We start from the raw sequence: 57,671 nt of genomic DNA, 5'->3' as shown, positions 1-57,671 counted from the left end.
CTTCGCCTTCTTTCAGAACGTTGCGCGCGTCTTCAACGCGGTCACGGCTGATTTCAGAGGCTTTCAGAGTCGCTTCGATATCGTCGGCCAGAGTGATGATGGCGCCTTTAGCGTCAACTTCTTTCACGATGCCTTTAACGATGGCGCCTTTGTCGTTCTCTTGAACGTACTCGGAGAACGGATCGCTTTCCAGTTGCTTGATACCCAGGGAGATGCGCTCGCGCTCTGGGTCAACCGACAGTATAACGGTGTCCAGCTCGTCGCCCTTCTTGAAGCGGCGAACGGCTTCTTCGCCCACTTCGTTCCAGGAGATGTCGGACAGGTGAACCAGACCGTCGATGCCGCCGTCCAGACCAATGAAGATACCGAAATCGGTGATCGACTTGATGGTGCCGGAGATTTTATCGCCCTTGTTGAACTGGCCAGAGAAATCTTCCCATGGGTTAGATTTGCACTGCTTGATGCCGAGGGAGATACGACGACGCTCTTCGTCGATGTCCAGAACCATGACTTCCACTTCGTCGCCGACTTGTACGACTTTCGAAGGGTGGATGTTCTTGTTGGTCCAGTCCATTTCGGAAACGTGCACCAGACCTTCAACGCCTTCTTCCAGCTCAGCGAAGCAGCCGTAGTCGGTCAGGTTGGTTACACGAGCGGTAACGCGAGTGCTTTCTGGGTAACGAGCTTTGATAGCGACCCATGGATCTTCGCCCAGCTGCTTGAGGCCCAGGGAAACACGATTGCGCTCGCGATCGTACTTCAGAACCTTGACATCGATCTCGTCGCCAACGTTGACGATTTCGGAAGGATGCTTGATACGCTTCCAAGCCATGTCGGTAATGTGCAGCAGGCCATCGACGCCACCCAGATCGACGAATGCGCCGTAATCGGTGAGGTTCTTGACGATACCTTTGACTTGTTGGCCTTCCTGCAGGGATTCCAGCAGAGCTTCACGCTCGGCGGAGTTCTCGGCTTCGAGGACGCTGCGACGGGAAACGACAACGTTGTTGCGTTTCTGGTCGAGTTTGATGACCTTGAATTCCAGCTCTTTGCCTTCCAGGTGCGTGGTGTCGCGCACTGGACGGACGTCAACCAGAGAACCTGGCAGGAACGCACGGATGCCGTTAACGTCGACAGTGAAGCCGCCTTTAACCTTACCGTTGATAACGCCCTTGACCACTTCTTCGGCTGCGAAGGCTGCTTCCAGAACAATCCAGCATTCAGCGCGCTTGGCTTTTTCACGGGACAGCTTGGTTTCACCAAAGCCGTCTTCAACCGAGTCCAGAGCAACGTGAACTTCGTCACCGACATTGATAGTCAGATCGCCAGCGTCGTTGTAGAACTGCTCAAGCGGGATGAGTGCTTCAGACTTCAGGCCAGCGTGAACGGTTACCCAGCGAGCCTGGTAATCGATATCAACGATAACACCGGTGATGATGGAGCCTGCCTGAAGGTTCAGGGTTTTTAGGCTTTCTTCAAAGAGTTCCGCAAAGCTTTCGCTCATTTTAATTCCTGTTGAATAAGGGCGAAGGATACGCCCATCTCCACATCCCAGACGATGTGGGTTACGTTCATTTAAAGAAACAACGCAGGACTATGACTGGTCCCCTGGGTCGCTTCTTGGTCACCCGGCGATATCGCGAATGGCGATCTCGCTCATGATGCGTTCCAGCACCTGATCGATGGACAATTCCGTGGAATCCAGCTGTATGGCGTCAGCCGCCGGCTTGAGCGGGGCTACCGCTCGCTGGGTGTCACGCTCATCGCGCGCACGTATCTCATCTAGCAGACTCGACAGACTAACACCATCGACTTTGCCCTTCAACTGCAAGTATCGGCGGCGCGCACGCTCCTCGGCACTGGCCGTGAGGAAAATCTTCAATGGCGCGTCGGGAAATACCACCGTACCCATGTCGCGGCCATCAGCCACCAGACCCGGTGATTCTCGAAAGGCCCGCTGGCGCTGCAGCAACGCCTCACGAACGGCGGGCAACGCCGCGACCTGCGAGGCACCCGAGCCGATACTTTCGGTACGGATGACATCACTGACTTCATCACCTTCCAGAATAATGCGCTGCAGTTGACCGTCGGTCGCCGCAATGAATTGCACATCCAGATGAGCGGCGAGCTTCTTGAGCAATTCCTCATTGGTCAGATCGACGCCATGGTTATGCGCCGCGAAAGCCAGCAATCGATAAAGCGCACCGGAATCCAGCAGGTTCCAACCCAGGCGCTTGGCCAGCATTCCGGCGACAGTACCCTTGCCAGAGCCGCTTGGCCCATCAATGGTGATGACCGGTGCGATGCTGATCACGACTGAGCCTCTTGTGCAACACGGATACCGACCTGCGCACACAGCGCGAGGAAGTTCGGGAACGAGGTCGCAACGTTGGCGCAATCATGGATGCGGATCGGTGCGGTGGCGCGCAGCGAAGCCACGCTGAACGCCATGGCAATCCGGTGATCGCCGTGACCGTGCACTTCGCCGCCGCCGATCTGGCCGCCATCGATGATGATGCCATCCGGGGTTGGCTCGCACTTGACGCCCAACGCCAGCAAACCATCCGCCATGACCTGGATCCGGTCCGACTCCTTCACGCGCAGCTCTTCGGCGCCACGCAGCACGGTGCGCCCTTCGGCACACGCAGCGGCCACGAACAGCACCGGGAATTCGTCGATGGCCAGTGGCACCAGTGCCTCAGGGATCTCGATACCTTTGAGTTTAGCTGCCCGTACGCGCAGGTCCGCTACCGGCTCGCCGCCGACTTCACGCTGGTTTTCCAGGGTGATGTCAGCGCCCATCAAGCGCAGGATGTCGATCACGCCGGTACGGGTCGGGTTGATGCCGACGTGCTCAAGCACCAGTTCCGAACCTTCGGCGATCGACGCCGCCACCAGGAAGAACGCCGACGACGAGATATCGCCCGGCACCTCAATGTGGGTCGCGGTCAACTTGTGGCCGGACTCGACCGAGGCGGTGGCGCCGTTGACGGTCACCGGGTAGCCAAAGCCGCGCAGCATGCGCTCGGTGTGGTCGCGGGTCGGGGCCGGCTCGGTGACGGTGGTCTTGCCTTCGGCGTACAGACCTGCCAGCAGCAGGCAGGATTTAACCTGGGCACTGGCCATCGGCATGGTGTAAGTCAGCCCCTTGAGCTTGTTGCCACCACGAATGGTCATCGGTGGACGGCCTTCAGCGGCGGTCTCGATGACTGCACCCATTTCACGTAGCGGATTGGCCACGCGATTCATCGGACGCTTGGACAGCGAAGCGTCGCCAGTCAGGGTGCTGTCGAAGTTCTGCGCAGCCAACAGGCCAGACAGCAGACGCATCGAGGTGCCGGAGTTGCCCAGATAGATTGGGCCCGGCGCAGGCTTCAGGCCATGCAGACCGACGCCGTGAATGGTCACACGACCGTGGTGCGGACCTTCGATGACCACGCCCATGTCGCGGAAAGCTTGCAAGGTCGCCAGGGCGTCTTCGCCCTCGAGGAAACCTTCCACTTCGGTGACGCCTTCGGCCAGGGAACCGAGCATGATCGAGCGGTGGGAAATCGATTTGTCGCCCGGTACACGAATCCGCCCAGTCAGGCGGCCACCAGGTTGTGCCAGGAAAATCAGATCGTTGGAATTCATAGCGTCCACATAGGCCCGGCGGGCCAGGATTTTACTGAAATGCTCGCGGGCAACCCGGGCGCGCGTAAACACGCCCAATAATTGGTGCCCATCCCCTGCATCGACCGCGTCGCGCAAGGCGTCGAGGTCGCTGCGAAATGTATCGAGTGTGCGCAGGACAGCTTCGCGGTTGGCGAGGAAGATGTCGTGCCACATGACCGGGTCGCTACCGGCGATTCTTGTGAAATCGCGGAAACCGCCCGCAGCGTAACGGAAGATCTCAAGATTTTCATTGCGTTTGGCCAACGAATCGACCAAACCGAACGCCAGCAAGTGCGGCAAATGGCTGGTTGCCGCCAACACTTCGTCGTGACGCTCGACCTGCATGTGCTCGACGTCGGCACCCAATTCGCGCCACAGCCGGTCGACCACGGCAAGGGCGTCCGGATCAGTCTGATCCAGCGGCGTCAGAATCACCTTATGGCGACGGAACAGTTCGGCATTGGAGGCTTCCACCCCGCTCTGCTCGGAACCGGCAATCGGATGCCCCGGCACGAAACGCGTCGGCATGCCGCCAAACGCTTCGGTCGCCGCGCGCACCACATTGCCCTTGGCGCTACCGACGTCGGTCAGAATCGCTTGCCCCAGATCCATGCCCGCCAACAATGCGAGCAACTTCTCCATGGCCAGGATCGGTACCGCCAGCTGAATCACGTCAGCGCCCTGGCAAGCCGCGGCCAGGTCTTCTTCGCAGCGATCCACCACACCCAACTCGACCGCCAGCTTGCGCGACTGCGGGTCGAGATCGACCCCGACCACTTCGCGGCACAAACCGCTTTCGCGCAAGCCCTTGGCAAACGAACCGCCGATCAACCCCAGACCGACCACCACCAGGCGACCGATCATAGGTTCAGCAGATTGCAGTGCAGTGACATCAACCACGAGCCATAACCTTGGTCAGCGCCTCAAGGAAGCGGCTGTTTTCCGCTGGCAAACCGATGGTGATGCGCAGGTGGTTCGGCATGCCATAGTTGGCCACCGGACGCACGATCACACCTTCGCGCAGCAACCCCTGGAATACCGGAGCAGCAACGCGACCCAGATCGACACAGATGAAGTTGCCTCTGGATGGAATCCAGCTCAGCCCCAACTCACGGAAACCCGCTTCCAGCTGCAGCATGCCGGATTCGTTCAGACGACGGCTTTCTGCCAGGTAATCGGTGTCTTGCAGCGCCGCGCAAGCAGCGGCCAATGCGAGGCTGTTGACGTTGAACGGCTGCCGCACGCGATTCAGCACATCCGCGACCACGACAGTGGACAAGCCGTAACCGACCCGCAGCGATGCCAGACCATAGGCCTTGGAGAAGGTGCGCGACACCAACAGGTTCGGATAGGCCGCCAGATAATCCAGACCATCCGGCAAGTCACCGCCTTCGGCGTACTCGATGTAGGCCTCGTCCAGCACCACCAGCACATGCTCCGGTACGTCCTGCAGGAATTCATCCAGCGCTTCGGCGTCGAACCAGGTCCCGGTCGGGTTGTTCGGGTTGGCGATGAACACCACGCGGGTATCAGCATCGATCGCGGCCAGCATGGCCGGCAGATCATGCCCCCAATCTTTGGCCGGAATCACTTTTGCCTGGGCGCCAACGGCCTGGGTCACGATCGGATAGACCGCAAACGCATGCTCGCTGAACACCGCGTTCAGGCCCGGCGCCAGATAGGCACGCGCCACCAGCTCCAGAATGTCGTTGGAGCCGTTGCCCAGCGTCACCTGGCTCAGCTCGACGCGGCACTGCTCGGCCAGCAGGGTCTTGAGCGCAAAGCCATTGCCATCCGGATAGCGGGTCAGCTCGGCCAGCGTTTCGCGAATCGCTGCCAGCGCCTTGGGACTGGCGCCCAACGGGTTCTCGTTGCTCGCCAGTTTGACGATGCTGGCCGGATCGAGGTCCAGCTCACGGGCCAGTTCGTCCACAGGCTTGCCCGGAACGTAAGGCGAAAGTTGTTGCACGCCCGGCTGTGCCAGAGCGAGGAAGTTGCCACTCATTTGCTACCGCCCTTAGAGAACTGCTTTCGGGTAGGAACCCAGCACTTTGAGTGCCACCGCTTCCTGACTGATCTTTTCCAGCACACCTTTGACCAGCGGGTCGCGGTGGTGGCCGACGAAGTCGATGAAGAACACGTAGGTCCATTTACCACTGCGCGACGGACGGGTCTCGATCCGTGTCAGATCGATGCCATTGTCGTGGAACGGCACCAGCAATTCGTGGAGCGCGCCGGGTTTGTTGCTCATGGAAACGATGATCGAGGTCTTGTCGTCGCCGGTCGGCGGCACTTCCTGGCTGCCGATCATCAGGAATCGCGTGGAGTTGTCCGGGCGATCCTCGATTTTCTCGGCCAGACGGGTCAACCCGTACAAGCCTGCCGCCATGTCGCCGGCAATCGCCGCCGAGTTCCACTCACCCTTGACCCGCTTGGCCGCTTCGGCGTTGCTGGACACCGCCACGCGCTCGACATTCGGGTAATGGGCGTCCAGCCACTTGCGGCACTGGGCCAGGGACTGAGCGTGGGAATAGATGCGGCTGATACTGTCGGTCTTGGTGTTTTCACCGACCAACAGGTGATGGTGAATCCGCAACTCGACTTCGCCACAGATCACCATGTCGTGTTCGAGGAAGCTGTCGAGGGTGTGGTTGACCGCGCCCTCGGTGGAGTTTTCCACCGGGACCACGCCAAAGTTCACCGCGCCGGCCGCCACTTCACGGAACACTTCGTCGATCGCCGCCATCGGCTTGCTGATCACCGCATGGCCGAAGTGTTTCATGGCCGCAGCCTGAGTGAATGTACCTTCAGGGCCAAGGTAAGCCACTTTCAGCGGCTGCTCGAGCGCCAGGCACGAGGACATGATTTCGCGAAACAGCCGCGCCATCTCTTCGTTGCCCAGCGGCCCCTGGTTACGCTCCATCACGCGCTTGAGCACCTGAGCCTCACGCTCAGGACGATAGAACACCGGCACTTCGCCTTCGGCCAGCGAGGCCATCTTTACTCGCGCAACTTCCTGGGCGCAGCGTGCGCGCTCACTGATCAGCTCCAGGACTTTTTCGTCCAGAGCGTCAATGCGCAGGCGCAGTGCCTTGAGTTCTTGCTCAGACATTAACCGTGTTCCTTCTCGAACTCTGCCATGTACGAAACCAGTGCGTTGACCCCAACGATATCGACGGCGTTATAGATGGAGGCACGCATGCCGCCCACGGAACGGTGGCCTTTGAGGTTCAGCAGGCCTCGTTCGTCGGCACCGGCCAGGAACGGCTTGTCGAGACGATCGTCGGCCAGACGGAACGGCACGTTCATCCACGAGCGGTCCGACTTGTTGATCGGGTTGCTATACAAGCCGCTGGCGTCGATGAAGTCGTACAGCGTGCGCTGCTTCACGTCATTGAGCTTGCCGATGGCTTCGACGCCACCCTGCTCTTTCAGCCACTCGAACACCAGACCGGACAAGTACCAGGCCAGGGTGGGTGGAGTGTTGTACATCGAGCCATTATCGGCCGCGACCTTGTAGTTGAGCATGGTCGGGCAAATGGAACGGGCATGACCCAGCAGGTCTTCGCGAACGATGTTCACGACGATGCCGCTCGGACCGATGTTTTTCTGGGCGCCGGCGTAGATCATGCCGAAGCGCGAGACGTCCACCGGGCGCGAAAGAATGTCCGAGGACATGTCTGCGACCAGCGGCACATCACCGGTTTCCGGGATCCATTGGAATTCCAGGCCGCCAATGGTTTCGTTCGGCGCGTAGTGAACGTAGGCCGCATCTGCAGACAGGTTCCATTCGTTCTGACCGGGAATAGCGAAATAGTCGTAAGGCTTGGCGGTGGCGGCAACGTTGACGTGGCCGTAGCGCGAGGCTTCTTCGATAGCTTTCTGCGACCAGATACCGGTGTCGATATAGTCGGCGGTGCCGCTTTCCGGCAACAGGTTCAGAGGAATCTGAGCAAATTGCTGGCTCGCGCCACCTTGCAGAAACAGCACTTTATAGTTCGAGGGGATATTCAGCAGATCACGCAGATCCTGCTCGGCCTTGGTGGCTATGGACACGAACTCATCGCTGCGATGGCTCATTTCCATGACCGACAGGCCCTTGCCATGCCAATCAAGGAGTTCAGCCTGGGCGCGCTTCAGGACAGCTTCGGGAAGCGCCGCAGGGCCGGCACAGAAGTTATAGGCTCTCTTGCTCACATCCAATCTCGCTCTGATTTGGTGGTCACTTAAATCTTTCGGTCTGCGGATGATCGTTCCCATGCTTTGCGTGGGAATGCATCCAATGACGCTCTGCGTCATGGGACGCGGAGCGTCCCGAGCGGCATTCCCACGCAGAGCGTGGGAACGATCCTGCGCAGTGTCGCAAATTTTCAAACAGAACAAACAACAAGGGGGCGAATCTTCATCCGCCCCCTGCTTGCCCGCTTACTCTTGCGGTTCTTCGTCGGCGGCAGCGTCGAGTTGCTGGTCGTCGGCAACGTCGTCGATCACGACTTCACCGTCGAACACTGCACCCTCTTCACCTTCAAGCTCTTCGCCCTCGACTTCCGACGGCTCCTGAACCCGCTCCAGGCCCACCAGCGTTTCATCGTTGGCCAGCTTGATCAGGGTCACGCCCTGGGTGTTACGACCCAGGCTGGACACTTCGTCGACACGGGTACGAACCAAAGTACCCTGGTCGGAAATCAGCATGATTTCCTCGCCATCGAGCACCTGGACTGCGCCGACCAGACGGCCGTTACGCTCGTTGCTGACCATGGCGATAACGCCCTGACCGCCACGCTTGTACTCAGGGAACTCGGTGATCGCAGTGCGCTTGCCGAAACCACGCGCCGAAGCGGTGAGGATCTGGCTGCCTTCTTCCGGGATCAGCATGGAAATCAGCTTCTGGCCTTCCGGCAGACGCATGCCGCGGACACCGCGAGCGGTACGACCCATGGCGCGAACGTCGGTTTCCTTGAAGCGAGTGACCTTGCCGCCGTCGGAGAACAGCATGACTTCGCGCTCACCATCGGTAATGGCGGCAGAAATCAGTACGTCGCCTTCATCCAGCTCCAGCGCGATCAGACCGACACTGCGTTGACGACTGAAGGATTCCAGCGGGGTCTTCTTCACCGTGCCTTTAGCAGTGGCCATGAAGATGAAGTGACCTTCGGTGTACTCCTCGACCGGCAGCATGGTGGTGATGTATTCATCACTGTCCAGCGGCAGCAGGTTGACCAGCGGACGACCACGGGCAGCACGGGACGCTTCCGGAATTTCGTAGGTTTTCAGCCAGTACACTTTACCTTTGCTGGAGAACAGCAACAGCGTGGTGTGGCTGTTGGCGACCAACAGGTGAGCGATATAGTCCTCATCCTTGACGCCGGTGGCCGACTTGCCTTTACCGCCGCGACGCTGAGCCTGGTACGCAGCCAACGGCTGGGTCTTGGCGTAGCCACCGTGGGAAATAGTCACGACGCGCTCTTCTTCCGGGATCATGTCACCCAGGGTCAGGTCGAGACGGGCATCGAGAATCTCGGTGCGGCGCACATCGCCGTATTCGGCACGGATCACTTCCAGCTCTTCGCGAATCACTTCCATCAGGCGCGTGGCGCTGTTGAGGATGCGGATCAGCTCGCCGATCTGGTTGAGGATCTCTTGATACTCGGCCAGCAGCTTTTCGTGCTCCAGACCGGTCAGACGGTGCAGACGCAGCTCCAGAATGGCTTGCGCCTGCTCTGGCGACAGGAAGTACTTGCCGTCGCGCAGACCGTATTGCGGGTCCAGGGTCTCTGGACGGCAAGAATCGGCACCGGCACGTTCAACCATCGCGACCACCGCGGAGGATTCCCAGGCAGTGCTGATCAGCGCTTCCTTGGCTTCCGACGGCGTTGGCGAGGCCTTGATCAGGGCGATGACCGGGTCGATGTTCGACAGGGCAACCGCTTGACCTTCCAGAATGTGACCACGCTCGCGCGCTTTACGCAGCTCGAACACGGTACGACGGGTCACGACTTCGCGACGGTGACGAACGAAGGCTTCCAGCAGGTCCTTGAGGTTCAGGATCCGCGGACGGCCGTCGATCAGCGCGACGATGTTGATACCGAATACCGCTTGCAGCTGAGTCTGGGCGTAGAGGTTGTTGAGGATGACCTCAGGTACTTCGCCGCGACGCAGCTCGATCACGACGCGCATACCGTCCTTGTCGGACTCGTCACGCAGTTCGGTGATGCCTTCGAGCTTCTTCTCTTTCACCAGCTCGGCGATCTTCTCGATCAGACGGGCCTTGTTCAGCTGGTAAGGGAGTTCGGTGATGACGATCTGCTGACGGCCACCTACCTTGTCGATGTCTTCGATCATCGAGCGGGCACGCATGTAAATGCGCCCGCGACCGGTGCGGTAGGCTTCGATGATGCCGGCGCGACCATTGATGATCGCGGCGGTCGGGAAGTCCGGACCGGGGATGTATTGCATCAGCTCATCGACGGTCAGCTCAGGGTTGTCGATGAGCGCCAGGCAACCGTCGATGACTTCACCGAGGTTGTGCGGCGGGATGTTGGTCGCCATGCCCACGGCGATACCGCTGGAGCCGTTGACCAGCAGGTTGGGAATGCGGGTCGGCATGACCGCCGGGATCATTTCGGTGCCGTCGTAGTTCGGCACCCAGTCCACGGTTTCTTTGTGCAGGTCGGCCAGCAGCTCGTGTGCCAGCTTGGTCATGCGCACTTCGGTGTATCGCATGGCCGCGGCGTTGTCGCCGTCCACCGAACCGAAGTTGCCCTGACCGTCAACCAGCAGGTAACGCAGCGAGAATGGCTGCGCCATCCGAACGATGGTGTCGTACACCGCGGTATCACCGTGAGGGTGATACTTACCGATCACGTCACCGACAACACGGGCAGATTTCTTGTACGGCTTGTTGAAGTCGTTGCCCAGCTCGCTCATCGCGAACAGCACACGCCGGTGCACGGGCTTCAAGCCATCGCGCGCATCCGGCAGTGCCCGCCCGACAATTACGCTCATCGCGTAGTCGAGGTAGGACTGCTTCAGCTCGTCTTCGATATTGACCGGGAGGATTTCTTTGGCCAGTTCGCCCATGAGAAGCCTGATTCCTTTTTTTGGTGAAACTTCGTCACATCCATATGGGACGAACGAAGCTCGCCGATGCAGACTGAGTGCCGTGCACCGACTTACGACAAATCAACGAGTTATGCCATGGATCTGCGCAGTAAAGGCAGCCACATCAGGCTACCCTGGAAACCGCCGGATGTTATCACAAGAGCCGCCACGCACCTATCCCCCAGATGCGCATGGAGCATAGTTAGTTGACCGGTGACAGGCTTAAAGGGGACGAGAGGGGCTTAGAGCCGTGTTGAATGGAGAATTCAGGGCAGATTCAGCTTGCCTCATTGATTTTCAGGGCCCAATCGCGGGCAAGCCCGCTCCCACAGAGTTTTGCAGCGCTCACAAAACCTGTGGGAGCGGGCTTGCCCGCGATAGCGATTGATCAGGCGCCTGAGACCGTCAATGCAAGCGCTTACGGCACATCAACTGCGCCATTTTCGCCGTATCCGGACGCTCGACAATGCCCTTTTCGGTGACGATTGCATCGATGAGATCGGCCGGGGTCACGTCGAACACCGGGTTGAAGGCATCGACATCCGCCCCCACCCGCTTGCCGCCAACTTCCAGCAACTCGCGACCATCACGTTCTTCGATAGGAATCTCGTCGCCACTGGCCAGGTTCATGTCGATGGTCGAACTCGGCGCCACCACCATGAAGCGCACGCCGTGGTGCATGGCGTTGACCGCCAATTGATAGGTGCCGATCTTGTTCGCCACGTCGCCATTGGCAGTGATCCGGTCGGCGCCGACGATCACCCAGGTTACGCCCTTGGTTTTCATGATATGCGCGGCGGCGGAATCGGCATTGAGGGTCACGGGAATGCCTTCATTGGCCAATTCCCATGCGGTCAATCGCGAACCTTGCAGCCATGGTCGGGTTTCGTCGGCGTAGACGCGCTCGACCATGCCTTCGATGAAGGCTCCGCGAATGACCCCCAGCGCCGTGCCGAAGCCACCGGTGGCCAGTGCGCCGGTGTTGCAGTGCGTGAGGATCGCCTGGGCGTTGCCCTGATGCTTGCGGATCAGATCGACACCCAGCTGGGCCATGGTCAGGTTGGCTTCGCGATCGCTTTCGTGAATGGCGATAGCCTCCGCCTCCAGTGCCGCCAGAGGGTCTGCGTCCTCCTTGAGACGGTCCAGGCGGTCACGCATGCGACTCAAGGCCCAGAACAGGTTAACCGCTGTTGGACGGGAATCGGCCAGTAACGCGTAATCCTCTTCCCACGCTGCCTGCCAGTCACCGCCCTCGGCAATTCGGGCGCGGGCTGACAGCACCATGGCATACGCCGCACTGATGCCAATCGCTGGCGCGCCGCGCACCACCATCGAGCGAATGGCTTCGGCCACACCCGTGGCGCTGGTGTAGGCGATCCAGGTTTCCTCGAACGGCAAAATACGCTGATCCAGCAGGTACAGTGCGCCATCACGCCAATCGATGGCCTTCACCTTCTCCGCAGCCAACAGTCGATCGCGCATCCCCACACCCCGCACTCATGAACAAAAGCCGCCGATTATAGCGATCCCCCCGCGAAGACGCTCGGGTATACTTCGCCATCCTCTACAAAAGCACTGGAACCGACTCTCGATGCCGACCCCCACCGCTGCGCTCGACCTATTATTGCTGCCGACCTGGCTGGTACCCGTCGAACCGGCTGGCGTGGTCCTTAAAGAGCATGCCCTGGGCATCCGCGACGGTCGCATCGTATTTATCGGCCCGCGCGCAGCAGCCTTGAAGCTTAACGCAACCGAAGTCCGCGAATTGCCGGGCATGCTGCTCAGCCCCGGCCTGATCAATGCCCACGGGCATGCGGCAATGACGCTGTTCCGCGGCCTGGCCGACGATCTGCCGCTGATGACCTGGTTGGAAAACCATATCTGGCCCGCTGAAGCGAAGTGGGTCGACGAGGCTTTCGTACGCGACGGCACTGACCTGGCCATCGCCGAGCAGATCAAAGGTGGCATCACCTGCTTCTCTGACATGTATTTCTTCCCGAAGGTCGCCAGCGAACGCGTACATAACAGCGGCATTCGCGCCCAGATCGCCATTCCGATCCTCGATTTCCCGATTCCAGGCGCCAGCACAGCGGATGAAGCCATTCGTCAGGGCGTCGAATTATTCGGCGATCTCAAGCATCACGAGCGAATAAAAGTCACCTTCGGCCCCCATGCCCCCTACACCGTGGGCGACGAAAACCTGGAAAAAATCCGGGTGATCGCCGAAGAGCTGGACGCCTCGATTCATATGCACGTCCACGAAACCGCCTTCGAAGTGCAGCAATCAGTGGAACAACGCGGCGAACGGCCACTGGCCCGCCTCGGCCGCCTGGGCCTGCTCGGGCCGCGCTTCCAGGCCGTTCACATGACCCAGATCAGCGATGAAGACTTGGCGCTGCTGGTAGAAAGTAACACCAATGTGATTCATTGCCCGGAGTCGAACCTGAAGCTGGCCAGCGGTTTCTGCCCGGTCGAGCGCTTGTGGCAGGCCGGGGTCAATGTGGCGGTCGGCACCGATGGCGCGGCCAGCAATAATGACCTGGACCTGCTCGGCGAAACCCGCACCGCCGCGTTGCTGGCCAAAGCGGTCGCCGGCTCGGCCACCGCGCTGGACGCCCATCGCGCCCTGCGCATGGCCACGCTCAATGGCGCCCGCGCACTGGGAATCGAAGCTGAAACGGGTTCGCTGGAAGTCGGCAAAGCGGCGGACATCGTCGCGTTCGACCTGTCGGGCCTGGCGCAGCAACCGGTCTACGACCCGGTTTCGCAACTGATTTATGCCACTGGCCGCGACTGCGCGAAACACCTTTGGGTCGCTGGCAAGCAACTGCTCGACGACGGCCGCCTGACCCGCCTGGATGAAGCGCAACTGTGCGCCATGGCCAAGGCCTGGGGCCAGCGCATCAGCGGCCATACCGAATCGTAAGCACCGAATTGTAAGCACCCTGGACCAAAACCGGGGCAACAGGATTTTTCAAGTTTTAGAGGACTGACACCATGAGCAACGTCGACCACGCCGAAATCGCCAAATTCGAAGCCCTGGCCCATCGCTGGTGGGACCGCGAAAGCGAGTTCAAACCGCTGCACGACATCAACCCGCTACGGGTCAACTGGATCGACGAGCGCGTCAATCTGGCCGGCAAGAAAGTTCTCGACGTCGGTTGCGGCGGCGGCATCCTCAGCGAAGCCATGGCCCAGCGCGGCGCCACCGTCATGGGCATCGACATGGGCGAAGCGCCACTGGCGGTCGCACAGTTGCATCAGCTGGAATCCGGCGTGAATGTCGAGTATCGCCAAATCACCGCCGAAGCACTGGCCGAGGAACTGCCTGAACAGTTCGATGTGGTCACCTGCCTGGAAATGCTCGAACACGTACCGGATCCGTCCTCGGTCATCCGCGCCTGCTTCCGCATGGTCAAACCTGGCGGCCAGGTGTTCTTCTCCACCATCAACCGCAACCCGAAGGCCTATCTGTTCGCCATCGTCGGCGCCGAATACATCATGAAGCTGCTGCCGCGCGGCACCCACGACTTCAAGAAATTCATCCGCCCTTCCGAGCTGGGTGCCTGGAGCCGCATGGCCGGCCTGACCGTCAAGGACATCATTGGCCTGACCTACAACCCGCTGACCAAGCACTACAAACTGGCGGCCGATGTCGACGTCAATTACATGATCCAGACCCTGCGCGAGGAGTAAGCCGATGCGTATCAGAGCAGTTCTTTTCGACATGGACGGCACCCTGCTCGACACCGCGCCGGACTTCATTGCCATCTGCCAGGCGATGCGCGCCGAGCGTGGTTTGCCGCCAATGAACGACAAGCACATCCGCGACGAGATCTCCGGCGGCGCCAGGGCGATGGTCGCTGTGACCTTTTCCATGGACCCGGAATCGCCGGGCTTCGAAGCGCTGCGCCTGGAATTTCTGGAGCGCTATGTCAAAGGTTGTGCGGTGCACAGCAAGCTCTTTGACGGCATGGGCGAATTATTGGCCGACATCGAGAAGGCCAACCTGATCTGGGGCGTGGTCACCAATAAACCGCTGCGCTTCGCCGAACCGATCATGCAGCAACTGGGGCTGGCCGAGCGTTCGGCGCTGCTGATCTGCCCGGATCATGTGAAGAACAGCAAGCCGGACCCGGAGCCGTTGATCCTGGCGTGCAAGATGCTCGACCTCGACCCGGCCAGTGTGCTGTTTGTCGGCGATGACCTGCGCGATATCGAGTCCGGGCGAGATGCCGGCACCAAAACAGCCGCCGTGACCTATGGCTATATTCATCCGGACGATAACCCGCGGCATTGGGGTGCGGATGTGGTGGTCGATCATCCGCTGGAGTTGCGCCAGGTGCTGGATAGCGCCCTCTGTAGCTGCTGAGACCCGTTTTCAGGCTCCGGGGATGTGGCGTGAATGCTGACGCCTTCGCGGGCAAGCCCGCTCCCACAGGATCACGTTGCCGGGAGAAAATGTGTGAACACTCTCAGTCCTTGTGGGAGCGGGCTTGCCCGCGATTGGCCGCGCCGCGATCTGTCTTCTGTTTTTGTGAGGTTTTTTATGTTTGATTATTCCGCCCGCCCCGAATTGCTCAAGGACCGGGTCATACTGGTCACCGGCGCTGGCCGTGGCATCGGTGCTGCCGCCGCAAAAGCCTACGCCGCTCATGGTGCCACCGTGCTGTTGCTGGGCAAGACCGAAGCCAACCTGACGCAGGCCTATGACGAAATCGAAGCGGCCGGGCATCCACAACCGGTCGTGATCCCGTTCAATCTGGAAACCGCCCTGCCCCATCAATACGATGAACTGGCGGCCATGATCGAGACCGAATTCGGCCACCTCGATGGCCTGCTGCACAACGCGTCGATCATCGGTCCCCGCACACCCATCGAGCAGTTGTCCGGCGAGAACTTCATGCGCGTCATGCACGTCAACGTCAACGCCATGTTCATGCTCACCAGCACCCTGCTGCCGCTGCTCAAGCTGTCGCAGGACGCCTCGGTGGTGTTCACCTCCAGCAGTGTCGGTCGCAAGGGTCGTGCGTACTGGGGTGCTTACGGCGTTTCCAAGTTTGCGACCGAAGGCCTGATGCAAACCCTGGCCGACGAAGTCGATACCGTGGCACCGGTGCGCTCCAACAGCATCAACCCCGGCGCCACCCGTACCAGCATGCGCGCTCAGGCCTACCCTGGGGAAAATCCGCTGAACAACCCGACGCCCGAGGAAATCATGCCGGTCTACCTTTACCTGATGGGTCCGGACAGCACCGGCATCAATGGCCAGGCGTTCAACGCTCAGTAATGCCCGTGCATCGCTTTTGTGTCGCGACGGTTTCCCGACGCGGCACGCAAAACAGGTATTAATTGCAGCCACTTCAAGTCAAATAAACGTCAACGCACTCAGCAGCCCCTCTCGCACAACCTTTCACCTTTTTGATTTAGAACGTTTTTTATCCAACTGAACCGAATGGCACGACTTTCGCTCTAATTTTGCTCAGACACGCCGAGTGAAAGCAAACGGGGCGGAGCGTGAGCCGATAGGTTACTAATCTTCGGTAAAGCGGACTAAACTCGTGCCAAATGTCCTACGGGACTGATGGACCAGTATGACGCGCAGCCCAAAGCCGCTCTCACCCAGCCTGTAAGACAGCCTTACTGCTTAGGGGCTCACGCCATATGAAATCACCTCCCCAGACCAACGCAATTGACTTCGACAGTGCCAAATTGCAACGCCTGGGCTTTGGTCAGCAGCCTCCTCTCCAGGGGCGGCCCGTCAGTCTTGCGCAGTTGCGCCAGGTGCTGGGCCTGAAGCTGCAAACCAGTCTTGAGCCGCAACGCATTCTCGGGCTTTTCTTCCGCGAAATTCAGCGCCTTGTGCCACTGGATGCCTTGAGCTATGAGCATCAGCCCAGCGACTTGCGCCTGCAATTCGGCCTGCGGGGTCATCATTCAATCACCTACAACCTCAGCCATGAAGGCGAGCCGTTGGGTGAACTGGTGTTCCGTCGCAATCAGCGTTTCAGCGAGCAGGAACAGGGCTCTCTGGAATCACTGCTGTCCACCCTGCTCTTCCCCATGCGAAACGCCCTGCTCTATCGAGCGGCGACCCAAAGTGCGTTGCGTGATCCGCTGACCGATACCGGCAACCGCATCGCTATGGATCAGACGCTGCAACGGGAAATCGAGATGTCACGGCGACACTCGCAACCTCTGTCGCTGCTGATGCTGGACATCGATCACTTCAAACACATCAACGACACCTACGGGCACAGTGCTGGCGATGAAGTACTCAAGGCGGTCGCAGCCTCGATCAAAAACCAGTTGCGCAACGTGGACATGGTGTTCCGGTTTGGTGGCGAAGAATTCATGATCCTGCTCTCCAACACCAGTCGGGAAGCCGCGGCCATGGTCGGTGAACGTCTGCGCTTTGCGGCGCAGACTCAGGACTATGTGGCCGATGGCAAGGTGATCGCGCTGACGGTCAGCCTGGGTTGCTCGACCCTGCTGCCCGGCGAGTCTGCCGAAAGCCTGTTACGACGGGCTGACAGTGCGCTGTATGTGGCCAAGCGCGAGGGGCGTAACCGGTTGGCGATGGCTGGCTGAAATTTCAGCAACACTGCATAACCCATGCAGGAGCGGATTTGCTCGCGAAAGCGGTTTGACATTCAGCATCTGTGTTGAATGTTAAGCCGTCTTCGCGAGCAGCTTCCACATTTGGTTTGTGTCGTTTTCAGAGGATCAGCTTTCGGCCAACGCCATCCGCTCACGGGCTACCGGGGTTCTTCCTGCCAGTTCCAACTGCATGCAACGTTCCAGGAACAGGTACATGTAGTCGTAACTTTTGCAGACAGCCTGGCGCAATTCCACCTGAAGGGATTTGCTCGGGTTCATGCCCGCCAGGGTGCAGATGATTTCCAGCGCTTCCCATGGATGGGCATCGTCGTACTGGGCGTGCATCTTCAACCACTTCATGGCCCGTTTGCGATCTTCCTCGGGAAACGAGGCCGCATAGACGCCATTGGAACAGACCACTGCCGACCACTCCCCGGTTGCACCCTCGATGGCGTAGTTGGTGGCGGCGATGGCCACGATCAACGAATCCGACGAACTGGTGTGCCAACACCAGTGGCTCAAGGCGTGAAGTTCAGGGGTAACCTGCTGCGCTCGCAGATCTTCCAGGCTGACGCCGTGAGCACGACTCCAGTGCACCCAGTAGTCGGCATGGTTCAATTCGACGCGAATGTTGCGCATCAGCCAACGACGCGCCATGTCTTCGCCAGGGTGGCGCGCAAATCGGGTTTTTGTCAGGTTCTGTGCCATGTATAACGCGAACTGTTCGACCACTGGCCAGCCACCAATGAGGTACTGACGCATGGTTTTTGCGCTGAGTCTGTTATCACGCATGCGCTGATACAGTTCGTGTTCGACAACCCGGCGCTTGCTCTCGCTGCAATCCTGAATCAATTGCTGAGCCCAGGCGGGGTAACTTGCAGCTTCCATGAGTGGTCCGGTTCGGTTGAATGTGTCGATCACTGTCGGCTCCTTTTGATTGTGATTTTAAGATCAGCAAGAGATTTCAACGGAACGTGCCGGGCGCCTTGAATAACAAAGGTTGTGGCCTGGCAGGACGACTTTGCAAACTATCGCAGGTAAACAGATGCGGGCGTTCAATCACATACCCTTGAGCGTAATCCACCCCGATCTCCAGCAATGCCTGCTCGATCTGAGGTGTTTCAACGAACTCGGCAATCGTGCGCTTACCCATGACATGGCCGATGTGGTTGATCACTTCGACCATGGCGCGGTTAATCGGGTCGTCCAGCATATCCTTTACGAAACTCCCGTCGATCTTCAGGAAGTCTACAGGTAAATGTTTCAAGTAAGCGAATGAGGACATACCGGCGCAGAAGTCATCTAATGAAAAGTGGCAACCTAAACCTTTGAGTTCATTGATAAATCTAATTGCGCTTCCTAAATTGGAAATCGCGCTGGTTTCTGTAATTTCAAAACAAATCATTTCAGGCGGAATTGAATAGGTAACAAACTGTTCACGAAGGAAGTCCAGAAACGCCTCGTCTCCGATCGTAATACCTGACAGATTTATCGCACACATGGCCAACGGCCCTTGGCGTTCTTCAGTGATGGCTTGGGCAATGACCTTGAAAACGTTCTCCACCACCCAGCGATCAAGCGACGTCATCAAACCATAACGCTCAGCGGCCGGAATGAAACTGTCCGGCAGAATCATGCGCCCGGCTTCGTCATGCAGGCGCAGCAGGATTTCGATATGCCCGCCGCCCTGCTCGCCAGGGCCAAGGGGCGCGATTTCCTGGGCATACAGGCAAAAGCGGTCTTCTTCCAATGCCATGTGCAAGCGCTGCACCCAGGCCATCTCGCCAAAGCGCAGAGACAGCTCCGAGTCGTCGGCGTGATAGACCTGAACCCGGTTGCGACCCTTTTCCTTGGCCATATAACAGGCCATGTCAGCCGCACGCAGCGAAGCCTCGAGGGTGGCCGGACTCTGGGCCACATGCACCAGACCGATACTCACCGTGGTCACGAACGGCCGGCCTTTCCAGACAAAATGCAGGTTCTGCACGGTCAGCCGCAGGCCTTCGGCAATTTTCTCGGCCGCTTCCGGCGCACAGTTTTCCAGCAAAATACCGAACTCGTCGCCCCCTAACCGGGCCAGGGTGTCGCCTTCGCGCAAACCTGATTGCAGCAACGCACAAATATGCCGCAACAGCTCATCGCCCGCGGCATGACCGCAGGTATCGTTGACCAGCTTGAATTGATCCAGATCGAGGAACATCAAGGCGTGACGCCCCACCTGTCGCGTCAGGTGATGCAGGGCTTGCTCCAGGCGATATTCGAATTCGCGGCGGTTGGCCAGCCCGGTCAAGGCGTCATGGGTCGCTTGCCAGGACAGATTGGCGATGTACTGCCGCTCCTGGGTCATGTCATGCAGCACCAGCACGGTGCCACTGACCTTACCCGTGTTGCGGATCGGCGCGCCGACCAGAGTGACCGAGACCGTACTGCCATCCAGCCGCTGGATCAGTCTGGAATGTTCGCTGCCACCGCTGAACTGCCCGCTCAAAATGTGCTCGATCAAGGTAAAACCGTCGGCCTGAGCGTTCTCGTCCAGCAGGTTGAACAGCGCCGCCAATGGCAACCCCGCCGCCTGTTCGGCTTTCCAGTGCGTCAAGGCCTCGGCGGCCGGGTTCATGTAGGCGATCGCGCCCTCGACGTCCGTGGTGATCACCCCGTCGCCAATCGATTGCAAAGTGATCTGCGCCCGGTCTTTCTCCAACTGCAAGGCATCGGCGAAAGCATGGCGCTGCTTGAGCAGCTTGTGGGTGCGCAGCAAGGCCAGCACGATCAGGCCCAGCGCTGTGGCGAGGTTCGTCACCAGCAGCAGCCGGAGAATCATGCGTGAGCCCTCGCCCAAGGCATCGCTGAACGCTTTGGCAGGGGGCGTCACGCCATCGTTGATGACTAAAATCTGCTCCTTCCAGCGCTTGATGTCGGCATCGCTGGCCTGGCCATCGACAATACGCTGATGCATCTCCCGCGCGACATCATCGAGCCGCACCAGGTACGCGTCACCGACCGTCCAGAGCTCGATGGCTTTTTCAAGGTAACTGAAGTGCCGGAAATTGAGGTACAGCCAAATCAGGCTGGAGACGTCGTCCGGGTGATTGCCGCCTTTGAGAATCGCGAGCCGCGCGGCCTCGATATTCGGTGGCTGATGATCCAGCGCCATACGCAACTCATGGCCACCCTGAGGCACGGCAATCGCATTCTGGTATTTGAGAAAGATCGTCTCGTCGCGGCTGTCGGCGTAGAGATTGAGGTAATAGATGGCGTCTTTCTGGCCCTTGGACCACAGGCTTTCACCACCGACGTAGCCGCGAACCGCCGAAAGAACGTAAAGACTGACGCCGCCCAACAGTGCCTGAAACAACACGACGGCGATAAATGGCCAGACGATGCCCAACAGCCGAGGCGTTCCGAGAGTCCGCTTTTGCTTCATGAGGTCCCTTGCATTAGCACAGCCTGATGAACACCCGAATAAGTCCCGCACCCGACAGCACAGACTAGGCTAATTTTCGACACTTCGAATGATCGGGCACGCAGCTAAAACCCGATGGTCTGATCAGACAGAGCATGAAAACGCCAATGTCGGATTTCCCCCGGGACAGCTCAAACACTAAGTACAGTAAATCGCACGACGTTCAAGGTCGTTGAATTTGCTGCAAATGCCCGTAAAGCTTGGCGTACAAACCACCATCGGCAATCAGCTGCTGGTGGTCGCCATCCTCGGCAACCTGCCCGCCGTCGAATACCAATACCCGGTCAGCCTGCTTCACGGCCGACAACCGGTGCGCAATGATCAACGTGGTGCGATGGCTCAAGAACCGCGCCAGCGCCTGGTGCAGGTTGTATTCAGTGGCGGCGTCCAGGGCGGACGTGGCCTCGTCGAGGATCACCACCTTGGGTTCGGCCAGCACCATCCGCGCAATGGCCAGACGCTGACGCTGCCCGCCGGATAAACGCACGCCGGAACGCCCGACGATGCTGTCCAGGCCATTGGGCAATGCACGCACCGCGTGGTGCAGCTGAGCAATTTCCAATGCTTGCCAGCAGGCTTCGTCGCTGCGTTCGCAGCCCATGGTCAGGTTAGCCCGCACGGTGTCATTGAACAGGGCGGGATGCTGCAAGACCACGGCGACATTCTCACGCACGGTTTCCAGGCCGATCTCTTGCTGAGTCGAACCACCGAAACGGATGGTGCCGGCCAGCGGCGTGTACAAGCCCAGCAGCAACTGCACCAGCGTGCTTTTGCCACCACCGCTGGCGCCGACAATCGCGACTTTTTCACCGGGGGCAATCGACAGGTTCATTTGGTTCAGCACCAGTTCATCGCCGTAGCCGAAACTCAGCCCTTGAACTTCGATGCCCACCGTGTCGCGCCCCTGAAACGGGTCAACAGTGCCGGTGTATTGCGGCTCGTCGGCACGGGCCAGCAGCTCGTTGATCCGCGACAGCGCACCGCCGGCGGCGTAAAAGGCGTACTGCAGGTTAAGCAGCTGTTCCACCGGACCGATCATGAACCACAGGTAACTGAACACCGCCAGCATCTGGCCAATGGACAGGTCGGAAAACAGCACGGTGAGCATGGCCGCGGCGCGAAAAATATCGATGCCGAACTGGAACAGCAAACCGCTGGCCCGGTTCGATGCATCGGTTTTCCACTGCGAGTTCACCGCGTAATCGCGTACTTCCCGCGCTCGCTGCCCCAACCGTCCGAGGAAAAAACCCTGACGGTTACCGGCGCGCACTTCCTGGATGGCGTCCAGGGTTTCGGTCAAGGCCTGAGTGAAACGCGAGGTGCTGTCGTTCTCGAGTTTCTTCAGATGTTTGACGCGCTTGCCCAGCTGCACCGTGGCGTAGATCACCAGCGGGTTGAACAACAGAATCAGCAGCGCGAGTTTCCAGTGCATCCACATCAGGATGGAGGCGGTGCCCACCAACGTCAGCATGGCCACGAGGAAACGACTGAGGGTTTCACCGACGAATTTGTCCAGCGTGTCCAGGTCAGTGACCAGGTGAGTGGTCACCGTGCCGCTGCCCAGGCTTTCGTATTCCCCCAGCGAGATGCGCTTGAGCCGTTCGATCAGCCGCACCCGAATCCGATACACGATGTCCTTGGCCAGCGCCGCAAACAATTTCGCCTGCACCACGTTGAACATCAAGGCGGTGCAGCGCAGCACCAGGGTCACCAGCAGCATCAGACCAATGTAACCCGCGGCTTTCTGCCAACCTTCGGGCAGCGCGTGGTTCATGATTTTCAGTGCGGCGTCACCATGGCCCAGCAGCACTTCGTCCACCAGCAACGGCAACAGCAACGGGATCGGCACGCTGCACAGCGTTGCCAATACCGCTACGCCATTGGCGATCCACAGGGATTTTTTATGGTGCAGGGCCAGACGACGGATTTCCGCCCAGCTCAGCCGATCGACACGTTTGGGAGCCGCTGCATCATCGGGCAGATCATGCACAGGCTGCGCGCTCCAGCCAGCGGCCGAGCAACGGTGACAACTCGCTCAGGGGCTGATAACCATTGGTCAGCAGCGCCAATTGACCATCACGCTCCGCCAGCAAGGTCGGGAAACCGGCAATGCCCAGGTCCTGGACCCAGGTGAAATCGGCAGCGGTCGCGGCGTGCTGATCGGCACGATCGAACGCGGCGGCGAACTCGATGCGCGGCAAACCGGCCTGCTCCGCCAGCTCCACCAACACGCTGGCGTGGGTGACGTCGCGACCTTCGACGTAGAACGCCTGCTGGATCAGCCCGAGCAGTGTCCAGGCGCAATCCGGTGCCAGGCTGCGCGCGGTCACCAGTGCCCGACAGGCAGGCTCGGTGTCGTAGACAAGCCCGTCGGGCAATGCGCCCTCAAACTTGAACGGTTGGCCGGTGGCCTCGCTGACCGCCTGCCAGTGCTCAAGGATGTAGCGCCGGGTGGTCGGCTCCAGTGCCGCGCCACTGCCGGTGCGCAAACCACCCACCACCAGATGCAACTCCACACCCGCTGCCTGCGCCTGCTCAACCAGCGCTTTGGCCACCGGAGCGAAGCCCCAGCACCAGGAACACATCGGATCCATCACATAGAGCAGGCGCGCAGACATGGTTCAAGCCTCGGAAGCGGATTGCTTGTAGTTGTAACCGATCGGGTGCGGCATGTTGCGTGCCTTGGCCAGTTCGATCTGCTTCTGCCGGTCGATGGCACTGCGACGGGTTTTCTCGCTCAGCTTATCCCAGCAATGCGGGCAACTGATGCCGGCCACATAGTGCTCGGATGCGCGGTCTTCCACGCTGACGGGCGTACGACAGGCATGACATTGATCGTAGTCGCCTTCGCTGAGGTCGTGACGAACGGTCACGCGGTTATCGAACACGAAACAGTCGCCCTGCCATTTGGTTTCTTCCTGCGGCACCTCTTCGAGGTACTTCAGAATGCCGCCCTTGAGGTGATAGACCTCATCGAAACCCTGGCTGAGCATGTAGCTCGAGGCCTTCTCGCAGCGAATGCCGCCGGTGCAGAACATCGCGACTTTCTTGTGCACGGCCGGGTCGAAATTGGCTTTGATGTAGTCGGGGAATTCGCGAAAACTGGTGGTCTTCGGATCGATGGCGCCTTCGAAGGTGCCGATCGAGACTTCATAGTCGTTGCGGGTGTCGATCAACAGTACTTCCGGGTCGCTGATCAGGGCGTTCCAGTTTTCTGGATCGACGTAAGTGCCGACTTTTTTGTTCGGGTCCACGCCTTCGACGCCGAGGGTGACGATCTCTTTTTTGAGTTTGACTTTGGTGCGATAGAACGGCTGCTCGTCGCAGTACGACTCTTTGTGGTCGATGTCGTCCATGCGTGGGTCGTTCTTGAGCCAGGCCATCAGCCCGTCAATGCCTTCGCGGCTGCCGGACACGGTGCCGTTGATGCCTTCTTCGGCGATCAGCAGGGTGCCCTTGATGCCATTGTCGACCATCGCTTGCAGCAGTGGCTCGCGCAGGTCGACGTAATTTTCCAGGGTGACGAACTTATACAGTGCCGCCACGACAATCTGTTGTGTCATGGGTAATTCTCCAGGTGGCTACCCTCGTAAGGGGTGAACCGGATACGAAAAAAAACGCGCCGGGTGAGCGGCGCGTTGCGGATTCTAGCAAAAACGGCGTGATTTTAGGACTGCGAGAATGCCTTTGTGGCGAGGGAGCTTGCTCCCGCTCGGCTGCGAAGCCGTCGTAATGCTGGCGACTGCACTCTTTCAGACAGAACGCTGTTGCAGGTTTTGGGACTGCTTCGCAGCCCAGCGGGAGCAAGCTCCCTCGCCACAACAGCGCTTCAGCCCTTCACATTAATGCTTACTGCCGCCAGCACAGGTCGGAGAAGCCGGAGCCGCGTCGATCTGTGCCCATTCTTGCGGCGTGTAGGTATGCAGCGCCAACGCATGGAACTCGCCCATCAGTTCGCCCAAAGTGCCGTACACCTTCTGGTGACGCTTGACGCGATTGAGCCCTTCGAACTGCTGGCTGACCACCACCGCCTTGAAGTGGGTCTGCAACCCACGGCTGTGCATGTGGCTTTCATCCAGCACTTGCAGATGCTCGGGCTGCAACAGCCCCAGGGTCGATTCGATGCGTTGTTGCATGGTCATACCGAACTCCGCTTAAGGCTTTTTCTTGGCAGGAGCAGGTGCAGTAGCTGCAGCCTTAGGATCCAGTTCGTTGGTCATGTCAGCCAACAGTTTGTTGACCACAGGCACCGCGCTTTCCAGCTTGGCTTGAGTCATCTGGGCCGATTGCTGAGTCAGCTGCGGCATTTTTTCCAGGACTTTCTTGCCCAGTGGCGACTTGTAGAACGCAACCAAGTCCTTGAGCTCGGATTCACTGAAATTGGTGGTGTAGAGCTTGACCATGTCCGGCTTCAGCTTGTTCCAGCCAATGGCTGCGTCCAGCGCGGCGTTGGCCTTGGCCTGGTAGGTTTCCAGCAGGGCTTTTTTCGATTCAGGGGCTTTGGTCTGTTCAAAGCGCTGAGCGAACATTTGCTGCACTTGCATGTACACCGGAGTGCCCAGTTTGTCAGCGTGCGCCAGGGTCAGGAAAGCTTCGGCACTGGCGTTGTGGCTGGCGGTATCGGCAAAAACCTGGCCGCTGGCGCAAACCAGTGCAACCGCGGTACAGATGGCACGAAGACGAGTCATCGAGTTTCCTTTTCTAGCAGGCGAGGTAAAACCCCAAGGGCGTCCATTCTGCGCCTAAAAAAGTGTGTCGCTCAACCCCAAGCCTTGTCGGGCCTGATTTAGAGGGGTTGAACGGTCAAAATATCGACTGATGGAACCACGACCGGCGATCACGGCCTAAACTGCGCTATCGACCTACAGGAGTGTGCATGATGAGCCGTATCGAAACCGACAGCCTGGGCCAGGTGGAAGTCCCGGACGAAGCTTACTGGGGCGCTCAGACACAACGCTCGCTGATCAACTTCGCCATCGGCAACGAACGCATGCCGCTGGCGGTGCTGCACGCCCTGGCCCTGATCAAGAAAGCCGCGGCGCGCGTCAATGATCGCAATGGCGACCTGCCCGCCGACATCGCCCGCCTGATCGAACAGGCCGCCGACGAAGTGCTCGACGGCAACCATGACGATCAGTTCCCGCTGGTGGTCTGGCAGACCGGCAGCGGCACCCAGAGCAACATGAACGTCAACGAAGTGATCGCCGGTCGCGCCAACGAACTGGCCGGCAACCCGCGTGGCGGCAAGACCCCGGTGCACCCCAACGATCACGTCAATCGCTCCCAGAGTTCCAACGACTGCTTCCCCACGGCCATGCACATCGCGACGGTTCAGGCGGTGCAACAGCATTTGCTGCCGGCGATCAGCGAGTTGTCTGGCGGGCTGGCGGAGCTGTCCGCGCGGCACATGAAACTGGTCAAGACCGGTCGTACCCACATGATGGACGCCACGCCGATTACCTTCGGCCAGGAACTCTCGGCGTTCATCGCACAACTGGATTACGCCGAACGGGCGATCCGCAGCGCACTGCCGGCGGTCTGTGAACTGGCTCAGGGCGGCACCGCGGTCGGCACCGGGTTGAACTCGCCCCACGGTTTTGGCGAAGCGATCGCCGCCGAACTGGCCGCCCTCTCCGGCCTGCCGTTCGTCACCGCCCACAACAAATTCGCCGCCCTGGCCGGTCACGAGCCGTTGGTCACCCTATCCGGCGCCCTGAAAACCCTCGCCGTGACCCTGATGAAAATCGCCAACGACCTGCGCGTGCTGGGCTCCGGACCTCGAGCCGGGTTCGCTGAAGTGAAACTGCCGGCCAACGAGCCGGGCAGCTCGATCATGCCCGGCAAGGTCAATCCGACCCAATGCGAAGCGCTGTCGATGCTGGCCTGTCAGGTGTTGGGCAACGACGTCGCCATCGGTTTTGCCGCCAGTCAGGGGCACCTGCAATTGAACGTGTTCAAACCGGTGATCATTCACAACCTGCTGCAATCAATCCGCTTGCTGGGCGACGGCTGCAGCAACTTCCAACAGCATTGCATCGCCGGGCTGGAACCGGATGCCGAGAAAATGGCCGAGCATCTGGAACGAGGCTTGATGCTGGTGACTGCGCTGAATCCGCATATCGGCTACGACAAATCGGCGGAGATTGCCAAGAAGGCTTATGGCGAGGGGCTGACCTTGCGTGAGGCGGCGTTGCAGCTGGGCTATCTGACCAATGAAGAGTTCGATGCGTGGGTGAGGCCGGAGAATATGCTGGAGGCCGGTAAGCAGGGGTGAATCACCACCGCCCGTGATCGTTCCCACGCAGAGCGTGGGAACGATCATTCAACCGCCATTTTGGTCTTTCTGGCACGAAGCCCCGCCATCAACGATGGCCCCAACGCCACCAGCGCCGAGCCCACCACTACCAACACCGCCCCGCCATAACCCAGGCCATTGATCTGCTCGGCATGCACATACTCCGGCCATAACCACGCGGCCACAGCCACAGCGGCAAAGGTCACCAGCGGCGTGATCGCCAGCGTCGCACTGACCCGCGAAGCCTCCCAATGGGCCAGCGCTTCGGCAAAGGCGCCGTAAGCGATCAGCGTATTCAAACAGCACGCCAGCAGCAGCCAGCCTTGCAGCGGGCTCAGTTGCAGCGCTTCCAGCGGATGCACCCACGGCGTCAGCAACAGTGCGCAGAACAGGTAAATCACCATCATCACTTGCAACGAATTCCACACCGTGAGCAACTGCTTCTGACCCAAGGCATAGAAGGTCCAGACCGTGGACGCCAACAGCACCATCAGCACGCCTGCGGTGTAATCGGTGAGGGAGGTGAGCAACTCGCTCAAGCGCTGATTGAAGAACAGCCCAAAGCCGATCAACAGCACCAACAGGCCAATCCCCTGCCCCACGCTGAACCGCTCCTTGAACACGAACAGACTGGCGATCAACAACATGATCGGGCCCATCTGCACCACCAGTTGCGCGGTGCCGGGGCTGAGCAGGTTCAGGCCCATCAGGTACAGCACGTAGTTGCCGACCAGTCCGAGTACCGCCATCAACACCAGCCAGCCACCGCGCGGGCCAAGCACTTTGCGACTCGGCAGGCGTTTGGTCGCCGCCAGATAAATGAACAGGCAACCACCGGACACCAGCAGGCGAAACCAGGTCACCGTCACCGGGTCCATCACCTGCAGCACTTGCTTGAGCTTGATCGGCAGGATTCCCCACAGCAACGCAGTCAGCAAGGCCAGGAACAAACCGTACACCCAGCGACCCGATGAAATATGCATGCTGACCCCGAAGCCCATTGGCAAGAACGGTCATTCTAGGCTCAGACCAGAGCGCGACACAGGGACCGTTGCCGGCGGGCCGCAAATGAAACTGTGCAGGTCGCACCATAACGTTGACGATATGCCGTCGATCAGGTGGCCAGGCGTTGCAAGTGGTTCATGCATAAGCTCATTGAAACCGACATCCGCAGGAGATCGCTCATGTACGGCATGCGCGCCCAGGACAACGCCCCCGCCACGCACTTTCGCTGTGACCGGTTGTGTCGTGTCAATGGCGAGTTGTATTTCACCACCCGGGAACACACGCTGGAGGGGCCGTTTGCAAACCGGGAAGCAGCGGTGCGTGAGATTCAGGCGTATGTCGAGCGGATGCAGTTCTTGTGCATGAGCCGGTAAACCGTGGCGCCTGCATCGCGGGCAAGCCCGCTCCCACAGGGTTTGTGGCGTTCGCTGTATTTGTGATCGCCGCCAATTACTGTGGGAGCGGGCTTGCCCGCGATAGCAATGCAACAGTCTCTACATAATCAGGGTACTTACCGCACCGCCTCAAACAACCCGGTAGCCCCCATCCCGCCCCCCACGCACATGGTGACGATGCCGTAACGCAGGTTACGCCGCTGCAACTCACGCACGATGTGCCCGACCTGACGCGACCCCGTCATGCCGAACGGATGGCCGATGGAAATCGAGCCGCCATTGACGTTGTATTTGTCGTTATCGATTTCCAGCCGATTGCGGCTGTACAAGCACTGGGACGCGAACGCTTCGTTGAGCTCCCACAGATCAATGTCGGCAATCTGCAACCCCTTGGCCTTGAGCAACTTCGGCACCGAGAACACCGGGCCGATGCCCATCTCGTCCGGCTGGCACCCGGCCACGGCGAAACCGCGAAAGAAGGCTTTGGGCTTGAGCCCCAGCGCCAGGGCTTTTTCCAGGCTCATCACCAGGGTCATCGAGGCGCCGTCGGACAATTGCGACGAGTTGCCGGCGGTTACCGAGCCGTCTTCGGCAAACACCGGTTTCAATCCGGCCAGACTTTGAAGGGTGGTGTCGGGGCGGTTGCAGTCGTCATGATCGACGATGCCGTCGAGGATCTGCACCTGAGCGGTGGTCTTGTCTTCAACGCGATACTTCACTGCCATTGGCACGATTTCATCGTTGAACAACCCGGCGGCCTGCGCCTGGGCGGTACGCTGCTGGCTTTGCAGGGCATACAAGTCCTGCTCTTCGCGGCTGACGTTGTAACGACGCGCGACGATCTCGGCGGTCTGGCCCATGGGGAAATAGATGCCCGGCACCTGTTCTTTCAGCAGCGGGTTGATCAGGTTGTCGGTGTTGACGCTTTTCATGGTCAGGCTGATCGACTCGACGCCACCGGCGACGACGATGTCGCTGCACCCCGAAGCGATCTGATTGGCGGCAATGGCAATGGCCTGCAAGCCCGACGAACAGAAGCGGTTAAGGGTCATGCCTCCCGTGCCGATACCCAAGTGCGAGAGCACCGCGACGTTGCGACCGATGTTGTAGCCCTGGGCGCCTTCGTTGGAGCCGGCGCCGACGATGCAATCCTCGACACTGGCCGGGTCGACGTCATTGCGCGTGAGCAGCGCATTGACGCAGTGGGCCGCCATGTCGTCCGGACGGGTCATGTTGAACTTGCCGCGAAAGGATTTGGCCAGGCCGGTCCGCACGCTGTCGACGATCACCACTTCACGCATGGCATACACCTCATTGTTGTTGTCAGTCAGGAGTTGGAACGAGCATAAGTCCAGCCCATGACTGACCGCGACAATCATTCACCCCGCGTATGCGTAGCCATCGGTTCAGCGCTTGTTTTTCTGCAGTTTCTTCTCGCGTTTGTCGGACTTTTCGAAGGCCTCTTCCAGCGCATGGTTAATGGTGCGCAGGACCTTGACCCGCGCCCAGCGCTTGTCGTTGGCTTCCACCAGGGTCCAGGGCGATATCTCAGTGCTGGTGCGATCGACCATGTCGCCAACGGCGGTGCGATAGTCATCCCATTTATCGCGATTGCGCCAGTCATCTTCAGTGATCTTGAAGCGCTTGAAGGGGATCTGTTCGCGCTCCTGAAAGCGTTCCATCTGAGTCTGTTTATCGATGGCCAGCCAGAACTTGGCCACGATCACCCCGGCATCGGCGATCTGCTCTTCGAAGTCGTTGATCTCGCCATAGGCGCGCATCCAGTCCGCCTTGCTGCAAAAACCTTCGACGCGCTCCACCAACACCCGGCCATACCAGGAGCGGTCGAACACAGTGAATTTGCCCCGCGCCGGAATATGCCGCCAGAAACGCCAGAGATACGGCTGCGCCCGTTCTTCCTCGGTAGGCGCGGCGATCGGCACGATGTCGTACTGGCGTGGGTCAAGCGCCGCGGCCACCCGACGAATTGCCCCGCCCTTGCCTGCCGCGTCGTTGCCTTCGAACAACGCGATCAACGCGTGGCGACGCATGCGCTTGTCGCGCATCAGCCCGGAAAACCGCGCCTGCTCGGTAATCAGTTGCTCTTCGTAATCGTCCTTGTCCAGGTTCAGGGTCAGGTCCAGGCTATCGAGCAGATTCACTTGATCGACGCTGGGGAACAAGGGCGCGGCGCTGACTTTATGCGGGTGAATCCTCGGTCTCTTCAGCGCGCTCTGCAGGCCCTCGAGCAGGATCTTGCCAACCGTCAGACTGCGGTAGTGCGTGTCCACGCCAGCGATCACATGCCATGGCGCATAGTCGCGGCTGGTGCGGCGCAATACACGTTCGCCGTACTTCACAAACTTGTCGTACGTTTGGGACTGTTGCCAGTCCAGCGGGTTGATGCGCCAACTGTGCAGCGGATCGTCAGCCAGCGCCTTGAGCCGCGCTTTCATTTGTTTTTTGGAGAGGTGAAACCAGAACTTGAAGATCAGCGCGCCTTCGTCGCAGAGCATCTTCTCCAACCGCTCGGCCCCGTTAATGCTTTGATCAAGTCGCGGATCCTTGAACAGGCCATGAACCCGTCCCTGCAGCATCTGGCTGTACCAGTTGCCGAAGAAAATCCCCATGCGGCCCTTGGCCGGAAGCATCCGCCAGTAACGCCAGGCGGGCGGTCGCGCCAGCTCTTCGTCGGTCTGCTGGTCGAAGGTGCGGACCTCGATCAAGCGCGGGTCCATCCATTCGTTGAGCAACTTGACCGTCTCGCCCTTGCCGGCCCCTTCGATGCCGTTGATCAAAATGATGACCGGAAAGCGGTGTTGCTGCCGAAGTTCGAACTGCGCTTCGAGCAAGGCTTCACGCAACGCCGGCACTTCGGCTTCATAGGTTTCTTTGTCGATGGCATGACCGATTTCGGCAGATTCGAACATGGCGCGGCTCCTTCCAGGATTGAGCAAGACTAGCGGAAGATGGAGGTTTGCGGTGAAGCAAAAAAAGATCAAAAGATCGCAGCCTTGTAGCAGCTGGCGCAGCCTGCGTTTGATCGCGAAGCGGTCGCCAAACCGGCGACAATGCATTACCGGAAAACCACGTTGTCTGACTTTGCGACCGCTTCGCGATCAAACGCAGCCTTCGGCAGCTGCTACAGAATTTCAGCGACAGGTCGAACGTGTCTTGCCATGGATCAAGCACCGCTGCGGCGATCGGCTAGAATGGCCTCCTTGCCGTTGCCGAGCCTGCCATGAAACCTGTATTGCCCCACGCCCAGCTCGACTGGGACGACCAAGGTCGCCCGCGCTCGCGGGTGTTCGATGATGTGTATTTTTCCGACCAGTCGGGCCTTGAAGAAACTCGCTACGTGTTTCTGGAGCAAAACGATTTGCGTGACCGTTTCGCCGCATTGCCGGTGAATGGTCGACTGGTGATTGGCGAGACCGGGTTCGGCACCGGGCTGAATTTTCTCTGTGCCTGGCAGTTGTTCGAACAACACGCGGTGACCGGTGCACGGCTGCATTTTGTCAGTGTCGAAAAGTACCCGCTGAGCGCCCCCGACCTGCAACGGGCCCTGGCGTTATGGCCAGATCTCAAGCCGTTCGCCGATCAACTGCTGGCGCAATACGTGGCGATCCATCAAGGTTTCCAGCGCCTGGTGCTGGACAATGGCCGCGTCACTCTGACCTTACTGGTCGGCGATGCGCTGGAGCAGTTGCCCCAACTGGATGCGCAGATCGATGCCTGGTTTCTCGACGGTTTCGCCCCGGCGAAAAACCCCGACATGTGGACCGCCGAACTGTTTGCCGAACTGGCTCGCCTGGCGGCACCCGGCTCGACCATCAGCACCTTCACCAGCACCGGTTGGGTGCGCCGCCTGCTGAACGCGGCGGGCTTCAAGATGAAACGCACGCCCGGCATCGGCCACAAGTGGGAAATTCTACGGGGCACATTCCTCGGCTGGCCTGAAGAGGCTGCTAAACCAGTCTCGGCAAAACCCTGGTTCGCTCGCCCACAACCGCTGACCGGCGAACGCCGCGCCCTGGTGATCGGCGCCGGGCTGGCCGGTTGCGCCAGTGCCGCCAGCCTCGCCGCACGGGGCTGGCAAGTGAGCCTGCTGGAACGCCACGAGGCACTGGCGCAGGAAGCTTCGGGCAATCCTCAAGGCGTGCTTTACCTCAAGCTTTCGGCCCATGGCACCGCGTTGTCGCAATTGATCGTCAGCGGTTTCGGTTACACCCGACGCCTGCTGGAACACTTACAGCGCGGCGTCGACTGGGACGATTGCGGGGTCTTGCAATTGGCCTTCAATGCCAAGGAAGCCGAGCGTCAGGCGCAGTTGGCCGCAGCTTTTTCGCCAGGCCTGGTGCACCTGCTCGATCAACTCCAGGCTCAGGCCCAGACCGGCATCGAACTGGAGCACGGCGGCCTGTTCTTCCCTGAAGGTGGCTGGGTTCATCCGCCTGCGTTGTGCCAGTGGCAGGCGTCTTCAACGAACATCCAGTGGCTGCCCCATCGCGAGGTGCTGGAACTGCGCAAGGTCGATGAACAATGGCAGGCCTGGGACGGCGATGCACTGCTGGCCAGCGCGCCCGTGGTGATTCTGGCCGGCGCCGCCGAGATCAAGCGGTTTCCCCAGAGCGCCGAGCTGCCCCTCAAACGCATTCGCGGCCAGATCACCCGACTGGCGCAAACCCCTGAAAGCCAGAGCCTGGCGACCGTCGTCTGCGCCGAAGGCTACGTGGCGCCCGCGCGTCTGGGCGAACACACCCTTGGCGCCAGCTTCGATTTCAAGAGCGATGATCTGGCCCCGACCGTCGCCGAGCACCTCGGCAACCTGGCGTTGCTCGAAGAAATATCCACCGACCTGGTCGCCCGTCTGCATGTTCAAGACCTGGAGCCGCTGCAGCTAGAAGGGCGCGCGGCGTTCCGCTGCACCAGCCCCGACTACCTGCCGATCGTCGGACCACTGGCCGACCAGGCCACCTTCGCCACTGCCTATGCCGCGCTGAGCAAAGATGCCCGGCAAGTGCCCGACGTCCCCTGCCCATGGCTCGAGGGTTTTTACGTCAACAGCGGCCATGGTTCTCGCGGTTTGATCACCGCGCCATTGTCTGGCGAGCTGTTGGCGGCATGGCTTGAGAACGAGCCGCTGCCCTTGCCCAAATTGGTGGCCGAGGCTTGCCATCCCAACCGTTTTGCGTTGCGCCAGTTGATCCGCGGAAAAGTCTGACGCGCCCGCTTATAACTTATCGGTCTAAAACTCCGGGGATTCAGCCGGGTCAGTTTCTGAGTACCTGCCGTTTTTGGCGGGTATCGATTGACCCTCCCCAACGGAAAAACCGGTAAGGACTTATGTGCGGATTAGCTGGAGAATTACGTTTCGACCATCAACCTGCGGACCTCGCAGCCATTGAACGAATCACCCATCACCTGGCCCCTCGCGGCCCTGATGCGTGGGGCTTCCACAGCCAAGGCCCGATTGCCCTCGGTCATCGGCGCCTGAAAATCATGGACCTGTCGGACGGCTCGGCGCAGCCGATGATCGACAACCAGTTGGGCCTGTCCCTGGCTTTCAACGGCGCGATCTACAACTTCCCGGAACTGCGTACCGAGCTGGAAAGCCTCGGTTACACCTTCTATTCCGGTGGCGACACCGAAGTGCTGCTCAAGGGTTATCACGCCTGGGGCGAAGCCCTGTTGCCCAAGCTCAACGGCATGTTCGCCTTCGCCATTTGGGAGCGCGATGCCAAACGTCTGTTCATTGCCCGTGACCGTCTCGGCGTGAAGCCGCTGTACCTGTCGCGTACCGGCCAGCGCCTGCGCTTTGCCTCGGCCCTGCCGGCATTGCTCAAGGGCGGCGACATCAACCCGATCCTCGATCCGGTGGCGCTCAATCATTACCTGAACTTCCACGCAGTGGTCCCGGCCCCGCGCACCTTGTTGGCGGGCATCGAGAAACTGCCCCCGGCGAGCTGGATGCTCATCGAAGCGGACGGCACCACCGAGCAAAAAATCTGGTGGACCCTGCCCTACGGTCCACACGCCGACGAGCTGAATCTGACCCTTGAAGACTGGCGCGACCGCGTACTCGACAGCACCCGTGAAGCGGTGGCGATCCGTCAGCGGGCAGCGGTGGATGTCGGTGTGCTGCTCTCGGGTGGCGTCGATTCGAGCTTGCTGGTGGGGCTGTTGCGCGAAGTCGGGGTCGAAGACTTGTCGACCTTTTCCATCGGCTTTCAGGATGCTGGCGGCGAGCGCGGTGACGAGTTCCAGTATTCGGACCTGATCGCCAAACACTACGGCACCCGGCACCATCAACTGCGCATCGACGAAAAAGAGATCATCGATCAGCTGCCCGCAGCGTTCCGCGCCATGAGCGAGCCGATGGTCAGCCACGACTGTATCGCCTTCTACCTGCTGTCCCGGGAAGTGGCCAAGCACTGCAAGGTGGTGCAAAGCGGTCAGGGCGCGGACGAGTTGTTCGCCGGTTATCACTGGTACCCGCAGGTGGACGGCGCCAGCGATCCGTACACAGCGTACCGCGATGCGTTTTTTGACCGCAGCTACGCCGACTACACCGCCACGGTGCAGCCGAAATGGCTGACGGCCAACGACGCGGCCGGTGACTTCGTGAAGGAACATTTCGCCCAGCCCGGTGCCGACGCGGCGGTGGACAAAGCCCTGCGTCTGGACAGCACCGTGATGCTGGTGGACGACCCGGTCAAACGGGTCGACAACATGACCATGGCCTGGGGTCTGGAAGCGCGTACGCCGTTTCTCGACTATCGCCTGGTGGAATTATCGGCGCGGGTGCCGGGTAAATTCAAACTGCCAGATGGCGGCAAGCAGGTGTTGAAAGAGGCGGCGCGACGGGTCATTCCGAGTGAGGTGATCGACCGTAAAAAAGGCTACTTCCCAGTGCCGGGACTCAAACATTTGCTGGGCGACACGCTGAATTGGGTGCGTGAATTGCTGCTCGACCCGAGTCAGGATCGCGGCCTGTTCAACCCCGCCATGCTCGACCGCCTGCTGACCGATCCGCAAGGTCAACTGACCCCGTTGCGCGGCTCCAGGCTGTGGCAATTGGCGGCCCTGAACCTGTGGCTCAGCGAACAAGGAATCTGATCGATGAAACCCCACGCCACGGCTTACAGCCAACGCTTGTTGCGCGGTCAGGCCCCCTCCTACGAACGCTTGCAGGCACGCCTGGCCGAAGACGGCAGTGAACTCGGTGCTGCGCCGATAGCCGTGCATTGCGGTTGGGGTCGGTTGCTGATCGGCCATACCTTTCCCGATGCCGGGAGCCTCGCCCAAGAGTTGCTCAATGAGCAGCCCGGTGAACGGGACATCGCCTTGTACGTCGCCGCTCCCCAGCAAGTGCTGGGGCTGGAGCCTGCCCAGTTGTTTCTCGACCCGTCCGACACCTTGCGCCTGTGGTTCAGCGATTACCGACAGGCCACCCGGGTATTTCGCGGTTTCCGCATCCGTCGTGCGCAAAGCGAGGCGGACTGGCAGGCGACCAATCAGCTGTATCAGGCCCGCGGCATGCTGCCGATCGACGCCAGCTTGCTGACCCCACGCCATCAGGGCGGCCCGGTGTATTGGCTGGCCGAAGATGAGGACAGCGGCGCAATCATCGGCAGCGTCATGGGCCTCAATCATCACAAGGCATTCAACGACCCGGAAAACGGCAGCAGCCTCTGGTGCCTGGCGGTCGATCCGCAATGCTCCCGCCCAGGTGTCGGTGAAGTGTTGGTGCGGCACTTGATCGAACACTTCATGAGTCGTGGCCTGAGCTACCTGGACCTGTCCGTGTTGCACGACAACCGTCAGGCGAAAAGTCTTTACGCCAAGCTCGGTTTTCGCAACTTGTCGACCTTCGCCATCAAGCGCAAGAACGGCATCAATCAGCCGTTGTTTCTTGGCCCGGGCCCCGAGGCCGAGTTCAATCCGTATGCGCGAATCATCGTCGAGGAGGCTCATCGCCGCGGCATTGATGTGCAAGTGGACGATGCGCAAGCCGGTCTGTTCACCTTGACGCACGGTACTCGCCGCGTGCGTTGTCGCGAATCCCTGAGCGATCTGACGAGCGCCATCAGCATGACCTTGTGTCAGGACAAGAGCCTGACCCACAAGGCGCTGAAAAATGCCGGTCTTAAACTGCCCGCCCAACAACGGGCGGGGAGCGCGGACGACAATCTGGCGTTTCTCGACGAGCACCAACGGGTGGTGGTCAAACCGCTGGACGGTGAACAGGGCCAAGGGGTGGCGGTGGATTTACGTAGCATCGAAGAGGTCCAGCAAGCCATCGAAAACGCCCGCGCATTCGACAGTCGAGTGCTGCTGGAAAGTTTTCACGAAGGCCTCGATTTGCGGATTCTGGTGATCGGATTCGAGGTCGTCGCGGCCGCCATTCGCCGGCCGGCGGAAGTGGTGGGTGATGGTCAGTATTCCATCGGGGCGCTGATCGAGGCCCAGAGCCGTCGCCGTCAGGCCGCCACCAGCGGTGAAAGCAAAATCCCGCTGGACCATGAGACCCAGCGCACATTGCAGGCGGCGGGTTATGACTACAGCAGCATTCTGCCGGCCGGCGAGCATCTGTTCGTACGGCGCACGGCGAACCTTCATACCGGCGGCATTCTTGAAGACGTCACGGCGATCCTGCATCCAACCCTGGTGGACGCGGCAGTGCGCGCGGCGCGGGCGCTGGATATTCCGATGGTCGGGCTCGATCTGATGGTGCCGGCCGCCGACCAGCCGGAGTATGTGTTTATCGAAGCCAACGAGCGCGCGGGGCTGGCCAACCATGAACCGCAGCCGACGGCCGAGCGGTTTGTGGATTTGTTGTTTCCGCATAGTCAGCCGGCGGTTTCATAAATGTGTGCAGCCTGATCTGACGCCATCGCGGGCAAGCCCGCTCCCACAGTTGACCGCGCGCCCTGTGGGAGCGGGCTTGCCCGCGATGGCGGCCTGACAGGCAACGTAGATTCTCCCCCTTCATCGAAACCATCGATGCTCTCACTTCATCAGGAGTTTCCATGACCCGCAAAATTCCCGAACCGGATCTCAATTACCTGCAAAAAGTCCTGCTGGAAATGCTCGCCATTCCCAGCCCGACCGGGTTCACCGACACCATTGTGCGGTACGTCGCCGAGCGTCTTGAAGAGCTGGGTATTCCCTTTGAAATGACCCGTCGCGGCACCATCCGTGCCACCCTCAAGGGCAAGAAGAACAGCCCGGACCGCGCGGTTTCCGCCCACCTGGATACCATTGGCGCGGCGGTTCGCGCGATCAAGGACAACGGCCGCCTGACCCTGGCGCCAGTCGGTTGCTGGTCCAGCCGTTTTGCCGAGGGCAGCCGCGTCAGTCTGTTCACCGACAACGGCGTGATCCGCGGCAGCGTGTTGCCGTTGATGGCCTCCGGGCACGCATTCAACACCGCCGTGGATGAAATGCCGATCAGCTGGGATCACATCGAATTGCGCCTGGACGCCTATTGCGCCACCCGCGCCGATTGCGACTCGCTGGGGATCAGCGTCGGCGATTTCGTCGCCTTCGACCCGTTGCCGGAGTTCACAGAAAGCGGCCACATCAGCGCCCGTCACCTCGATGACAAGGCCGGCGTTGCCGCACTGCTGGCGGCGCTGAAAGCGATTGTCGACAGCGGCGAAGAGTTGATGATCGACTGCCATCCGCTGTTCACCATCACCGAAGAAACCGGCAGCGGTGCGGCGGCGGCCCTGCCCTGGGACGTCAGCGAATTCGTCGGCATCGACATTGCGCCGGTCGCGCCCGGCCAACACTCCAGCGAACACGCGGTGAGCGTGGCGATGCAGGATTCCGGCGGGCCTTATGACTATCACCTGTCGCGGCACCTGCTGCGTCTGGCCAGCGACAACGAACTGCCGGCGCGTCGGGACCTGTTCCGCTATTACTTCAGCGATGCTCACTCGGCCGTCACTGCCGGCCACGACATTCGCACCGCCCTGCTGGCCTTCGGTTGCGACGCCACCCACGGCTATGAACGCACCCACATCGACAGCCTCGCCGCCCTCAGCCGTTTGCTCGGTGCCTACATCCTCAGCCCACCGGTGTTCGCCAGCGATGCACAACCGGCCACGGGATCGCTGGACCGGTTCAGTCACCAGATAGAACACGAGACACAGATGGAAAGCGATACACGAGTACCGTCGGTCGATAGTTTGATTGGGCAGCGCACAGACAGCTAAGGCGAACTGTAGGAGCTGCCGAAGGCTGCGATCTTTGAATCTTGATCTGCAGCGATGCAACAGGTGCAAAGATCAAAAGATCGCAGCCTTCGGCAGCTCCTACTGGTGATGCGTTCATAACCGCCGTAGCATCGCGCCATTGTTTAGCCGAGGTGCCTATGCTGATCCCACACGACCAACTTGAAGTCGATACGCTGACCCGTCTGATCGAGGATTTCGTGACCCGTGACGGCACGGACAACGGCGATGACACACCGCTGGAAACCCGTGTCTTGCGTGTCCGTCAGGCATTGACCAAGGGCCAGGCACTGATCGTCTTCGATCCGGAAAGCGAGCAATGCCAGTTGATGCTCAAGCACGACGTGCCCAAGCACCTGTTCGACTGAGGCCCTTGAAAACGCCCCCTAACGAGCTTTGGCTTTTGCCTGTTTGATCTGGATGCGCTCATAGACTTCGGCGCGGTGTACGTTGACCTGCTGCGGCGCTTCAACACCGAAGCGCACGCTGCTTCCGTTGACGGCAAGAACGCGCACGGAAATGTTGTCACCAATGGATATCAACTCGCCCACAACGCGACTGAGTACAAGCATGGCATTCGTCCTTCTGGATGACCGGCCCTTGAAGATGCCCGGCGCGTGGCGGGTCTTCAATGCAACAGCAGCAAAACAGTCCCGCCCTACAGCGCAAGATGCATCACCCTGACGGACGCGTCCGACAAACCGGTTGAATGAAGGACCGATCCTTCAGGAAGCAGAGAAGCGCGGACCAAACAGGATGACACCTGCCCCAAGCACACACAGCGCCACGCCAATCCAGTCCGAGCCCAGTGGACGAATCCGCTCGACCACCGCCAGCCAGCCAATCGACGCAATGATGTAGATGCCACCGTAGGCGGCATAGGCGCGGCCGGCGTAGCTCGCTTCGACCCGGGTCAGCAACACCGCGAACAAGATCAGGCTGAGCAACGCAGGAATGACCCACAAGACGCTTTTACCTTGGCGCAGCCACATCCAGAAGGCGAAGCAGCCGGCGATTTCAAACAGCGCGGCGAGGAAAAACCACAGGTAATTGAGCATGCAGAGGTCTCGTGAGGATGGCCGGTTGCGGCCACCCTAACGACGCTGTTGCGCACGGGCAAGTTCAGCTTGCGTTTTGTTTGGCCTTGGCGCGCATTTTGTCGGCCATCACGGTCATTTCGTTGTAGAGCAATTGCGGGTTTTTCTGCTTGATCGCCCAGGCCATGCGCCCCTGTTCGTGAGGCAGGATCAAGAATTCGCCGGCGGCGACCTGCTGATAGATGTAGTCGGCAATGTCGGCAGCGGTAATCGGCGAGCTTTCCAGCAATTTGCCGACCTGGGCTTTCATGGCCGGGGTCGGGCCGCGGAAAGAGTCCAGCAGGTTGGTCTGGAAGAACGACGGGCAGACCACATGCACGCTGACTTCCTCGTGGGCCAGTTCGATCAACAGGCTTTCGGACAACGCCACTACGCCCGCCTTGGCCACGTTGTAGTTGCTCATGGCCGGGCCTTGCATCAGGGCCGCCATCGAGGCGATGTTGATGATCTTGCCTTTACTTTTCTCCAGCAGCGGCAGGAAGGCCTTGCAGCCCTTGACCACGCCCATCAGGTTGATCGCGATCTGCCAGTCCCAATCCTCCAGCGACAGTTCACTGAAGAAACCGCCCGAGGCCACACCCGCGTTGTTGACGATGACATCGATGCCGCCGAGTTTCTCTTCGCAGGCTTGGGCGAAGGCGGTCAGCTGACTGTAGTCGCGCACATCGCAACGCAGGATGAAACCGTCGCCGCCGGCTTCGCGCACCCGCTTCAGGGTTTCTTGCAGGCCGGGTTCACTGACATCCGACAAGGCCAGCTGCCAGCCTTCACGCGCCCAGCGCAGCGCGATTTCGCGACCCAGGCCTGAGCCCGCGCCAGTGATCATCATGCGATTTTGCATAGCAAACAGCCTTGTTGTTCCGGGGAAGATGCACCGAGTGTAGCGAAGGATAATGCGCGACCCACGCTCCATCAGAGTGCTGAATGGCCAACGATGAACCGCGGCGCGGTACGGCTGTTTCAACTTTGAGACGCAGTAAAAGAAATAAGCGTGCTTTCCAAATACATTAAAAAAACCTGGAATTTTTTCTCATATCCATGAGTCGGATTTTGTAAGCAGCTAGGATTAATACAAGTCCAGCTGATGGCTAGAACCCTAGGTCAATCCACAACGCTTCCAACAAGGAAATAGACATGGGCACAATTCTTATCGTTATTCTTATTCTGTTGTTGATAGGTGGTTTGCCGGTCTTCCCGCATTCCAGAAGTTGGGGTTACGGCCCGTCTGGTATCATCGGCGTAGTGTTGGTGGTGTTGTTGATCCTGTTGCTGCTTGGCAAGATATAAAGATTTTACCGGCAAAAAAAAGAGGCCCTGCGAAGGGCCTCTTTTTATGTCCGGAGAACTTAGTCCGGCTTGCCGTCAACCACACCGGCGGTGTTGTCCAGCAGGCTCTTGGTGGCCGTCTGGATGAACGACTCGAGCTTCTGCTTCAGCGCAGCTTCGTCAGCCGATGCCGGGATCAATTCACCTTTCGGGTTAGCGCCCAGTTCGTATTGATACAACCTCGGCGGCATCTCTTTAGGCAGTACCAGCACGCGATCAGCCGTGAGCAACGCGACCGTCTGATCGCTGCCTGACGGCTTGATCATGCCGAAGCCTTTGTCACCTTCCGGCAGGTTCAGCAAATCGCGCCCCCAGCATTGATGAACCACGTCGCCACCAATGCGGCCCATGATGGTCGGCACGATGTCGATCTGGGTGCCCACGGTGTGGTCGACCTGACCGAATTTTTCCTGGATGCCCGGGCCGATCATCAGCATCGGCACGTTGAAGCGGCCCAGGTCCATTTCGGTGATCTGCTGTTCGTTGCCAAAACCGTGGTCGCCGACGATCACAAACAGGGTTTCCTTGAAATACGGCTCTTTACGGGCCTTTTCAAAGAACTGACCCAACGCCCAGTCGGAGTAGCGCATGGCGGTCAAGTGTTCATTGAGGCTGCCACGATCGGTCACGCGCTCCACCGGCAATGGCGTCGGCAAGGCGTATGGCGTGTGGTTGGACAGGGTTTGCAGCAAGGCATAGAACGGTTTCTTGTCCTTGCCGTCACGGGTTTTCAGTTCTTCCAGGCCACGGTTGAACATGTCCTGGTCAGACACACCCCAGGTAGGGTCGGAGAACACCGGGTTGACGAAGTCATTGCGCCCGATGAAGTTGGTCATGCCCTGGTTGCTGAAGAAGCCCGACTGGTTGTCCCAAGAGAAGTCGCCGTTGTAGACGTACACATCGTCGTAGTCACGAGCGCTGAGCAACTGCGGCAGGCCGGACAGTTTGTGGCTGCCTTCCGGGGTCTGCATCAGGTATTCGAAACCTGGCAGGTTCGGGAAGCAGGCCATGGTAGCGAACATGCCCTGGTGGGTATGGGTACCGTTGGAGAAGAAACGGTCGAACAACAGGCCTTCTTTCGACAGTTTGTCAAAGTACGGCGTGACCTCGCCCGGACGTCCCAGAGCGCCCACCGAGTGACCGGCGAAGCTTTCCATCAGGATCACCACGACGTTCTTGATCGGCAGTGTCTTGTTGGTATCGGGGCTGTAGTTGCGGCGCACCGCGGCGGTCTCGGAATCGACCAGCTTGTCGCTCGGGGTCAGCAACATATCGCGCACGGTCTGCTGAGCCAGAGGCTGTTCCAGTGTGGCTTTCCAGATATTGTCGCGTTCTTCGGACATCCGGCTCTTGGCCGCCGCGATCAGCGACAGCGTACCGTTGAGGCCCAACTGGTTGGCGAAGTTGGAGTCGGTGGTGTAAACGTCACCCCAGCGCAGGGGCGGGCCCTGACGCAGGGTGCCACGAGCCGCGACCACGCAGACCAGCAGGCAGACCACGAACACCACGCCGCGCGCATACCACGGCGCGACCTGGCGCGTGCCGATGCTGCCACCGCTGAACGGCCCGCGAGGACGCGTGGCGCGGTCGGCGCCCTTGAGCGCGAGAGTCAGAATCAGCGTGCCCACGGCCCAGGCCAACAGATAGCGAACCACCGGAAAACCATACCAGAGCATGCTCATCACGGTTTTCGGGTCTTCTTTCACGTACTGGAAGACCAGGCCGTTGAGGCGCTGGTGGAACTCGCGGTAGAAGTCCATCTCCATCAGGCCGAGGAACAGCGCGATGCTCGAGGCAACGGTCAGCCAGAACCGGAAGAACCCGCGGGCCGCCATGGCCCGGGCGCTGAACAGGGCCAGCAGCAGCGGAACGCTGAGGTAAACCACCAGACGCAAGTCGAAACGCAGGCCGTTGGCGAACGCTTCCAGGAAGGTCGAAGCCGGTGTGTCGAGGATCATCGAGCGGTTGTAGACCAGCAGCGCGACGCGCAGCAGGCTGAACATGACCATCATGATCAGGGCACACAACAGCGTGTAGGCCAGATGCGATTTGACGGTCGGTTGCAGCAGGCGACTAGAAGCTCGCTGCTGACTCAGGGCGTCCGGGTTTGCCATGTCGTTTTAGGACCCATTGGAAGTTGAAGTTTCAAAAATACAGCAGCGCCTTGCCTAATGCTGATCGGTCAACCTGTGGGAGCGGGGTTGACTGAACTGGCATTAGGCGTCTTGCCCTCTGTTGGCCATTCTCGGCCCCGGGGCGTGCGCGGTGCGCAAATGTTGCACGATCAACCGCGGCATTACCATTGATTACTTAGCGCTCTGGGACAAGCAGCGTGGCGCAAAGTTGCGGGGTTGACTCGTTGGGGCGCGGGTGAATTGTCTTGGAGGCCTTGTGAAAATTTCGTGCAACGCATATCCGGTAACAAAATAACGCCCCGCCCTCAGTAAGAAACGCAAACGCCCCGAACCAGTCGGGGCGTTGTTGAACGGGCCGTATCAAAAGAGTACGCGATTACTTCTCGGCGCGTTCTTTCAAGGCTTTAAGGGTATTGAACGGCGCGTCTACCACGAACTTGTTGGCCAGCCACGACGGCACGCTGCCGCCCGGATCGGTGTGAACCTGATAAGTCACTTCAACTTGATCGCCTTTAGGCACGAGCTTCCAGAAACCTTTGACCTGGGCGACCCGTACAAAGCCCTTTTCTTCCGGAAGGTACTTCGGCTGCCCTTCCAGCTCGCGGGTCAGACTGCCATCGGCGCCTTCAACGGTGGTGACATGCATCACCGAATCGCGAGCAGTGACCGGCCAGGGGGTATTGAACTGGGTGTAAGTCCAACTCTGATTGCCTTCGTGTTTGAGCAGCTTCTGGGTCTTGCACTCGTGAATCCAGGCACAGGCACCTGGAACGTCTTCCTGCAATGCACGCAGTTTGGCCATGGTGGTCTTCATGACGGTTACGCCGCGGTAAGCCTTGTATTGGGAACCGGCCACTTCACTCAAGGACACTTTTATACCGTCTTCGTCCTTGGCGGTTTTCCAGTCTTCGGCCTGCGCCGTGGAGGCCAGCAAAACAGTCAAACCACACAGCACAGCCATACGATGCAGCGAACCCATAATCTTATTCCTTATTGTTGAAGTTCCGTTCGTTGAATACATCACGCGACCGTCATTTTCTCCCACCAGCCCAGCAACTTGATCGCTTCGTCGCGGCTGCTTCCACAGACCTCGACATCGGCTTCAAACGCTGAACACACCGCAGGACGTTCCGGCTTGCCAAAAATACTGCACAGGTTATCGGCAGACAGTTGTACGCAACGTTCTCCGGCGGCTTTGCCATTGGGCATGCCGGGAATCGGCGAACTGATGGAAGGGGCAATGCAACAGGCGCCACAGCCTTCACGGCATCTCATGACGACAAGCTCCTCGCGACGGGCAATGTGTTAAAGGGACGTGGCACAGAGTAACGGCTAAAACGGCTGTTTAAAATTACCAGAGCCCGAGTTTTTTCACTCAAACGAATGTGACTGGCCAGTCTCCGACAAAGCGTCTGGTCCGCGGGTCACGAATGGGGGAAATTTACTGCTTGAATTCGAATTCCAGCGCCGCGCCTTCAACTTCCCGGCGCTCTTCATTGCGCAGTTGCAGTTTCATTTCATTGCTGATCAGGCGACCGTTAAGCTGGAACGGACTGCTCTTGTCACCGAACATTTGCGGCAACACCGCATCGTGTCGGGGCAACGGTACTGTGCCGACCGGTTTCAGTTCTTCGACCATGTCCTTGGGCAAGCTCAAGTCGAGACTGGCGGGAGGGAATTTGGCTTTCACGACTTCACTGGCCGGTTTCGACTTGGAAGCAATGGGGGGGCGTTTTTTGACCGCCGCAGCCTTTTTATTGACCGGTGCGGCTTTTTTGACCGGGGCCGGTTTTTTCGCGGTTGTGCTGGCTGTCGTTTTTTCCTGAACGGAAGCCGCCATGACACCTTGCGCGTGACAGGTCATCAACAGGCAGATCAACAGCCATGCGACAGGAAAAATCGGTTTCATGGACCCAACGACACGAACGGCAGAGGCTCATATGCTCGCCTGTTGGCGACAACAAGACAAGCGGGCAGTTCACAACTGCCCGGCAGGTCAAAAACCGCTCGCCGTCTCCTGACAAAGTTGCGTCGCCAGCAACCCCAGCGTCATCAATGCACGCTCGGCCTCGCGGTTCCAGGGGATGCCACAGTTCAGGCGAATGCAGTGATTGAACTGCTCGGTGTTACTGAAAATCAGCCCCGGCGCAATGCTGATGCCCTGCTGCAATGCACGCACATGCAGCTCCTGCGTGTTGACCCGCCCCGGCAGGCTGACCCACAGAATGAAACCGCCAGTGGGCCGGGTCATCTGCGTGCCTTCCGGGAAGTACTGCTGCACCCCCAGCTGGAAAGCGCTGAGGTTCTTGCGGTACTCCTGACGGATATAGCGCAAATGCCGGTCGTAGCCACCGTTCTCCAGGTAAGCCGCAATGCCCATTTGCGTGACGCTGCAAGCCGAATGCGTGCTGAAGGTCTGCAAGCGCTGGATTTCCTGTTGGTACTTGCCGGCAATCATCCAGCCGATCCGCACGCCCGGTGACAGGGTTTTGGAGAAGCTGGAGCAATAGATCACCCGATCCAGCCGGTCGTAGGCCTTGAGCGATTTGGTGCGACCCTGTTCGAACATCAGTTCGCCGTAAATATCGTCTTCAACGACCTGGATATCGAAATCCGAGGCCAGACGCAGCAATTGTTTTTGCCGTTCTTCGGGCATGGTGCCGCCCAAGGGGTTGCTCAGACGCGTGGTCAGCACCAACGCCTTGATCGACCACTGGTTGGCCGCCAGTTGCAGAGCCTCGAGGCTCATGCCGGTGGCCGGATCGCTGGGAATCTCGATGACTTTCAACCCCAGCAGGTCGGCCAGTTGCAGCAAACCGTAATAGGTTGGCGATTCGGCGGCGATCAAATCGCCCGGCCGGGTCAACACGCGCAAAGACATCTGCAACGCATCGACACAGCCGTGGGTGATGACCACTTCCGACGGGTCGACCACCACGCCGGCATCGCGCATGCGGATCGCCACTTGCCGACGCAACGGCTCGAAACCGGGGCTGAACATGTAGCTGAATGCCCGCGGGCTATGGAAACGAGTGACTTTGGCCAGTTGCTGATGCAGCGCCCGCACCGGCAGATAATCGACACTCGGCACAGCCGCGCCCAACGGAAAAACACCTTCGCGACGGGATTCGACCAGGACTTGCTGAATGATGCTGCTGCGGGTGACAAGGCCGGGGCGCTCGACCCGGGCGATGTCCGGGGTGGGCGCCGTCAGGGCCGGCGTCTGGTGCACGTAATAACCGGATTGCGGCCGGGCGCGGATCAGCCCCTGATCCTCAAGGTTGGCATAGGCCTGCAACACCGTCGCATGGCTGACGTTGAGCTGCGAGCTCATCTTGCGCACCGAAGGCACGCGCTCCCCCGGTTGATAGACACCACGGCGGATGTCTTCGGCCAGTTGCTGAGCAATACGTTGATAGAGCAAGAGATTGGTCATGACGCAGCACTCGATTTCACGGGCATTTTATTCTTGTGTGGAACAATACCGGAACAGTTTAGAAGTGTACTGGGACAGTTACTACAATAGTCGACCATACAGTGCAGTGTCAGCAAAAACTGTACTGCTCTTATTGGCACGGCAAGCACAAAAAACCCGGCACTGCTGAACAGGCCGGGCCATAGGAGCTGTACAGGATTTCTGGCGTTTATCCAGTGACGCAGCCCTTAGCGGGCGGCGCCAAGCTGGCCTTTTTCGTCAGAGAACACAATTTCCACCCGACGGTTCTGTGCACGACCGCGCTCGGACGCGTTGGCGTCCACCGGGTATTCATCGCCATAACCTTCGACCTGGATGCGTTTGTCGTCGATGCCCAGGTCCATCAGCACGTCAGCCACCGACTGCGCACGGTCACGGGACAGCTTGAGGTTTTCCTGTTTACCGCCAGTGCTGTCGGTGTAGCCCTCAATCCGCACCACACGCTTGGGGTTGAGCTGCAGGAACTGGACGATCTTCAGCACCACGCGGTTCGCCGAGGTTTTCAGCTCCGCTTCACCGGTATCGAACAACACATCGCCCAAGGTCATCACCAGACCACGGTCGGTCTGGGTGGTCGCCAACGCCACGATCTGCTCTTCGATCCACTTGCCCTGTTGCTGCACGCTGAGCAACTTGGACTCGCGCAGGGCCAGTTGCAGGCGCTGACGCTCGAGTTCGAGCTTCGCCGCGCGCTCCTCATTGAGCACCTGGTTGGTGTGTTCCCGGGCGATTTCACTGTAGCGCTGGCTCAGGTAAGCGTAATGCAACACGTCCGAACCGCTGCCCCAGTAACTGGACAAGCGATCGGCGCGGGCAAGGGACTCACCGGCACGGATCACGTCTTTGGGCGCGATGCGCAGCACATTGGAGTCTTCCTTGACCTTCTGGAAGTCGACGCCAGCCTGCTGTAACGCGGCTTCGCTGTGTTGACCGGCGCAGCCATAAAGGCTTGCGCAACCAGCCAGGATCAAGCCGCCGAGTACTTGGGTCTTGAGGCTCATTGGGCATCTCCCAGTTGCTTGCGCAGGCGAGTGATGCGGGTATTGAGCACGTTCAACTGCTCCTCGCTCTTGAGGGTCAGGACCCGGGCTTCGGCCAGGCGCGCGTCCAGCTCGGCCTGCTCGGCCCGCATGCGCGCGTTCTTGAAGGACTGGTCGGCCATGTTGCCCTTGGCACGGTTGAACTTGTCCTGGGCCAGTTTCAGCTCCGGCACTTCATCGGCGGTAGCACCCACGGCCTTGGCTTGCTCAAGGGCCTGTTCGGTCAGGCGCATTTGTTCATTCGGCGCCGGATCGGCTGCACAACCCGCCAGAGCCAGAACGGCCAGGGCAGCGAAAAGAGGTCGAATACTCACTAAAAATCCCTACTGATTTGGGGTACTGACAGGTTGTTGCTGCGGTTGTGAGCTTTGCGCTTTCCAACGCTCGATATTGCGCAGCAGCGCGGCTTCCGTCAGTCCGGACGCGGGCAATTCTGTCATCTTTTTGGCCAGCTGTCCGCGCAACCAGGGATCGTTGCAGGCCGAGTTATGGGAAATGGCGAGATACAGACCCGGTTTGTCGACGGGTTGTGGGTGGGCCATCAAGTCATTGGCCATCCCCAGCGTTTGCGCCATGGCCATGCCCGAGTAGCGGCCGGCGAGGACAAATTCCACTTCGCCCAGCAGCAACTTCTGAAAGGCCTGGGTCAGGTTGGGTGTGCGCACAAGGGTCAATTGCTGCTCGGCGAACGTGCCAAATGACAGGGTCACTCGAGCCTTTTCCGACATGGCACCGGAATGGCCGTGAAGGTCCTGCGCTTCGTTGTAGACCAGTAACGAGTCGTTGCGGGTCCAGAGCAGGTAATCGTTTTCCAGCAGCGGTGGATGAATGTAATCCAGACTTTCCAACTCACTGACCGTCAACGGCGCATCGGCCAGCATGTCCATACGCCCGCTGCGCACCTCATCCAGGGCCTGGGAGCGTTTGCCGGCGTAAAGCAGCTCGACCTTGATGCCCAACTCCCCCGCCACGTGCTGCAACAGGTCGGCGCTGGCGCCAATCAGATACTTGGGGTTTTGCGGATCTTGCCACAGGTACGGCGGTGCGTCCGGGCTGCCGGTCACGATCAAGCGCTCGCATTTGCCCGCGGCAGCAGACAGCCCCGGCATCAGCGCCAGCCCCAGCAGTAATGACCAGCCACACACGCGGCGCAAATCCATGGCGACACACTCCACTCAAACCCCGTTATATCGACCGTAGGAGCTCCTACAGAAGCACAAAAAAAGCCCGACCAAAAGGCCGGGCTCTTTATAAGTCAAGCCGCCGGATTAGACCAGCTTCTCGAACTCAGGGATGGCTTCGAACAGATCCGCCACCAGGCCGTAATCGGCCACCTGGAAGATCGGCGCTTCTTCGTCCTTGTTGATCGCCACGATCACTTTGGAGTCTTTCATGCCGGCCAGGTGCTGGATCGCGCCAGAGATACCGACGGCGATGTACAGCTGTGGCGCAACGATCTTGCCGGTCTGACCGACTTGCATGTCGTTGGGTACGAAACCGGCGTCGACCGCGGCACGGGAAGCACCAACGGCAGCGCCCAGCTTGTCGGCCAGGGCGTACAGGTGTTTGAAGTTGTCGCCGTTCTGCATGCCGCGACCGCCGGAAACGACGATCTTGGCAGCGGTCAGTTCCGGACGATCGGACTTGGCCAGTTCTTCACCGACGAAGCTGGAAGTGCCCGCATCGTGAGCAGCGGCAACGGCTTCAACCGATGCCGAACCACCTTCAGCGGCAACCGGGTCGAAACCGGTCGCACGCACGGTGATCACTTTGACCGCAGCGTTCGATTGAACGGTCGCGATGGCGTTACCGGCGTAGATCGGGCGCTTGAAGGTGTCTGCGCTTTCGACCGAGATGATCTCGGAGATCTGGTCAACGTCCAGCTGCGCGGCAACGCGCGGCAGGATGTTTTTGCCGTTGGAAGTCGCGGTAGCCAGGATGTGGCTGTAGCCAGCGCCCAACTCAGTTACCAGTGGGGCAACGTTTTCCGGCAGTTGATGAGCGTAAGCGGCGTTGTCGGCCAGCAGCACTTTCGCCACGCCAGCGATTTTCGCAGCGGCTTCAGCCACGGCGCCAGCGCCCTGACCTGCAACCAGTACGTGGATGTCGCCACCGATCTTGGCAGCAGCAGCCACAGTATTCAGCGTGGCCGGGGCCAGTACTTTGTTGTCGTGTTCAGCAATAACCAAGATAGTCATTTAGATTACCTTCGCTTCGTTTTTCAGTTTCTCGACCAGTTCAGCCACCGACTTGACCTTGATACCCGCGCTGCGTGCAGCTGGCGCTTCGACTTTCAGGGTCTTGTTGGTGGAGGCGGTGGAAACGCCCAAAGCGTCCGGAGTCAGCACTTCAAGCGGCTTCTTCTTGGCTTTCATGATGTTTGGCAGCGACGCGTAGCGTGGCTCGTTCAAACGCAGGTCGGTGGTGACGATGGCCGGCAGTTTCAGCGAAACAGTCTGCGCGCCGCCGTCGATTTCGCGAGTCACGGCAACCGTGTCGCCGGACACTTCGACTTTGGACGCGAACGTGCCCTGGCCGTAGCCGCTCAATGCCGCAAGCATCTGGCCAGTCTGGTTGTTGTCGCTGTCGATGGCTTGTTTGCCGAGGATCACCAGCTGAGGCTGTTCCTTGTCGACAACCGCTTTCAACAATTTGGCAACGGCCAGGGAAGTCAGATCTTCAGCGGATTCGACGAGGATGGCGCGGTCGGCACCCAGAGCCAGCGCGGTGCGCAGTTGCTCTTGAGCGGTGGACGGGCCGATGGAGACGACGACGATTTCAGTCGCAACGCCTTTCTCTTTCAGACGTACGGCTTCTTCCACTGCGATTTCGCAGAACGGGTTCATCGACATCTTGACGTTGGCGAGGTCGACGCCGGAATTGTCCGCCTTGACACGAACCTTGACGTTGTAATCCACAACGCGTTTGACAGCTACAAGAACCTTCATGGATTCCTCGTTACTCTCCGGTGAAAAGAAAGTCGCCTAGGCGAACCTGGCGGTTGATGCTCATCGGCGCAAGGGCACCTCTAAAAACGCTGGCAGGTGTATCGGGTGAGCCTTGCTCACGAGGCAGATAACCGTTCGTCAGTGGTGACCGACGAGTCATTCATTATCGCGGCGTGTAAACTGCGCGCCAAACCTTCGCGGCGCATCACCTGGTACTGCCATCGCCCTGTCTTTAGAGGTGCTCTTGAAACCAACAGTCAGCCTACGGCGAGCGCAAAACCGCCCGTATCTTGACCGGAACACCTATTCCGGTCAATACGGCAAAATGGCCAGTCATAAGCCGCGTGACTTTGATTTATCTGGCTTTGAGCCAATTCAAACAAACGTTTGTATTGGACGCTAGGAGTGGTGTAGATATAATGCGCCACCTAGAGAGAAAGGTGGGTCATCCATTGTCGCTTTCGACGCCTGATCGAAGGAAATAATGGATGCAACGCCAAACCTCCAATTAGAAAAAAACTGTTGAGCCTTGAGTAGGAGATAGCCTGTGGAACGCGAATACATGGAATTCGACGTGGTCATCGTCGGTGCCGGCCCCGCTGGCCTGTCCGCCGCCTGCCGTTTGAAGCAGAAGGCCGCCGAAGCCGGTAAGGAAATCAGCGTCTGCGTGGTCGAAAAAGGCTCCGAAGTCGGCGCTCACATCCTGTCCGGTGCGGTGTTCGAGCCACGGGCGCTGAACGAACTGTTCCCGGACTGGAAAGAACTCGGCGCACCGCTGAATACGCCCGTCACACGCGATGACATCTTCGTTCTGAAAAACGCCGACAGCGCGCAGAAGATTCCTGACCTCTTTGTGCCCAAGACCATGCACAACGAAGGCAACTACATCATCTCCCTGGGCAACCTGTGCCGCTGGCTGGCCCAGCAGGCCGAGAACCTGGGCGTGGAAATCTACCCGGGCTTCGCCGCCCAGGAAGCGCTGTTCGACGAGAACGGCGTGGTTCGCGGAATCATCACCGGCGACCTGGGTGTCGATCGCGAAGGCAATCCGAAAGAAGGCCTGTACACCCCGGGCATGGAGCTGCGTGCCAAGTACACGCTGTTCGCCGAAGGTTGCCGCGGCCACATCGGAAAGCAGCTGATCAAGCGCTTCAACCTCGACAGCGAGGCCGACGCCCAGCATTACGGCATCGGCCTGAAAGAAATCTGGGAAATCGACCCGGCCAAGCATCAGCCAGGCCTGGTGGTCCACACCGCCGGCTGGCCGCTGGACATCATGGGCACCGAGAACACCGGTGGTTCGTTCCTCTATCACCTGGAAAACAACCAGGTGGTCGTCGGTCTGATCGTCGACCTTTCCTACAGCAACACCTTCCTGTCACCGTTCGACGAGTTCCAGCGCCTCAAGCATCACCCGGTGCTCAAGCAATACCTGGAAGGCGGCAAGCGCATCAGCTACGGCGCTCGTGCCATTTGCAAAGGCGGCCTGAACTCGCTGCCGAAAATGGTCTTCAAGGGTGGCGCGTTGATCGGTTGCGACCTCGGCACCCTGAACTTCGCCAAGATCAAAGGCAGCCACACCGCGATGAAGTCCGGCATGCTCGCCGCTGACGCCGTGGCCGACGCGCTGTTCGCCGATCTGGACGGCACGCAAGAACTGACCACTTACGTCGACGCCTTCAAGAAGAGCTGGCTCTATGACGAACTGTTCGCCAGCCGCAACTTCGGCCCGGCGATTCACAAGTTCGGCGCCATTGTCGGCGGTGGTTTCAACTGGATCGACCAGAACATCTTCGGCGGCAAACTGCCGTTCACCCTGCACGACACCAAGCCGGATTATGCTTGCCTGAAACTGGCGGCCGACTGCAAGAAGATCGACTACCCGAAACCGGACGGCAAGATCAGCTTCGACAAACTCAGCTCGGTGTTCATCTCCGGTACCAACCACGAAGAAGAGCAGCCGTGCCACCTGAAGCTGACCGATCCAAGTATCCCGATCGGCAAGAACCTGCCGCTGTACGATGAGCCCGCCCAGCGTTACTGCCCGGCCGGCGTATACGAAGTGGTAACCCAGGAAGACGGCGAGAAGCGCTTCCAGATCAACGCCCAGAACTGCGTTCACTGCAAGACATGCGACATCAAGGACCCTGCACAGAACATCACCTGGGTGGCGCCGGAAGGCTCTGGCGGCCCGACTTATCCGAACATGTAAGTCGAATCGCTGAACATCAAGGCTCCCGAAATGGGGGCCTTTTTGTTGCCTGCAATTCAAGCGTCAACACAAGACCTTGTGGGAGCGGGCTTGCCCGTGATGACGGTTTATCATCCAACATCAAAGTCGACTGACCCACCGCAATCGCGGGCAAGCCCGCTCCCACAGGGATTGGTGCTGTCTCAAGCAGCGCGCTCATCCCCAGGACTACGCTCAAAGTAGCGCTTGTACTCGCGGCTGAACTGCGACGTGCTCTGATACCCCACCCGATGCGCCACCTGAGCCACGCCCAGTCCTTCGCCCAGCAACAACTGCTGCGCCCTGAGCAAACGCAAACGCTTCAAATACTGCACCGGAGACAACAAAGTGCTGCGTTTGAAATGCTCATGAAACGTCGACGCGCTCATGTTCGCGCAACTGGCCAGGGTCTCGACGTTCAGCGGCTCGGTGTAATGCGCATGCAGATGGTTCAGGGACGCCGCGATCCGGGCGAACTGCCCCTGTTGCTCCACCAGCGCCCGCAACACATCGGCTTGCGGCCCACGCAACGCCACGAACAACAATTCACGCAAGCGCGCCGGGCCCATGACCTGACATTCCAGCGGATCGTGCAGGCAGCGCAACAACCGTTCCACGCAACCGCGCATGGCATCGTCGAGCACCGCCGAGGTCATGGACTCGGGTGTCTGCGCGGGAACAGTGCGCCCCGGCGACAATCCCATGGCCAGCACCAACTCACTGAGCAACACCCGGTCAATGGCGATGGAAACGCCCAGCATCGGGCCATCCGGAGCCGAAAACGTCTCGCACTCGAAGGGTACCGGCAACGCCTGAATCAGGTAATTCCCGGCACCATACTCAAGCGTACGCGGGCCCAGATACGCCAACTTGCTGCCTTGGGCGATGATGACCAGGCTTGGCTCGTAGATTTGCGGGCCACGGGCCACATCACAACTGGCCCGCAAAACCTGTACCCCCGGCAATGCGGTGGGAGCGAAACCATCGCGAACAGTCAGCGGCTGGATCAGCGAAACCAGGGTGGCATTGGCATCGAGATGACGGGTCAACAACATGAGGAGCTCTTCACAAAAAAAGTCGCGAAAAAGGGATGAAAGCATCATCGCAGGTCTGAACGCCAATGCGCCCCATCAAAGGCGCATGCCGGAGGATTAGGCATGACACCCGGAGGAATCGCCATGGCCGGTGCCCCGTGCGGCGCCCAGAATTGCTCGCCTCACCCGTCACAGCTTTTGCGAGGTTCACCATGTACACCGCCATCGGATACGCCGCTCAGTCAGCCACCACTCCCCTCGCCCCGATGAAATTCGAACGCCGCAGCCCGCGCGCCGACGACGTTGCGATCGACATTCTCTACTGCGGCGTCTGCCATTCCGACATCCATCAGGCACGCAACGAGTGGGGCATTGCGGTTTATCCACTGATGCCTGGTCACGAGATCGTCGGAAAAGTGACCGCCGTCGGTGCGAATGTTACCCAACACAAAGTCGGCGATCTGGTCGGCGTCGGCTGCATGGTCGACTCGTGCCGCCACTGCGAAGCCTGCCAAGCGGATCTGGAGCAATACTGCCTCGAAGGTCCGACCATGACGTACGCCACCCCGGACCGGGTCGATGGCAGCAACACCATGGGCGGTTACTCCGACAGCATCGTGGTCAGCGAGCACTTTGTCGTGCGCATCCCGGAGAAACTCGACCCGGCCAGCGCCGCGCCAATTCTGTGTGCCGGCATCACCACCTACTCACCGCTCAAGCACTATGGCGTCAAGGCCGGTGACAAGGTCGGGATTCTCGGCATGGGTGGCCTCGGTCACATGGGCATCAAGTTCGCCAAGGCAATGGGCGCTGAAGTGACGTTGTTCACCCGCTCGGCGAGCAAGGCTGAAGAAGGTCGTCGTCAAGGCGCGGACCACGTGATCGTGTCCACAGATGCTGAACAGATGAAAGCTGCCGCCGGACATTTCGACTTCCTGCTGGACACCATTCCGGTGCAGCACGACCTCAATCCCTACCTCGATACGCTGCGTTTCGACGGCGTACACATTCTGGTGGGCCTGATTGAACCGATCGATCCACCGGTCCACGCTGCCAAACTGGTATTGGGTCGTCGCGTGTTGGCAGGCTCCCTGATTGGCGGTATCGCCGAAACCCAGGAAGTGCTGGATTTCTGCGCCGAGCACGGCATCACCTGCGACATCGAAATGCTCGACATCCGCCAGATCAACGAGGCTTACACCCGCATGATTGCCGGTGACGTGAAGTACCGCTTCGTGATCGATATGGCGACGCTGAAGGTCTAAATCTTCGCGGCTTACACCTTCAAACCAAGCTCCGCAGACAGCCGGGCTGTGACCCCTTTGATCAGGGGAATCAGCTCGGCCATTTTTTCCAGCGGCATGTACGGCACGGTACTGGCGATGCTGATACCGGCGACGATGCGCTTGCTGGCGTCACGAATCGGCGCCGCTACGCAGCGGATCGACGGTTCGTTGTCTTCCAGGTCGAAGGCGTAACCGCCGGCCACGTACTCGATCATGCGCTGCTGAAACTGCTCCCAGGATTGCTCCGGGTGCTGCGGCCAGAACTGATTTTTCCCGCCCACCGGCAAGCTGATTTCGTACAGCCGTTGCCATTCTTCCTGCGTGTCATCGAGCATCAACGCCTTACCGATGCCGGTACGCGCCAATGGCATGCGATGGCCGACCCGCGAGCGCATTTCCGGGCCGTTGCGCCCTGGATTCTTGAGCAGGTACAGCACCTCGTCACCTTCGCGAATCGCCAGGTGAATGGTGTCGCCGGTCAACGCCGACAACTCATCCAGATACGGCCCGGCCAACGTTACCAGCGGCAGTTCTTCCCGCGCCTGGAAACCCAGCTCGATCAGTTTCGGCCCCAGTAGGTAACCAACTTGCGGCACCACCCGCAGATAACGCTCGTCCACCAGGCAACTGGCCAGACGATGAGTGGTGCTGCGCGTCGTGCCGATCAGCCGGGCGATTTCCTTGAGATCGCGGGCGCCACTGGCCACGGCCTGAACCACACCCAGGCCACGAAGCAGTGTCTGGGTGCCGGTCGGTGCGGCGTCCTTGGCGATTTTTGGGGCGTCTTCCTGCATATCCAGCCTTTACCGTTGAGCGAGTGAACGGGCGGCATTATGGTCGCCCGATGGCCGAGACTACAACTTGATACGCTCGACCTTACCCACCAGCAACACGTAGGAAAGCGCACCCAGCAACGCCAGCACCGAGATATAGGTGATCGCCGGGGCAAACGAATCACCGGAGGCGAGGAAACCGATGACGATGGGCGTGGTAATCGCCGCCAGGTTGCCGATGAAATTGAACACCCCTCCGGTCAATCCAAGCAAGCGTGCCGGGGCCAGGGTCGACACCAGCGACCAGGTGATCGAGGCCAGGCCATTGCCGAAGAAGGCCAGCGCGAGGAAGGCAATCACCAGCGGCGTCGACTCGACGAAGTTGGCACCGATGATCGAGGTGGAAATCAGCAGGCCGCCAATGATCGGCAACTTGCGGGCGAAACCCACCGTATAGCCGCGACGGATCAAAAAGTCCGAGAAGAACCCCGAACACAGCACGCCAACGAAAGCCGCCAGAAACGGTAGCGACGCCAGCAAGCCAGACTTGATGAAGTCCATGCCGCGATATTTCACCAAGTAAGTCGGGAACCACGTCAGAAAAAACCACAAGGTCGAATTGAGGCAAAACTGGCCGAGGTAAATGCCCCACAACTTGCGTTTGCTCAGGACAATCCCCAGATCGGTCCAGCTGAATTTCGCCTTGGCCTTCGCGGTTTCAGCCTGGATATCCACCAGCCCGCCGCCCTCGCGGATCAGCTCGATTTCAGCGTCATTGGCGCCCTTGAAATCCCGTGGTTCGCGATACACCGTGTACCAGATCACCGCCCAAATAGTGCCCACCACGCCGGTGCTGACAAACACCATGTGCCAGCCATATTGGTGTTGCAGCCAGGCGAGTACCGGCGTCAGGAACGCCAGGCCGACGAACTGCCCGGAGGTGTAGAAGCCAATGGCGGTGGCGCGTTCGCGCTCGGGGAACCAGGTCGTCACCACGCGGCTGTTGATCGGATAGGCCGGCGCCTCCAGGGCACCGACCGCCATGCGCAGCACGAACAGCGCGATGAAACTGGCGGCGAAGCCGAGCATCACCGTGGCCAGCGACCACAGCAGCAAGGCGACGCTATAGAGAATGCGCGGCGGCACCCGGTCCACCAACCAGCCGCCGGGGATTTGCATGGCGGCGTAGGTCCAGCCGAACGCGGAGAAGATCAGCCCCACATGAATCGGATCGATGCCCAGATCGCTGGTCAGCGCCGGGGCGGCAATCGACAGGTTGCTGCGGTCGAGGTAGTTGATCACCACGGTGATGAACAACAGGACCATGATGAAAAAACGCTTGCGACTGGGCGTCACCAACGATGCTTGCCCGGTGAGGGTTTGCGGTTGCATGGGGGGTGCCTCTTCTTATGTTTATTGAGGTCAAGTTGAAGACTTGCGCTGTACCCTGTGGGAGATTCTATGGTTGAGGGGAAGCCCTCAACCGGCTTTTGGTTGGTATTCGCTCTGCCCTTTCAGCAGAGCGAATACGATCCGAGCAAGCTTGCGAGCCAGTATCACCAGCGCCTGAGTG

Annotated in this window: 49 protein-coding genes (1 of these 49 running past the window's edge); 15 read left to right on the top strand and 34 right to left on the bottom strand. The window is 59.6% G+C overall.

Annotation, left to right across the window (positions count from 1 at the left end; genetic code table 11):
• The 8 genes from rpsA to mtnA form a co-directional block, all read right to left on the bottom strand.
• Positions 1-1,504 carry the 5' portion of a 30S ribosomal protein S1 gene (rpsA, locus tag AACY49_RS23390; protein WP_258699691.1) on the bottom strand. The gene continues 188 nt to the left of window position 1, outside the view, so 1,504 of the gene's 1,692 nt are visible here — the first part of the coding sequence; it begins with the start codon at positions 1,502-1,504; its stop codon lies beyond the left edge, outside the window.
• Positions 1,505-1,624: 120 nt separating this feature from the next.
• A complete protein-coding gene (cmk, locus tag AACY49_RS23385) occupies positions 1,625-2,314 on the bottom strand; it encodes a (d)CMP kinase (RefSeq protein WP_258699690.1) in 690 nt (229 codons plus the stop codon).
• Entirely contained in the window at positions 2,311-4,518 is a 2,208-nt protein-coding gene (locus AACY49_RS23380) for a bifunctional prephenate dehydrogenase/3-phosphoshikimate 1-carboxyvinyltransferase (RefSeq protein ID WP_339526759.1), read from the bottom strand. The genes cmk and AACY49_RS23380 overlap by 4 nt, the downstream gene beginning before the upstream one ends.
• Before the next feature lie 28 nt (positions 4,519-4,546).
• Positions 4,547-5,659: a histidinol-phosphate transaminase gene (gene hisC, locus AACY49_RS23375; RefSeq protein ID WP_339526719.1), complete on the bottom strand. Its 1,113-nt coding sequence runs from the start codon at positions 5,657-5,659 to the stop codon at positions 4,547-4,549.
• Positions 5,660-5,671: 12 nt separating this feature from the next.
• A complete protein-coding gene (gene pheA, locus AACY49_RS23370) occupies positions 5,672-6,766 on the bottom strand; it encodes a prephenate dehydratase (RefSeq protein ID WP_007899727.1) in 1,095 nt (364 codons plus the stop codon).
• Entirely contained in the window at positions 6,766-7,851 is a 1,086-nt protein-coding gene (gene serC / locus AACY49_RS23365) for a 3-phosphoserine/phosphohydroxythreonine transaminase (protein WP_339526717.1), read from the bottom strand. The genes pheA and serC overlap by 1 nt, the downstream gene beginning before the upstream one ends.
• Before the next feature lie 228 nt (positions 7,852-8,079).
• Positions 8,080-10,734, bottom strand: coding sequence for a DNA gyrase subunit A (gyrA, locus tag AACY49_RS23360; RefSeq protein WP_339526715.1), 2,655 nt, complete (start codon positions 10,732-10,734; stop codon positions 8,080-8,082).
• 426 nt (positions 10,735-11,160) lie between these two features.
• The gene (gene mtnA / locus AACY49_RS23355; RefSeq protein WP_339526713.1) at positions 11,161-12,237 is read right to left on the bottom strand and encodes an S-methyl-5-thioribose-1-phosphate isomerase; all 1,077 of its coding nucleotides are present in this window, start codon (positions 12,235-12,237) and stop codon (positions 11,161-11,163) included.
• Between the two features lie 109 nt (positions 12,238-12,346).
• Here mtnA and AACY49_RS23350 point away from each other — a divergent pair, with 109 nt between their 5' ends.
• The 5 genes from AACY49_RS23350 (at position 12,347) to AACY49_RS23330 (ending at position 17,346) form a co-directional block, all read left to right on the top strand.
• Positions 12,347-13,681, top strand: coding sequence for a TRZ/ATZ family hydrolase (locus AACY49_RS23350; protein WP_258699686.1), 1,335 nt, complete (start codon positions 12,347-12,349; stop codon positions 13,679-13,681).
• 71 nt (positions 13,682-13,752) lie between these two features.
• Positions 13,753-14,451, top strand: coding sequence for a bifunctional 2-polyprenyl-6-hydroxyphenol methylase/3-demethylubiquinol 3-O-methyltransferase UbiG (ubiG, locus tag AACY49_RS23345; RefSeq protein WP_258699685.1), 699 nt, complete (start codon positions 13,753-13,755; stop codon positions 14,449-14,451).
• 4 nt (positions 14,452-14,455) lie between these two features.
• Positions 14,456-15,127, top strand: coding sequence for an N-acetylmuramic acid 6-phosphate phosphatase MupP (gene mupP, locus AACY49_RS23340; protein ID WP_258699684.1), 672 nt, complete (start codon positions 14,456-14,458; stop codon positions 15,125-15,127).
• 177 nt (positions 15,128-15,304) lie between these two features.
• Positions 15,305-16,045 (top strand): YciK family oxidoreductase, encoded by a 741-nt coding sequence (locus AACY49_RS23335; RefSeq protein WP_258699683.1) that lies wholly within the window; start codon positions 15,305-15,307, stop codon positions 16,043-16,045.
• 374 nt (positions 16,046-16,419) lie between these two features.
• Entirely contained in the window at positions 16,420-17,346 is a 927-nt protein-coding gene (locus AACY49_RS23330) for a GGDEF domain-containing protein (RefSeq protein ID WP_258699682.1), read from the top strand.
• Between the two features lie 135 nt (positions 17,347-17,481).
• Here the strand turns inward: AACY49_RS23330 and AACY49_RS23325 are convergent, their stop codons facing one another.
• From AACY49_RS23325 to AACY49_RS23295, 7 genes are all read right to left on the bottom strand, one after another.
• On the bottom strand, positions 17,482-18,243 hold the full coding sequence (locus tag AACY49_RS23325) for a TenA family transcriptional regulator (protein WP_408980574.1): 762 nt from the start codon (positions 18,241-18,243) through the stop codon (positions 17,482-17,484).
• A gap of 76 nt (positions 18,244-18,319) precedes the next feature.
• A complete protein-coding gene (locus tag AACY49_RS23320; protein WP_258699680.1) occupies positions 18,320-20,779 on the bottom strand; it encodes an EAL domain-containing protein in 2,460 nt (819 codons plus the stop codon).
• A gap of 202 nt (positions 20,780-20,981) precedes the next feature.
• Positions 20,982-22,808 (bottom strand): ABC transporter ATP-binding protein, encoded by a 1,827-nt coding sequence (locus tag AACY49_RS23315; protein WP_339526709.1) that lies wholly within the window; start codon positions 22,806-22,808, stop codon positions 20,982-20,984.
• Positions 22,801-23,403, bottom strand: a complete 603-nt coding sequence (locus AACY49_RS23310; protein ID WP_339526757.1) for a DsbA family protein — start codon at positions 23,401-23,403, stop codon at positions 22,801-22,803. Before AACY49_RS23310 ends, AACY49_RS23315 begins: the two co-directional genes overlap by 8 nt.
• Positions 23,404-23,439: 36 nt before the next feature.
• Positions 23,440-24,381, bottom strand: a complete 942-nt coding sequence (gene trhO / locus AACY49_RS23305) for an oxygen-dependent tRNA uridine(34) hydroxylase TrhO (RefSeq protein WP_258699678.1) — start codon at positions 24,379-24,381, stop codon at positions 23,440-23,442.
• 279 nt (positions 24,382-24,660) lie between these two features.
• Entirely contained in the window at positions 24,661-24,960 is a 300-nt protein-coding gene (locus tag AACY49_RS23300; RefSeq protein ID WP_008005913.1) for a BolA family protein, read from the bottom strand.
• A 12-nt stretch (positions 24,961-24,972) separates the two neighbouring features.
• Entirely contained in the window at positions 24,973-25,506 is a 534-nt protein-coding gene (locus AACY49_RS23295) for a DUF2059 domain-containing protein (protein ID WP_258699677.1), read from the bottom strand.
• Positions 25,507-25,697: 191 nt separating this feature from the next.
• Here AACY49_RS23295 and AACY49_RS23290 point away from each other — a divergent pair, with 191 nt between their 5' ends.
• Complete coding sequence (locus tag AACY49_RS23290) at positions 25,698-27,092, top strand: class II fumarate hydratase (protein ID WP_258700684.1); 1,395 nt, start codon at positions 25,698-25,700, stop codon at positions 27,090-27,092.
• 44 nt (positions 27,093-27,136) lie between these two features.
• On the opposite strand, the gene AACY49_RS23285 is transcribed toward AACY49_RS23290, so the two are convergent.
• Positions 27,137-28,096: a DMT family transporter gene (locus AACY49_RS23285; RefSeq protein ID WP_339526705.1), complete on the bottom strand. Its 960-nt coding sequence runs from the start codon at positions 28,094-28,096 to the stop codon at positions 27,137-27,139.
• A gap of 201 nt (positions 28,097-28,297) precedes the next feature.
• Between AACY49_RS23285 and AACY49_RS23280 the strand changes: the two genes are divergently transcribed.
• Positions 28,298-28,492, top strand: coding sequence for a DUF6316 family protein (locus tag AACY49_RS23280; protein WP_339526703.1), 195 nt, complete (start codon positions 28,298-28,300; stop codon positions 28,490-28,492).
• 137 nt (positions 28,493-28,629) lie between these two features.
• Here AACY49_RS23280 and AACY49_RS23275 read toward each other — a convergent pair whose 3' ends face one another.
• The gene (locus AACY49_RS23275) at positions 28,630-29,814 is read right to left on the bottom strand and encodes a thiolase family protein (RefSeq protein ID WP_339526701.1); all 1,185 of its coding nucleotides are present in this window, start codon (positions 29,812-29,814) and stop codon (positions 28,630-28,632) included.
• Between the two features lie 105 nt (positions 29,815-29,919).
• Positions 29,920-31,443, bottom strand: a complete 1,524-nt coding sequence (pap, locus tag AACY49_RS23270) for a polyphosphate:AMP phosphotransferase (RefSeq protein WP_339526699.1) — start codon at positions 31,441-31,443, stop codon at positions 29,920-29,922.
• Between the two features lie 311 nt (positions 31,444-31,754).
• Between pap and mnmC the strand changes: the two genes are divergently transcribed.
• The 5 genes from mnmC (at position 31,755) to AACY49_RS23245 (ending at position 39,122) form a co-directional block, all read left to right on the top strand.
• Positions 31,755-33,737 carry a bifunctional tRNA (5-methylaminomethyl-2-thiouridine)(34)-methyltransferase MnmD/FAD-dependent 5-carboxymethylaminomethyl-2-thiouridine(34) oxidoreductase MnmC gene (gene mnmC / locus AACY49_RS23265; RefSeq protein ID WP_339526697.1) on the top strand — a complete coding sequence of 661 codons (1,983 nt, stop codon included), beginning with the start codon at positions 31,755-31,757 and terminating at the stop codon, positions 33,735-33,737.
• A gap of 122 nt (positions 33,738-33,859) precedes the next feature.
• Positions 33,860-35,632 (top strand): N-acetylglutaminylglutamine amidotransferase, encoded by a 1,773-nt coding sequence (locus AACY49_RS23260; RefSeq protein WP_339526695.1) that lies wholly within the window; start codon positions 33,860-33,862, stop codon positions 35,630-35,632.
• Between the two features lie 3 nt (positions 35,633-35,635).
• Positions 35,636-37,384: an N-acetylglutaminylglutamine synthetase gene (gene ngg / locus AACY49_RS23255; RefSeq protein WP_339526694.1), complete on the top strand. Its 1,749-nt coding sequence runs from the start codon at positions 35,636-35,638 to the stop codon at positions 37,382-37,384.
• A 161-nt stretch (positions 37,385-37,545) separates the two neighbouring features.
• Positions 37,546-38,736, top strand: a complete 1,191-nt coding sequence (locus AACY49_RS23250; RefSeq protein ID WP_258699669.1) for an osmoprotectant NAGGN system M42 family peptidase — start codon at positions 37,546-37,548, stop codon at positions 38,734-38,736.
• 158 nt (positions 38,737-38,894) lie between these two features.
• Positions 38,895-39,122 (top strand): YheU family protein, encoded by a 228-nt coding sequence (locus AACY49_RS23245; protein WP_003199186.1) that lies wholly within the window; start codon positions 38,895-38,897, stop codon positions 39,120-39,122.
• Positions 39,123-39,140: 18 nt separating this feature from the next.
• Here the strand turns inward: AACY49_RS23245 and csrA are convergent, their stop codons facing one another.
• From csrA to AACY49_RS23230, 3 genes are all read right to left on the bottom strand, one after another.
• Positions 39,141-39,326, bottom strand: coding sequence for a carbon storage regulator CsrA (gene csrA / locus AACY49_RS23240; protein WP_064616631.1), 186 nt, complete (start codon positions 39,324-39,326; stop codon positions 39,141-39,143).
• A 153-nt stretch (positions 39,327-39,479) separates the two neighbouring features.
• Positions 39,480-39,812, bottom strand: a complete 333-nt coding sequence (locus AACY49_RS23235) for a YnfA family protein (protein WP_339526688.1) — start codon at positions 39,810-39,812, stop codon at positions 39,480-39,482.
• Positions 39,813-39,876: 64 nt separating this feature from the next.
• A complete protein-coding gene (locus AACY49_RS23230) occupies positions 39,877-40,692 on the bottom strand; it encodes an SDR family oxidoreductase (protein ID WP_320393729.1) in 816 nt (271 codons plus the stop codon).
• A gap of 287 nt (positions 40,693-40,979) precedes the next feature.
• Between AACY49_RS23230 and AACY49_RS23225 the strand changes: the two genes are divergently transcribed.
• Positions 40,980-41,138, top strand: a complete 159-nt coding sequence (locus tag AACY49_RS23225) for a DUF3309 family protein (RefSeq protein ID WP_172901242.1) — start codon at positions 40,980-40,982, stop codon at positions 41,136-41,138.
• Positions 41,139-41,197: 59 nt separating this feature from the next.
• On the opposite strand, the gene AACY49_RS23220 is transcribed toward AACY49_RS23225, so the two are convergent.
• The 10 genes from AACY49_RS23220 to AACY49_RS23175 form a co-directional block, all read right to left on the bottom strand.
• Entirely contained in the window at positions 41,198-43,291 is a 2,094-nt protein-coding gene (locus AACY49_RS23220) for an LTA synthase family protein (protein ID WP_258699666.1), read from the bottom strand.
• A gap of 397 nt (positions 43,292-43,688) precedes the next feature.
• Complete coding sequence (locus AACY49_RS23215; protein ID WP_339526685.1) at positions 43,689-44,291, bottom strand: START domain-containing protein; 603 nt, start codon at positions 44,289-44,291, stop codon at positions 43,689-43,691.
• 41 nt (positions 44,292-44,332) lie between these two features.
• Positions 44,333-44,587, bottom strand: coding sequence for a YkgJ family cysteine cluster protein (locus tag AACY49_RS23210; RefSeq protein ID WP_258699664.1), 255 nt, complete (start codon positions 44,585-44,587; stop codon positions 44,333-44,335).
• Positions 44,588-44,753: 166 nt separating this feature from the next.
• The gene (locus AACY49_RS23205; RefSeq protein WP_339526682.1) at positions 44,754-45,221 is read right to left on the bottom strand and encodes a translation initiation factor 2; all 468 of its coding nucleotides are present in this window, start codon (positions 45,219-45,221) and stop codon (positions 44,754-44,756) included.
• Between the two features lie 87 nt (positions 45,222-45,308).
• On the bottom strand, positions 45,309-46,748 hold the full coding sequence (locus tag AACY49_RS23200) for an aminotransferase-like domain-containing protein (protein WP_258699662.1): 1,440 nt from the start codon (positions 46,746-46,748) through the stop codon (positions 45,309-45,311).
• Positions 46,749-46,975: 227 nt separating this feature from the next.
• Entirely contained in the window at positions 46,976-47,788 is an 813-nt protein-coding gene (locus AACY49_RS23195) for an OmpA family protein (RefSeq protein ID WP_258699661.1), read from the bottom strand.
• Positions 47,785-48,141: a DUF4398 domain-containing protein gene (locus AACY49_RS23190; protein ID WP_320393726.1), complete on the bottom strand. Its 357-nt coding sequence runs from the start codon at positions 48,139-48,141 to the stop codon at positions 47,785-47,787. Before AACY49_RS23190 ends, AACY49_RS23195 begins: the two co-directional genes overlap by 4 nt.
• 9 nt (positions 48,142-48,150) lie before the next feature.
• Positions 48,151-48,987 carry a substrate-binding periplasmic protein gene (locus AACY49_RS23185; protein ID WP_339526679.1) on the bottom strand — a complete coding sequence of 279 codons (837 nt, stop codon included), beginning with the start codon at positions 48,985-48,987 and terminating at the stop codon, positions 48,151-48,153.
• Positions 48,988-49,095: 108 nt separating this feature from the next.
• The gene (locus AACY49_RS23180; protein ID WP_339526677.1) at positions 49,096-50,025 is read right to left on the bottom strand and encodes an electron transfer flavoprotein subunit alpha/FixB family protein; all 930 of its coding nucleotides are present in this window, start codon (positions 50,023-50,025) and stop codon (positions 49,096-49,098) included.
• Positions 50,026-50,775 (bottom strand): electron transfer flavoprotein subunit beta/FixA family protein, encoded by a 750-nt coding sequence (locus tag AACY49_RS23175; protein WP_007903904.1) that lies wholly within the window; start codon positions 50,773-50,775, stop codon positions 50,026-50,028.
• A gap of 547 nt (positions 50,776-51,322) precedes the next feature.
• On the opposite strand from AACY49_RS23175, the gene AACY49_RS23170 reads away from it, so the two are divergent.
• Complete coding sequence (locus AACY49_RS23170; protein WP_339526675.1) at positions 51,323-52,987, top strand: electron transfer flavoprotein-ubiquinone oxidoreductase; 1,665 nt, start codon at positions 51,323-51,325, stop codon at positions 52,985-52,987.
• Positions 52,988-53,169: 182 nt separating this feature from the next.
• On the opposite strand, the gene AACY49_RS23165 is transcribed toward AACY49_RS23170, so the two are convergent.
• A complete protein-coding gene (locus tag AACY49_RS23165) occupies positions 53,170-54,060 on the bottom strand; it encodes an AraC family transcriptional regulator (RefSeq protein WP_339526673.1) in 891 nt (296 codons plus the stop codon).
• Between the two features lie 191 nt (positions 54,061-54,251).
• On the opposite strand from AACY49_RS23165, the gene AACY49_RS23160 reads away from it, so the two are divergent.
• Positions 54,252-55,304 (top strand): NAD(P)-dependent alcohol dehydrogenase, encoded by a 1,053-nt coding sequence (locus AACY49_RS23160; RefSeq protein WP_052964829.1) that lies wholly within the window; start codon positions 54,252-54,254, stop codon positions 55,302-55,304.
• An 11-nt stretch (positions 55,305-55,315) separates the two neighbouring features.
• Here AACY49_RS23160 and AACY49_RS23155 read toward each other — a convergent pair whose 3' ends face one another.
• Together AACY49_RS23155 and AACY49_RS23150 are read right to left on the bottom strand one after the other, a co-directional pair.
• The gene (locus AACY49_RS23155; RefSeq protein ID WP_258699655.1) at positions 55,316-56,119 is read right to left on the bottom strand and encodes an IclR family transcriptional regulator; all 804 of its coding nucleotides are present in this window, start codon (positions 56,117-56,119) and stop codon (positions 55,316-55,318) included.
• A gap of 60 nt (positions 56,120-56,179) precedes the next feature.
• Entirely contained in the window at positions 56,180-57,490 is a 1,311-nt protein-coding gene (locus tag AACY49_RS23150; RefSeq protein ID WP_339526669.1) for an MFS transporter, read from the bottom strand.
• Between the last annotated feature and the right edge of the window lie 181 nt (positions 57,491-57,671).

The sequence above is a fragment of the Pseudomonas sp. EL_65y_Pfl2_R96 genome (assembly GCF_963970905.1).
In the GTDB taxonomy this organism is placed as follows: Bacteria; Pseudomonadota; Gammaproteobacteria; order Pseudomonadales; family Pseudomonadaceae; genus Aquipseudomonas.
The sequence above is the reverse complement of the archived record's forward strand: the minus strand, read 5'-3'. Positions and strand labels throughout refer to the sequence as shown.

Bases quoted from the DNA above. Each gene is read 5' to 3' on its own strand.
- AACY49_RS23335 (WP_258699683.1), top strand. From the start codon at position 15,305: ATGTTTGATTATTCCGCCCGCCCCGAATTGCTCAAGGACCGGGTCATA.
- AACY49_RS23245 (WP_003199186.1), top strand. From the start codon at position 38,895: ATGCTGATCCCACACGACCAACTTGAAGTCGATACGCTGACCCGTCTG.
- AACY49_RS23380 (WP_339526759.1), bottom strand. From the start codon at position 4,518: ATGATCGGTCGCCTGGTGGTGGTCGGTCTGGGGTTGATCGGCGGTTCG.
- AACY49_RS23175 (WP_007903904.1), bottom strand. From the start codon at position 50,775: ATGAAGGTTCTTGTAGCTGTCAAACGCGTTGTGGATTACAACGTCAAG.
- AACY49_RS23350 (WP_258699686.1), top strand. From the start codon at position 12,347: ATGCCGACCCCCACCGCTGCGCTCGACCTATTATTGCTGCCGACCTGG.
- AACY49_RS23235 (WP_339526688.1), bottom strand. From the start codon at position 39,812: ATGCTCAATTACCTGTGGTTTTTCCTCGCCGCGCTGTTTGAAATCGCC.
- AACY49_RS23325 (WP_408980574.1), bottom strand. From the start codon at position 18,243: ATGGAAGCTGCAAGTTACCCCGCCTGGGCTCAGCAATTGATTCAGGAT.
- AACY49_RS23230 (WP_320393729.1), bottom strand. From the start codon at position 40,692: ATGCAAAATCGCATGATGATCACTGGCGCGGGCTCAGGCCTGGGTCGC.
- AACY49_RS23185 (WP_339526679.1), bottom strand. From the start codon at position 48,987: ATGGATTTGCGCCGCGTGTGTGGCTGGTCATTACTGCTGGGGCTGGCG.
- AACY49_RS23210 (WP_258699664.1), bottom strand. From the start codon at position 44,587: ATGAGATGCCGTGAAGGCTGTGGCGCCTGTTGCATTGCCCCTTCCATC.
- AACY49_RS23155 (WP_258699655.1), bottom strand. From the start codon at position 56,119: ATGCAGGAAGACGCCCCAAAAATCGCCAAGGACGCCGCACCGACCGGC.
- hisC (WP_339526719.1), bottom strand. From the start codon at position 5,659: ATGAGTGGCAACTTCCTCGCTCTGGCACAGCCGGGCGTGCAACAACTT.
- AACY49_RS23205 (WP_339526682.1), bottom strand. From the start codon at position 45,221: ATGAAACCGATTTTTCCTGTCGCATGGCTGTTGATCTGCCTGTTGATG.
- AACY49_RS23300 (WP_008005913.1), bottom strand. From the start codon at position 24,960: ATGACCATGCAACAACGCATCGAATCGACCCTGGGGCTGTTGCAGCCC.
- AACY49_RS23275 (WP_339526701.1), bottom strand. From the start codon at position 29,814: ATGCGTGAAGTGGTGATCGTCGACAGCGTGCGGACCGGCCTGGCCAAA.
- AACY49_RS23220 (WP_258699666.1), bottom strand. From the start codon at position 43,291: ATGGCAAACCCGGACGCCCTGAGTCAGCAGCGAGCTTCTAGTCGCCTG.
- mnmC (WP_339526697.1), top strand. From the start codon at position 31,755: ATGAAACCTGTATTGCCCCACGCCCAGCTCGACTGGGACGACCAAGGT.
- AACY49_RS23295 (WP_258699677.1), bottom strand. From the start codon at position 25,506: ATGACTCGTCTTCGTGCCATCTGTACCGCGGTTGCACTGGTTTGCGCC.
- AACY49_RS23285 (WP_339526705.1), bottom strand. From the start codon at position 28,096: ATGCATATTTCATCGGGTCGCTGGGTGTACGGTTTGTTCCTGGCCTTG.
- AACY49_RS23165 (WP_339526673.1), bottom strand. From the start codon at position 54,060: ATGTTGTTGACCCGTCATCTCGATGCCAATGCCACCCTGGTTTCGCTG.
- AACY49_RS23195 (WP_258699661.1), bottom strand. From the start codon at position 47,788: ATGAGCCTCAAGACCCAAGTACTCGGCGGCTTGATCCTGGCTGGTTGC.
- pap (WP_339526699.1), bottom strand. From the start codon at position 31,443: ATGTTCGAATCTGCCGAAATCGGTCATGCCATCGACAAAGAAACCTAT.
- trhO (WP_258699678.1), bottom strand. From the start codon at position 24,381: ATGACACAACAGATTGTCGTGGCGGCACTGTATAAGTTCGTCACCCTG.
- AACY49_RS23150 (WP_339526669.1), bottom strand. From the start codon at position 57,490: ATGCAACCGCAAACCCTCACCGGGCAAGCATCGTTGGTGACGCCCAGT.
- mupP (WP_258699684.1), top strand. From the start codon at position 14,456: ATGCGTATCAGAGCAGTTCTTTTCGACATGGACGGCACCCTGCTCGAC.
- ubiG (WP_258699685.1), top strand. From the start codon at position 13,753: ATGAGCAACGTCGACCACGCCGAAATCGCCAAATTCGAAGCCCTGGCC.
- ngg (WP_339526694.1), top strand. From the start codon at position 35,636: ATGAAACCCCACGCCACGGCTTACAGCCAACGCTTGTTGCGCGGTCAG.
- AACY49_RS23280 (WP_339526703.1), top strand. From the start codon at position 28,298: ATGTACGGCATGCGCGCCCAGGACAACGCCCCCGCCACGCACTTTCGC.
- AACY49_RS23250 (WP_258699669.1), top strand. From the start codon at position 37,546: ATGACCCGCAAAATTCCCGAACCGGATCTCAATTACCTGCAAAAAGTC.
- AACY49_RS23310 (WP_339526757.1), bottom strand. From the start codon at position 23,403: ATGTGTTCCTGGTGCTGGGGCTTCGCTCCGGTGGCCAAAGCGCTGGTT.
- AACY49_RS23215 (WP_339526685.1), bottom strand. From the start codon at position 44,291: ATGGGTTCGCTGCATCGTATGGCTGTGCTGTGTGGTTTGACTGTTTTG.
- AACY49_RS23330 (WP_258699682.1), top strand. From the start codon at position 16,420: ATGAAATCACCTCCCCAGACCAACGCAATTGACTTCGACAGTGCCAAA.
- gyrA (WP_339526715.1), bottom strand. From the start codon at position 10,734: ATGGGCGAACTGGCCAAAGAAATCCTCCCGGTCAATATCGAAGACGAG.
- AACY49_RS23200 (WP_258699662.1), bottom strand. From the start codon at position 46,748: ATGACCAATCTCTTGCTCTATCAACGTATTGCTCAGCAACTGGCCGAA.
- AACY49_RS23290 (WP_258700684.1), top strand. From the start codon at position 25,698: ATGAGCCGTATCGAAACCGACAGCCTGGGCCAGGTGGAAGTCCCGGAC.
- AACY49_RS23260 (WP_339526695.1), top strand. From the start codon at position 33,860: ATGTGCGGATTAGCTGGAGAATTACGTTTCGACCATCAACCTGCGGAC.
- pheA (WP_007899727.1), bottom strand. From the start codon at position 6,766: ATGTCTGAGCAAGAACTCAAGGCACTGCGCCTGCGCATTGACGCTCTG.
- AACY49_RS23180 (WP_339526677.1), bottom strand. From the start codon at position 50,025: ATGACTATCTTGGTTATTGCTGAACACGACAACAAAGTACTGGCCCCG.
- AACY49_RS23320 (WP_258699680.1), bottom strand. From the start codon at position 20,779: ATGAAGCAAAAGCGGACTCTCGGAACGCCTCGGCTGTTGGGCATCGTC.
- mtnA (WP_339526713.1), bottom strand. From the start codon at position 12,237: ATGCGCGATCGACTGTTGGCTGCGGAGAAGGTGAAGGCCATCGATTGG.
- AACY49_RS23160 (WP_052964829.1), top strand. From the start codon at position 54,252: ATGTACACCGCCATCGGATACGCCGCTCAGTCAGCCACCACTCCCCTC.
- csrA (WP_064616631.1), bottom strand. From the start codon at position 39,326: ATGCTTGTACTCAGTCGCGTTGTGGGCGAGTTGATATCCATTGGTGAC.